The organism is Pseudomonas sp. MB-090624 (assembly GCF_003205245.1).
GTDB lineage: Bacteria > Pseudomonadota > Gammaproteobacteria > Pseudomonadales > Pseudomonadaceae > Aquipseudomonas > Aquipseudomonas juntendi.
On the sequence record NZ_QJRK01000017.1, the window covers coordinates 57,672 to 105,066 of the forward strand.

43 protein-coding genes and 1 pseudogene (1 of these 44 running past the window's edge) are annotated in these 47,395 nt (G+C 63.8%); 17 read left to right on the forward strand and 27 right to left on the reverse strand.

Annotated elements, in window-relative coordinates; translation table 11 throughout:
* The 14 genes from gspD to pilM all read right to left on the reverse strand — a co-directional run.
* Positions 1-112, reverse strand: the beginning of a protein-coding gene (gspD, locus tag DMX12_RS11460) for a type II secretion system secretin GspD (RefSeq protein ID WP_110677627.1). The gene continues 1,730 nt to the left of window position 1, outside the view; only the first 112 of its 1,842 coding nucleotides appear in the window; the start codon lies at positions 110-112; the stop codon falls past the left edge of the window.
* Positions 109-603 (reverse strand): type II secretion system protein N, encoded by a 495-nt coding sequence (locus tag DMX12_RS11465; protein WP_110677629.1) that lies wholly within the window; start codon positions 601-603, stop codon positions 109-111. Before DMX12_RS11465 ends, gspD begins: the two co-directional genes overlap by 4 nt.
* A gap of 5 nt (positions 604-608) precedes the next feature.
* The gene (locus DMX12_RS11470; protein ID WP_029886142.1) at positions 609-1,121 is read right to left on the reverse strand and encodes a cytochrome b; all 513 of its coding nucleotides are present in this window, start codon (positions 1,119-1,121) and stop codon (positions 609-611) included.
* Positions 1,122-1,172: 51 nt separating this feature from the next.
* A complete protein-coding gene (gbpA, locus tag DMX12_RS11475; protein ID WP_110677631.1) occupies positions 1,173-2,585 on the reverse strand; it encodes an N-acetylglucosamine-binding protein GbpA in 1,413 nt (470 codons plus the stop codon).
* A 248-nt stretch (positions 2,586-2,833) separates the two neighbouring features.
* Positions 2,834-3,898, reverse strand: a complete 1,065-nt coding sequence (hemE, locus tag DMX12_RS11480; RefSeq protein ID WP_110677633.1) for a uroporphyrinogen decarboxylase — start codon at positions 3,896-3,898, stop codon at positions 2,834-2,836.
* Positions 3,899-4,092: 194 nt separating this feature from the next.
* The gene (locus DMX12_RS11485; RefSeq protein WP_009684959.1) at positions 4,093-5,511 is read right to left on the reverse strand and encodes an FAD-dependent oxidoreductase; all 1,419 of its coding nucleotides are present in this window, start codon (positions 5,509-5,511) and stop codon (positions 4,093-4,095) included.
* Between the two features lie 123 nt (positions 5,512-5,634).
* The gene (gltB, locus tag DMX12_RS11490) at positions 5,635-10,080 is read right to left on the reverse strand and encodes a glutamate synthase large subunit (RefSeq protein WP_029886145.1); all 4,446 of its coding nucleotides are present in this window, start codon (positions 10,078-10,080) and stop codon (positions 5,635-5,637) included.
* A gap of 373 nt (positions 10,081-10,453) precedes the next feature.
* Positions 10,454-12,043 (reverse strand): SPOR domain-containing protein, encoded by a 1,590-nt coding sequence (locus DMX12_RS11495; RefSeq protein WP_054881140.1) that lies wholly within the window; start codon positions 12,041-12,043, stop codon positions 10,454-10,456.
* Between the two features lie 15 nt (positions 12,044-12,058).
* Positions 12,059-13,156 carry a 3-dehydroquinate synthase gene (aroB, locus tag DMX12_RS11500; protein WP_054904624.1) on the reverse strand — a complete coding sequence of 366 codons (1,098 nt, stop codon included), beginning with the start codon at positions 13,154-13,156 and terminating at the stop codon, positions 12,059-12,061.
* A gap of 97 nt (positions 13,157-13,253) precedes the next feature.
* Positions 13,254-13,772, reverse strand: coding sequence for a shikimate kinase AroK (gene aroK, locus DMX12_RS11505; RefSeq protein WP_009684951.1), 519 nt, complete (start codon positions 13,770-13,772; stop codon positions 13,254-13,256).
* Positions 13,773-13,776: 4 nt separating this feature from the next.
* Positions 13,777-15,045: a type IV pilus secretin PilQ gene (locus DMX12_RS11510; RefSeq protein ID WP_110677635.1), complete on the reverse strand. Its 1,269-nt coding sequence runs from the start codon at positions 15,043-15,045 to the stop codon at positions 13,777-13,779.
* Positions 14,969-15,967: a pilus assembly protein PilP gene (locus DMX12_RS11515; RefSeq protein WP_110677667.1), complete on the reverse strand. Its 999-nt coding sequence runs from the start codon at positions 15,965-15,967 to the stop codon at positions 14,969-14,971. The genes DMX12_RS11510 and DMX12_RS11515 overlap by 77 nt, the downstream gene beginning before the upstream one ends.
* 11 nt (positions 15,968-15,978) lie before the next feature.
* Complete coding sequence (locus DMX12_RS11520) at positions 15,979-16,515, reverse strand: PilN domain-containing protein (RefSeq protein ID WP_110677637.1); 537 nt, start codon at positions 16,513-16,515, stop codon at positions 15,979-15,981.
* Entirely contained in the window at positions 16,512-17,393 is an 882-nt protein-coding gene (pilM, locus tag DMX12_RS11525) for a type IV pilus biogenesis protein PilM (RefSeq protein WP_110677639.1), read from the reverse strand. Before pilM ends, DMX12_RS11520 begins: the two co-directional genes overlap by 4 nt.
* A gap of 178 nt (positions 17,394-17,571) precedes the next feature.
* Between pilM and DMX12_RS11530 the strand changes: the two genes are divergently transcribed.
* Positions 17,572-20,025 (forward strand): penicillin-binding protein 1A, encoded by a 2,454-nt coding sequence (locus DMX12_RS11530; RefSeq protein WP_110677641.1) that lies wholly within the window; start codon positions 17,572-17,574, stop codon positions 20,023-20,025.
* Positions 20,026-20,189: 164 nt separating this feature from the next.
* On the opposite strand, the gene DMX12_RS11535 is transcribed toward DMX12_RS11530, so the two are convergent.
* From DMX12_RS11535 to rpmE, 3 genes are all read right to left on the reverse strand, one after another.
* Positions 20,190-21,458, reverse strand: coding sequence for a malic enzyme-like NAD(P)-binding protein (locus tag DMX12_RS11535; protein ID WP_009684943.1), 1,269 nt, complete (start codon positions 21,456-21,458; stop codon positions 20,190-20,192).
* A gap of 178 nt (positions 21,459-21,636) precedes the next feature.
* Positions 21,637-22,458, reverse strand: a complete 822-nt coding sequence (locus tag DMX12_RS11540; protein ID WP_110677643.1) for a thermonuclease family protein — start codon at positions 22,456-22,458, stop codon at positions 21,637-21,639.
* Positions 22,459-22,460: 2 nt separating this feature from the next.
* Positions 22,461-22,676 carry a 50S ribosomal protein L31 gene (gene rpmE / locus DMX12_RS11545; RefSeq protein WP_009684941.1) on the reverse strand — a complete coding sequence of 72 codons (216 nt, stop codon included), beginning with the start codon at positions 22,674-22,676 and terminating at the stop codon, positions 22,461-22,463.
* A 167-nt stretch (positions 22,677-22,843) separates the two neighbouring features.
* Here rpmE and DMX12_RS11550 point away from each other — a divergent pair, with 167 nt between their 5' ends.
* The 3 genes from DMX12_RS11550 to DMX12_RS11560 all read left to right on the forward strand — a co-directional run bounded on the left by DMX12_RS11550 (position 22,844) and on the right by DMX12_RS11560 (position 27,781).
* Positions 22,844-25,063: a primosomal protein N' gene (locus tag DMX12_RS11550; protein ID WP_110677669.1), complete on the forward strand. Its 2,220-nt coding sequence runs from the start codon at positions 22,844-22,846 to the stop codon at positions 25,061-25,063.
* Positions 25,064-25,344: 281 nt separating this feature from the next.
* Entirely contained in the window at positions 25,345-27,081 is a 1,737-nt protein-coding gene (gene argS / locus DMX12_RS11555; RefSeq protein WP_009684939.1) for an arginine--tRNA ligase, read from the forward strand.
* Position 27,082: 1 nt separating this feature from the next.
* The gene (locus DMX12_RS11560) at positions 27,083-27,781 is read left to right on the forward strand and encodes an SPOR domain-containing protein (RefSeq protein ID WP_110677645.1); all 699 of its coding nucleotides are present in this window, start codon (positions 27,083-27,085) and stop codon (positions 27,779-27,781) included.
* A 96-nt stretch (positions 27,782-27,877) separates the two neighbouring features.
* Here DMX12_RS11560 and DMX12_RS11565 read toward each other — a convergent pair whose 3' ends face one another.
* Positions 27,878-28,297, reverse strand: a complete 420-nt coding sequence (locus tag DMX12_RS11565; protein WP_009684937.1) for an NINE protein — start codon at positions 28,295-28,297, stop codon at positions 27,878-27,880.
* Positions 28,298-28,463: 166 nt separating this feature from the next.
* Between DMX12_RS11565 and DMX12_RS11570 the strand changes: the two genes are divergently transcribed.
* On the forward strand, positions 28,464-29,087 hold the full coding sequence (locus DMX12_RS11570; protein WP_110677647.1) for a C40 family peptidase: 624 nt from the start codon (positions 28,464-28,466) through the stop codon (positions 29,085-29,087).
* A 305-nt stretch (positions 29,088-29,392) separates the two neighbouring features.
* Here DMX12_RS11570 and DMX12_RS11580 read toward each other — a convergent pair whose 3' ends face one another.
* A complete protein-coding gene (locus DMX12_RS11580; protein WP_110677651.1) occupies positions 29,393-30,391 on the reverse strand; it encodes a type IV pilus twitching motility protein PilT in 999 nt (332 codons plus the stop codon).
* 65 nt (positions 30,392-30,456) lie between these two features.
* Here DMX12_RS11580 and DMX12_RS11585 point away from each other — a divergent pair, with 65 nt between their 5' ends.
* The 9 genes and pseudogenes from DMX12_RS11585 (at position 30,457) to DMX12_RS11625 (ending at position 36,697) form a co-directional block, all read left to right on the forward strand.
* The gene (locus DMX12_RS11585) at positions 30,457-31,152 is read left to right on the forward strand and encodes a YggS family pyridoxal phosphate-dependent enzyme (RefSeq protein ID WP_009684933.1); all 696 of its coding nucleotides are present in this window, start codon (positions 30,457-30,459) and stop codon (positions 31,150-31,152) included.
* 38 nt (positions 31,153-31,190) lie between these two features.
* Positions 31,191-32,009, forward strand: a complete 819-nt coding sequence (gene proC / locus DMX12_RS11590) for a pyrroline-5-carboxylate reductase (protein WP_110677653.1) — start codon at positions 31,191-31,193, stop codon at positions 32,007-32,009.
* 10 nt (positions 32,010-32,019) lie between these two features.
* A complete protein-coding gene (locus DMX12_RS11595; RefSeq protein WP_009684930.1) occupies positions 32,020-32,610 on the forward strand; it encodes a YggT family protein in 591 nt (196 codons plus the stop codon).
* 88 nt (positions 32,611-32,698) lie between these two features.
* Positions 32,699-33,838, forward strand: a complete 1,140-nt coding sequence (locus DMX12_RS11600; RefSeq protein ID WP_009684929.1) for a homoserine O-acetyltransferase — start codon at positions 32,699-32,701, stop codon at positions 33,836-33,838.
* Between the two features lie 7 nt (positions 33,839-33,845).
* Positions 33,846-34,466 (forward strand): methionine biosynthesis protein MetW, encoded by a 621-nt coding sequence (metW, locus tag DMX12_RS11605; RefSeq protein WP_054912845.1) that lies wholly within the window; start codon positions 33,846-33,848, stop codon positions 34,464-34,466.
* A 37-nt stretch (positions 34,467-34,503) separates the two neighbouring features.
* Positions 34,504-34,596 (forward strand): annotated as a pseudogene (locus DMX12_RS30300) (DUF4426 domain-containing protein); the annotation flags it as partial.
* A complete protein-coding gene (gene rdgB, locus DMX12_RS11615) occupies positions 34,593-35,189 on the forward strand; it encodes an RdgB/HAM1 family non-canonical purine NTP pyrophosphatase (protein WP_033690803.1) in 597 nt (198 codons plus the stop codon). The pseudogene DMX12_RS30300 and the gene rdgB, both read left to right, overlap by 4 nt.
* On the forward strand, positions 35,186-36,361 hold the full coding sequence (gene hemW, locus DMX12_RS11620; RefSeq protein WP_110677655.1) for a radical SAM family heme chaperone HemW: 1,176 nt from the start codon (positions 35,186-35,188) through the stop codon (positions 36,359-36,361). Before rdgB ends, hemW begins: the two co-directional genes overlap by 4 nt.
* A gap of 9 nt (positions 36,362-36,370) precedes the next feature.
* A complete protein-coding gene (locus tag DMX12_RS11625) occupies positions 36,371-36,697 on the forward strand; it encodes a DUF3392 family protein (protein WP_009684924.1) in 327 nt (108 codons plus the stop codon).
* A 347-nt stretch (positions 36,698-37,044) separates the two neighbouring features.
* Here the strand turns inward: DMX12_RS11625 and trmB are convergent, their stop codons facing one another.
* From trmB to DMX12_RS11645, 4 genes are all read right to left on the reverse strand, one after another.
* Positions 37,045-37,767, reverse strand: coding sequence for a tRNA (guanosine(46)-N7)-methyltransferase TrmB (gene trmB, locus DMX12_RS11630; RefSeq protein WP_009684922.1), 723 nt, complete (start codon positions 37,765-37,767; stop codon positions 37,045-37,047).
* A gap of 9 nt (positions 37,768-37,776) precedes the next feature.
* On the reverse strand, positions 37,777-38,589 hold the full coding sequence (locus DMX12_RS11635; protein WP_009684921.1) for a thiazole synthase: 813 nt from the start codon (positions 38,587-38,589) through the stop codon (positions 37,777-37,779).
* Between the two features lie 53 nt (positions 38,590-38,642).
* Complete coding sequence (gene thiS / locus DMX12_RS11640) at positions 38,643-38,843, reverse strand: sulfur carrier protein ThiS (RefSeq protein ID WP_009684920.1); 201 nt, start codon at positions 38,841-38,843, stop codon at positions 38,643-38,645.
* Between the two features lie 102 nt (positions 38,844-38,945).
* The gene (locus DMX12_RS11645) at positions 38,946-39,317 is read right to left on the reverse strand and encodes a DUF423 domain-containing protein (protein WP_110677657.1); all 372 of its coding nucleotides are present in this window, start codon (positions 39,315-39,317) and stop codon (positions 38,946-38,948) included.
* Between the two features lie 64 nt (positions 39,318-39,381).
* On the opposite strand from DMX12_RS11645, the gene mtgA reads away from it, so the two are divergent.
* On the forward strand, positions 39,382-40,092 hold the full coding sequence (gene mtgA, locus DMX12_RS11650; RefSeq protein WP_110677659.1) for a monofunctional biosynthetic peptidoglycan transglycosylase: 711 nt from the start codon (positions 39,382-39,384) through the stop codon (positions 40,090-40,092).
* Positions 40,093-40,167: 75 nt separating this feature from the next.
* Here mtgA and rpoH read toward each other — a convergent pair whose 3' ends face one another.
* The 4 genes from rpoH to ftsY form a co-directional block, all read right to left on the reverse strand.
* Complete coding sequence (gene rpoH, locus DMX12_RS11655) at positions 40,168-41,022, reverse strand: RNA polymerase sigma factor RpoH (RefSeq protein ID WP_009684917.1); 855 nt, start codon at positions 41,020-41,022, stop codon at positions 40,168-40,170.
* Between the two features lie 111 nt (positions 41,023-41,133).
* On the reverse strand, positions 41,134-42,159 hold the full coding sequence (gene ftsX / locus DMX12_RS11660) for a permease-like cell division protein FtsX (RefSeq protein ID WP_029886166.1): 1,026 nt from the start codon (positions 42,157-42,159) through the stop codon (positions 41,134-41,136).
* On the reverse strand, positions 42,156-42,827 hold the full coding sequence (gene ftsE / locus DMX12_RS11665) for a cell division ATP-binding protein FtsE (protein ID WP_009684915.1): 672 nt from the start codon (positions 42,825-42,827) through the stop codon (positions 42,156-42,158). Before ftsE ends, ftsX begins: the two co-directional genes overlap by 4 nt.
* A 2-nt stretch (positions 42,828-42,829) precedes the next feature.
* Positions 42,830-44,302, reverse strand: a complete 1,473-nt coding sequence (gene ftsY / locus DMX12_RS11670) for a signal recognition particle-docking protein FtsY (RefSeq protein WP_110677661.1) — start codon at positions 44,300-44,302, stop codon at positions 42,830-42,832.
* A 231-nt stretch (positions 44,303-44,533) separates the two neighbouring features.
* Between ftsY and DMX12_RS11680 the strand changes: the two genes are divergently transcribed.
* Both DMX12_RS11680 and DMX12_RS11685 read left to right on the forward strand, forming a co-directional pair.
* A complete protein-coding gene (locus DMX12_RS11680; protein WP_029886168.1) occupies positions 44,534-45,889 on the forward strand; it encodes a pitrilysin family protein in 1,356 nt (451 codons plus the stop codon).
* Positions 45,882-47,372, forward strand: coding sequence for a pitrilysin family protein (locus tag DMX12_RS11685; protein WP_110677663.1), 1,491 nt, complete (start codon positions 45,882-45,884; stop codon positions 47,370-47,372). The genes DMX12_RS11680 and DMX12_RS11685 overlap by 8 nt, the downstream gene beginning before the upstream one ends.
* The last annotated feature ends 23 nt before the right edge of the window (positions 47,373-47,395 follow it).

A 47,395-nucleotide genomic window follows, 5' to 3' on the forward strand; every position in this document is an offset into this window, starting at 1 on the left:
CGGCATCGCTCATCGCCAGTTGCCAGGTGGGCATTTCAGCCAGCGCCAGGGAACAGCACAGGGTCAAACAGGCGCCGAACGAGGCGCCTTGCAAATATCGCTTGAAAGTCATTGCACCTCCCGCAACAGGCGGGATGAAGGATCAGAAACCGGGCGCGGGCGAGGGGCCGCCCCCATGGGCAGAAAAACGCTGGGGCCAGGGATAGCCAACGCCACGACTTCCTCGCGGCCGTCGACCCACAGCACGATGGAGCGCACATCGATACGGCGCAGCACACCGTGGCCCGCAATCCGCTCACCCACCCGGTAGACAGCCTCGCCCCCAGCGCTTTTCACCAACGCCCGCGCCCCGCCCTGGCTGGATACGAAGCAGGCCTTGAGCGTGATGTCCGCCCGGCTAGACCGCTGGCGCTCAGGCTGAAAGCCGAATGCCAAGGCCAGGGCGGTCGTCGAGAACGGTTGCTCCGGGGCGGCTGCCGTGACCAGCGCCGAGGCCGGCAGCAGCGGGGGCGCAGTTAATGGATACAGCCGTTCCCGCGCTATCAGCCCGGCAAGCGTTACCAGCACCAGCGCCAGCCAGATCACATGCGATGAGCGCTTCATCCGAATCAGGGCAGCATGCGCCGCAGTACACGGCGCCCGGCCAGCTCATGCAGCACCACGGCGCCAATGTGCACCGACACGCCTAGGGCCAGCAGCAGGCACGCGCAGATGTGGACCTTGAACCACAGGCCGTGCCAGAACGGTTCGCTCAACAGCGGCGCGAGGGTGAACCAGCCGAACACGTCGATGGGCCGGTCCATCATCAATACGCCGGACAGCAGCACGATCGCGGTGGTCCAGTACAAACCTTCATGGACAAGATGGGCGATCCGCTCGCCCCTGGCTGCACCCTCCAGGCTGCCGGGTTTGAACAGGGTCCGCCGCAGCAGCCAGCGCAGCAGGAATATCGGGATGAACAGGGTGGTCATGGCCACGTTGACGAACGCAACCAAGTGAAACGTGGTCGGGGTGACATTCAGGTGCGCCACGTAGAAGCCGCTGAGCAGTACCCAAATGATGACCAAGGCAGAGACCCAGTGCAGGAGGATCTGCTGCCAGGCATATTTTCGTGCTTGCATAAACAGTACTCGAAGGGCCTGGCCCCCCGTCGAGGGGCCAGGTGTGCTGCATTACTTCTCGATCCAGGCCATGTTCCAGTGAGAGCCGGTACCTGGCTCGAACTGGGCGGCATTGGCGGAGTACTGCACGCAGTAACCCGAGTTCGGGAAGGGCTGGCACTCGTAGACCTTGCCATTCTTGGGCTGCAGTACCTTGGTGCCGGCCTGGTAGCTGGACAGCGACTCCGGGAAGACAAAGTCGTACGACCCGTCACCCGATGTCTTGAGCTGGACCGTGCGCTCATCCTGCAGCAGCTCGCGCTCGCGCTTGTCCACGCCGACGACCTTGAGGGTGTGCTCACCTGGCACGCTGGCGACGTTCAAGGCGAACGGCGCGCTGCCGTTGACCAGTTGCCGTGCGTAGGCGACCTGCTTGTTGCTGGCGTCGAACAGCCGCGCCGATACAGTCAAGGCCTTGTTGGTCATGACGGTAAAGTCCACGCTACCCTGGCCATCAGCGATGGTGTACTCAGGTTTGACATCATGCAGGTGCAGGGTGGCGGGCTCACCGGCAGCGGCCTTGAAGTCGAGGATGTAGTTGGTCAGGCCACTTTCGGCTTTGGCGAAGATGCTGTTGGAGCCCTGGACAGGCTCGATGTTGCCGTCGGCGTCCATTTGCCCGGCACGGACCAGCGTCTGGGTTTCGTTGATCTGCCTGGCGAGCTTGTAAGCCCAGTTGGCAGCGATACCTTCTTCGGCGTTGTCGATGGTGACGCTCACATGGTGCGACGGACGCTCGCCATTGGCATCGAATGCGCGGGCCGTCACCTGGTCGCCCACTTCAAGGTCTCGGCTGGCGCTGATCTCGGCCAGGCGCGGCCATTCGGGCGCAGGCCCGCCGTCAAGTTGAATATCGACGTCAGCCACGCTATGGAAGGCCTTGTCGGTATCCCCCACTTTCCAGACACCCAGGATCACGTGCTGGCCTGCACGATCGGCTGGCAAGGTGCAGCTATGCTTGGGGTTGGTGCCAGTGCCGCTGGCAGGCACCTGGTTGTTGCCATCGACTACACAGAACGGCGCGTCGTCGAACGAGGCGCGGCTCAGTGCGGTATTGGGGTTCCAGTCGGCTTTGGTGATGAAGTATTCCCACGTGGTTACCGGGTGCGGCGCCTGGTAATGCCAGTCGAACTGAATGTTCCGGTCAACGATGGGGGTCAGATGCCAGCGGTTGGCCGACTGCTCGTCGAGGGCACCGAAATCGCCACGGACACCACCGCTGGCAATTTTCCCGTCAACAGGGCCGGCCGCCGGGAATCGCCCAATGGCCTCACCGACCGACCACGGTTCGTACTGAGCGCCGCCACAGTTGCTGTTCAGATTCTTGTGGTTGGCATGGCACAGCGCTGCACGTGAAGGCGGGTCAGCCAGATGTCCGTGTGCCTGGGCAACCTGAACCTGCAAACCTGCACCTGCGATAGCCATGCAAACACCGGTGGCAACAACGCTTCTGCGCAGGGTTTTTCTTGTATTCATCACGAACTCCGAAGGTTGAATGCAAAAGGGCACATTCACGCGCGGCGAATGTGCCCTCTGCTCAAGGGAGGTCGGACATTAGAAGAAACATCTGTGCCTATATGTAGGAATACGGCTGAACGTTCGGCACATTTTCGGAAATGCACGGCAGCGGCAGGCACAGGCTCCCCAAACCCTGGTTCGGGGAGCCTGGAAACTCAAACGTGGTATTGCGCCGACAGCTCGTGCACCGCGTTGATGAACACGCCTGCGTGCTCCGGGTCGACTTCCGGGGTGATGCCGTGGCCCAAGTTGAACACGTGGCCGTTGCCGTGGCCGTAGCTGGCCAGGATGCGCGCCACTTCCTGGCGGATGGCCTCTGGCTTGGCGTACAGCACGGTCGGGTCCATGTTGCCCTGCAAGGCCACCTTGTCGCCCACACGGCGACGGGCGTCGCCAATGTCACAGGTCCAGTCCAGGCCCAGGGCATCGGCACCGGCCTCGGCGATGCTTTCAAGCCACAGGCCACCGTTCTTGGTGAACAGGATGACCGGCACCTTGAGCCCTTCATGCTCGCGGATCAGGCCGCTGACGATCTTGCGCATGTAGGCGAGGGAGAACTCCTGGTAGGCCGCCGCTGACAGGTTGCCGCCCCAGGTGTCGAAGATCTGCACGGCCTGGGCACCGGCAAGGATCTGCCCGTTGAGGTAGCTGGTCACCGACTGGGCCAGCTTGTCCAGCAGCAGGTGCAGCGCTTGCGGGTTGTCATAGGCCATGGCCTTGGTCTTGCGGAAGTCCTTCGACGACCCGCCTTCGACCATGTAGGTGGCCAGGGTCCAGGGGCTACCGGAAAAACCGATGAGCGGAACGCGGCCGTTGAGTTCGCGGCGGATGGTGCTGACCGCATCCATCACGTAGCCCAGGTCTTTTTGCGGGTCGGGAACCGGCAGGGCTTCGATATCGGCCGGGGTACTGACGACCTTCCTGAAACGCGGGCCTTCGCCGGTTTCGAAGTACAGGCCCAGGCCCATGGCATCGGGGATGGTAAGGATGTCGGAGAACAGGATCGCCGCGTCCAGCGGATAGCGGTCCAGCGGCTGCAAGGTAACCTCGCAGGCGAACTGCGGGTTCATGCACAGGCTCATGAAATCGCCTGCCTTGGCACGGCTGGCGCGGTACTCCGGCAGGTAGCGTCCGGCCTGGCGCATCATCCACACCGGGGTGACGTCTACGGGTTGCTTGAGCAGTGCACGCAGGAAACGATCGTTCTTCAGGGCAGTCATGTCGGCATCCGGAAAAATAGTGCGGGCATTTTCTCAGACGCCAGCGCAAAAGGCACGGCCATGGCCATGCGTTTTGTCTATTGGATGCCACAGATCAAGCGTTTTTGTATACAAAAGCTTCGCGGGCACGCCCGCTCCCACAGGTTCTGCGCTGAACCCCGTGGGAGCGGGCGTGCCCGCGAACAGGTCGAGAATCAGACTTCTAGGTAGTCCAGGATACCCTCAGCAGCAGTGCGCCCTTCGAAGATCGCCGTCACCACCAGGTCCGAACCGCGCACCATGTCGCCACCGGCAAACACTTTCGGGTTGCTGGTCTGGTGCTTGAACTTGCCCTTCTCCGGCGCCACCACACGGCCCTGGCTGTCCAGCTGGATGTCATGCTGCTCGAACCACGGCGCCGGGCTTGGGCGGAAGCCAAAGGCGATCACCACGGCATCGGCCGGCAGGATTTCCTCGGAACCCGGAATCGGCTCGGGGCTGCGACGGCCACGGGCATCCGGCTCGCCCAGGCGGGTTTCGACCACCTTCACACCCTCGACCTTGTCCTCGCCGACAATGGCGATGGGTTGGCGGTTGTAGAGGAACTTCACGCCTTCTTCCTTGGCGTTCTTCACCTCTTTGCGCGAACCCGGCATGTTGGCTTCGTCACGGCGATAGGCGCAGGTCACCGCCTTGGCACCCTGGCGGATCGAGGTACGGTTGCAGTCCATGGCAGTGTCGCCACCGCCCAGCACCACAACCTTCTTGCCCTGCATGTCGATGAAGTCTTCAGGCGACTTCTCGAAGCCCAGGTTGCGGTTGACGTTGGCAATCAGGAAGTCCAGCGCGTCATGCACGCCCGGCAGGTCCTCACCCGGGAAGCCACCCTTCATGTAGGTGTAGGTACCCATACCCATGAACACTGCGTCGTACTCGGCGAGCAGTTGCTCCATGGTCACGTCCTTGCCCACCTCGGTATTGAGGCGGAACTCGATACCCATACCGGTGAACACTTCGCGGCGGTTGCTGAGCACGCTCTTTTCCAGCTTGAACTCGGGAATACCGAAGGTCAGCAGGCCACCGATTTCCGGGTTCTTGTCGAATACCACCGGGGTAACCCCGGCGCGCACCAGCACGTCGGCGCAGCCCAGGCCAGCAGGGCCTGCGCCAATGATGGCGACGCGCTTGCCGGTGGGCTTGACCTTGGACATGTCCGGGCGCCAGCCCATGGCAAAGGCGGTATCGGTGATGTACTTCTCCACCGAACCGATGGTCACCGCGCCAAAGCCGTCGTTCAGGGTGCAGGCACCCTCGCACAGGCGGTCTTGCGGGCACACCCGGCCGCACACTTCGGGCAGGGTGTTGGTCTGGTGCGACAGCTCCGCCGCCGCCAGGATGTTGCCTTCGGAAACCAGCTTCAACCAGTTGGGGATGAAGTTGTGCACCGGGCACTTCCACTCGCAGTACGGGTTACCGCAGCCCAGGCAACGGTGCGCCTGCTCCACGGACTGCTGCGGCTTGAACGGCTCGTAGATTTCCACGAACTCTTTCTTGCGCTGGCGCAGCAGCTTTTTCTTCGGGTCCTTGCGGCCCACTTCGATGAACTGGAAGTCGTTGTTCAGACGTTCAGCCATTTTTCAAAACCTCTTTACAGCAGCTGCAAGCTACACGCTGCAAACTGCAAGACGATCACTTAAGCCGGGCAAACCTCGTGCTGCTTCTGCGTGCAGCTTGAGGCTTGCCACTTGCAGCTGTTGTTACTGCGGGTTGGCGCGAGTGCTGGACAGCAGTTGCTTCAGGTTGGCTGCCTTGGGCTTGACCAGCCAGAAGCGCCGCACGTAGTCGTCCAAGTTCTCCGAGAGCTCACGCCCCCACTCGCTGCCGGTCTCCTCCACATACTCGGCAAGGACCCGCGCCAGATGGCTGCGGTAAGCTTCCATGGCTTCCCCACTGATACGCTGGATTTCCACCAGCTCGTGGTTGAGCTTGTCGACGAAGCTGTTGTCCATGTCGAGCACGTAGGCGAAGCCGCCAGTCATGCCAGAACCGAAGTTGTAACCGGTGTTGCCCAGCACGCAGACAAAGCCGCCGGTCATGTATTCACAGCAGTGATCGCCGGTACCCTCGACAACAGCGTGGGCGCCGGAGTTACGGACAGCGAAGCGCTCGCCGGCAGTACCGGCGGCAAACAGTTTGCCGCCAGTGGCACCGTACAGGCAGGTGTTGCCGAGGATGGCGCTGTCCTGGGTGGCGAACGGGCTGCCAGCAGGCGGCACGATGGTGAGCTTGCCACCGGTCATGCCCTTGCCGACGTAGTCGTTGGCGTCGCCTTCCAGGTGCAGGTTCAGGCCACCGGCGTTCCACACACCGAAGCTCTGGCCCGCGGTCCCTTTGAAGCGGAACGTGATCGGCGCCGCGGCCATGCCCTGGTTGCCGTGCAGGCGGGCGATCTCGCCCGATACACGCGCACCGATGGAACGGTCGCAGTTGCAGATGTCGAGGCTGAACTCGCCACCGGCCTGGTCACGAATGGCCGGCATGGCCATTTCCACCATCTTCTCGGCCAGGTGGCCTTCGTCGAACGGCGGGTTCCTGTCGACTTCGCAGAACTGTGGCTTGTCTGCCGGAATGTGCGAGCTGCCCAGCAGCGGCGACAGGTCCAGGTACCGCTGACGCTCGGTGTCGCCTGGCAGCACGTCGAGCAGGTCGGTACGGCCGATCAGTTCGCCGAGGCTGCGCACGCCCAGCTTGGCCAGCCACTCACGGGTTTCTTCGGCGACGAAGGTGAAGAAATTGATCACCATGTCGACGGTGCCGATGTAGTGGTCCTTGCGCAGCTTGTCATTCTGCGTGGCTACGCCGGTCGCGCAGTTGTTCAGGTGGCAGATGCGCAGGTACTTGCAGCCCAAGGCGATCATGGGCGCGGTGCCAAAGCCGAAGCTTTCGGCGCCGAGGATGGCAGCCTTGATCACGTCCAGGCCGGTTTTCAGGCCACCGTCGGTCTGTACCCGCACCTTGCCGCGCAGGTCGTTGCCGCGCAGGGTCTGGTGGGTTTCGGCCAGGCCCAGTTCCCACGGGGCGCCGGCGTACTTGATCGAGGTCAGCGGCGACGCACCGGTACCACCGTCATAGCCGGAAATGGTGATCAGGTCGGCATAAGCCTTGGCCACACCGGCGGCAATGGTGCCCACGCCAGCCTCTGCCACCAGCTTGACCGACACCAGGGCCTGCGGGTTGACCTGCTTGAGGTCGTAGATCAGCTGGGCCAGGTCTTCGATCGAGTAAATGTCGTGGTGCGGTGGCGGCGAGATCAGGGTCACGCCGGGTACCGCATAGCGCAGCTTGGCGATCAGGCCATTGACCTTGCCGCCTGGCAGCTGGCCGCCCTCGCCGGGCTTGGCGCCCTGGGCCACCTTGATCTGCAGCACTTCGGCGTTCACCAGGTATTCCGGGGTCACACCAAAGCGGCCGGTGGCCACCTGCTTGATCTTCGAGCTGCGGATGGTGCCGTAGCGCGACGGGTCTTCGCCACCCTCACCGGAGTTGGAGCGCGCGCCCAGGCGGTTCATCGCCTCGGCCAAGGCTTCGTGCGCTTCCGGCGACAGGGCGCCAAGGGAAATACCGGCGGAGTCGAAGCGCTTGAGGATGGCCTCCAGCGGCTCGACCTGTTCCAGCGCCAACGGCTGGTCGGCCACCTTGACCTTCAGCAGGTCGCGGATCATCGACACCGGGCGCTGGTCGACCAGCGTGGTGTATTCCTTGAACTTGGCGTAGTCACCCTGCTGCACTGCAGCCTGCAGCGTGTTGACCACGTCCGGGTTGTAGGCGTGGTACTCGCCACCGTGCACGAACTTCAGCAGGCCGCCTTGCTGGATCGGCTTGCGCGCGCTCCAGGCTTCGGCTGCCAGCAGCTTCTGGTCGCTTTCCAGGTCTTCGAAGCGTGCACCCTTGATGCGGCTGGACACCCCCTTGAAGCTCAGGCCGACCACTTCTTCGGACAGGCCGATGGCTTCGAACAGCTGCGCACCCCGGTACGAGGCGATGGTGGAGATACCCATCTTCGACAGGATCTTCAGCAAGCCCTTGGAAATGCCTTTGCGGTAGTACTTGAACACCTCGTCCAGGTCGCCCAGCACTTCACCGGTACGAATCAGGTCGGCGAGCACTTCGTAGGACAGGTACGGGTAGACGGCCGAGGCACCGAAGCCCAGCAGCACGGCGAAGTGATGCGGGTCGCGGGCTGTGGCGGTTTCCACCAGGATGTTGCTGTCGCAACGCAGGCCCTGCTCGGTCAGGCGGTGGTGTACGGCACCCACGGCCAGCGAAGCGTGCACAGGCAGCTTGCCCGGGGCAATGTAGCGGTCGCTCAGCACCAGCTGGGTCTTGCCCGCGCGCACGGCTTCTTCAGCCTGGTCGGCAATGTTGCGGATCGCCGCTTCCAGGCCGACGCTCTGCTCATAGTTGAGGTCGATCAGCTGACGCTCGAAGCCTTCACGCTCCAGGTTCATCAGCGAACGCCACTTGGCCGGGGAAATGACTGGCGAGCTGAGGATCACCCGCGAGGCGTGCTCCGGGGACTCCTGGAAAATGTTGCGCTCAGCGCCGAGGCAGATTTCCAGCGACATCACGATCGCTTCGCGCAGCGGGTCGATCGGTGGGTTGGTCACCTGGGCGAACTGTTGGCGGAAGAAGTCGTATGGCGAACGCACGCGTTGCGACAGCACAGCCATCGGCGTGTCGTCACCCATCGAGCCAACGGCCTCCTGGCCCTGCTCACCCAACGGGCGCAGCACCTGGTCACGCTCTTCGAAGGTGACCTGGAACATTTTCATGTATTGCTTGAGCTGGTCAGCGTCGTAGCTGGCCACGCCCTGGTCGTCGGTCAGCGTCGCCTGGATACGCGTGGCGTGCTGACGCAGCCAACGCTTGTAGGGGTGGCGCGACTTCAGGCGGTCGTCGATGGCATCGGTATCGAGGATCTGCCCGGTTTCGGTGTCCACGGCAAGGATCTGGCCCGGGCCCACGCGGCCCTTGGCCAATACTTCCTCAGGCTGGTAGCCCCACACGCCGATTTCAGAGGCGATGGTGATGTAGCCATTGGTGGTGGTCACCCAGCGCGCCGGGCGCAGGCCGTTACGGTCGAGCAGGCACACCGCGTGGCGGCCTTCGGTCATGACGATACCGGCCGGACCGTCCCACGGCTCCATGTGCATGGAGTTGTATTCGTAGAACGCGCGCAGGTCGGCGTCCATGGTCTCGACGTTCTGCCAGGCTGGTGGTACCAGCATGCGCACGCCGCGGAACAGGTCGATACCGCCGGTGACCATCAGCTCCAGCATGTTGTCCATGCTCGAGGAGTCCGAACCGACGCGGTTGACCAGCGGGCCAAGCTCTGCGAGGTCGGGGATCAGGTCGTTGGCGAACTTGGTGCGACGGGCCATGGCCCAGTTGCGGTTACCGGTAATGGTGTTGATCTCGCCGTTGTGGGCGAGGAAGCGGAACGGCTGCGCCAGCGGCCACTTCGGCAGGGTGTTGGTCGAGAAGCGCTGGTGGAACACGCAGATCGCCGTTTGCAGGCGCTCGTCACCCAGGTCCGGGTAGAACGCCGCGAGATCGCGCGGCATCATCAGGCCTTTGTAGATGATGGTCTTGTGCGAGAAGCTGCAGATGTAGTGGTCTGCGTCATCGGCGTTGGCAACCGACGAACGGCGCCGGGCGCTGAAAAGCTTGATGGCGAATTCCTGGTCGCTCAGGCCCTCACCGCCGATGAACACCTGCTCGATCTGCGGCAGGCGCTCCATGGCCAGGCGGCCGAGAACGCTGGTGTCGATCGGCACCTTGCGCCAGCCAACCAGCTTCAGCCCGGCAGCGATGATCTCGCGATCCATGTTGGCACGTGCAGCTTCGGCTTTGACCGGGTCCTGGTTGAAGAACACCATGCCAACGGCGTACTGCTTGGGCAACTCGACGGCAAAATGCTCCTGGGCCATGGCGCGCAGGAACTGATCGGGCTTCTGAATCAGCAGACCGCAACCGTCACCGGTCTTGCCGTCGGCGTTGATGCCACCGCGGTGGGTCATGCAAGTCAGTGCCTGCATGGCGGTTTGCAGAAGGTGGTGGCTCGCCTCGCCCGTCATATGGGCGATCAGGCCAAAACCACAGTTGTCCTTGAATTCTTCGGGATGGTACAGACCTGTTTTCATAGACACATTCTCACCAGGTTCACCTCTCAACGGAGGCAAATCTCTTTTTTAACAACCACTTACCATCCACGCCGATCAAACGCCAGCTTTTTTGCGGTGGCCATGGAAAACCATTGTTGCACAGCGACAGCGATGCCCACAAATTTTCATGTCTCACCATTGAAAATTTATGTCGCCATTTTGAATGTTTTTGCGTCATGCACCGTGATAGGCGCTTGACTTGAGTCTGAAGCGTTTCAGCCATGACTGCAACTCGGGGCTTGTGGCCGGCAGTCTGGGACAGAAAAGCCTGCCGCGCTCGGGCGCAGCAGGCTAGTCGAAAGCTAGAATTCGCTTAGCAACAGGGCAGCGGGGTGGTGCCGCCCGGCAGGTATCAGCGGGCCGAGGCCAGCTCTTGTTGGACGCTGGCGACGGTACGTGGCCAAGGTTTACCAGCCTGGACCTTCGCTGGCAAGTTCTTGATTGCGGCAACCGCAGCATCGCGGCTGGCGAAACTGCCGTAAGTGACCACATACAGCGGCTTGCCTTGCAGGTCTTTCTTGAAGTAGCGATAGTCGCCACCCTGGGCTTTCACGTACGCCTGCGCCGAGGCCTCGGAGCTGGTGCCGAGGATCTGCACCACGTAATTGCCCGGTTTCTGGCCTGCGTACCAGCTGCTGTTGCCAGTGCCGCCAGCGGCTGGTTTTTCAGCAGGCTTGGCGGCCGGCTTGGCCACGGCGACCTGGGTCGGTGCCGGGGCCGGCTTGGCCGTCGCAACCGGCTTGGCAGGCTGGGTTGCGACCGGTTTTTGCGCAGGCGCAACCTGCTGCACGGGTTGCGCAGGCGTCGGCGCGGGGCCCGCCGCTACGCCTTGCGGCGGGGCGATGGTGGTCACGGTCGGCGGCGGGTTGCCAGGCTGCAGGGCGGTATCGCCAGCCGGGCTGCCTTCTTCCCCCTCACCCATGCCTGCGGCCTGGGCCAGCGGCTCGCGCATCACCGGCTGCGACTGGCCTCCCAGTGGCAGCGGCACCGGCTGGGACGAGCCAGAGAACTCGATGTTGGCGCCCTGCTTGCCGTCGCCAAGCGGTAACTGAGCCTGGGCAGCCGGTGCGTCGGCCGGCGCTTTTTCGCCCTTCTTGGGCATCAACACGGCAGCTGCAACGGCAACCACGACCACGGCAGACAGCGCGAGCACATGTTTTTTTGGCATCTTGAACCCCATGGATGGTCGCTTGGCCGTCGTCCGGCTGGCGATCATGGCTTCGATCAAAGTGTCACGGGCGACCTGGTTGATGTTGCCAGGCCAGCCGTCGGAGTTTTCATGGATATCGACGATCTGTTCACGGCTGAACACCTCGATGCCCCGGCCTGCGCCTTCCAGGCGCTGCTCCAGGTATTCGCGGGTTTCCTCTTCACTGTAGGGGGCCAGCTCGATGATGTGGAAGCGTTCTTCCTCGACATTGAGCTCGTCCAGCCCTGCAATCAGCGAGGGCTCACCAAACAGGAACACGTGCGGGCGCCCTTCCGGCACCCCCGCCGCCAACTCCAGCAACGCTTGGAGTGCCGACTCGTCGAGTTGTTCCGCGTCGTCCACCAGCAAGTACACTTCCTGCCCGGTGAGTGCCAGTTGCACCACCTTGGACAGGATCGCCTGCATCTCCGGCTGGGCCACGTCCAGGTTCTGCGCGACCTGGCCCAATACACTGGCAGCATCGCTGGCACCACGGGCGGACACCACAACGCTCTGCACCGCCTGCTTGTTGGTACTGGCCACCAGCGCCTGGCGCAGCAGGGTCTTGCCGCTACCCTGCGGGCCGGTGACGACCAGCATCAGTTGGCTGTAGCGAGCCAGGTGGTGCAGCTGGCCGAGCACAGGCTTGCGCTGGGCAGGGAAAAACTTGAAGCCGGGCACCCGCGGTGCGAACGGATCGTGGCTCAACTGGTAATGGTCGAGAAAGGCCTCATCGGCATGCAAACTGGTCATTGCGCTGTCACAACCTCAAAGCTGGGCCACGATCGCGCGGTAATCCGCCGACAGCGTGGCCTGTAGAATCTCTTTCGGATAGTCGTCGGTGACCACGGCCTCGCCCATCTGGCGCAGCAGCACCAGACGCAGACGCCCGTCGAGCACCTTCTTGTCGACCGCCATGTGCTCCATGAAATGCGCCGGGGTCATTTCCTGTGGTGGCACCACCGGCAAACCTGCGTCCTGCAACAGGCGGATTCCGCGATCGCGCTCGGCCTGGTCGAGCCAGCCAAGGCGCATGGACATTTCCAGGGCCATGACCGTGCCCGCCGCCACGGCTTCGCCGTGCAGCCACACGCCATAGCCCATGTGGGTTTCGATGGCATGCCCGAAGGTATGCCCCAAGTTCAGCGTGGCCCGCACGCCAGACTCGCGTTCGTCGGCGCCCACCACTGCGGCCTTGGCCGCACACGAGCGGCGAATGGCTTCGGTCAGGGCTGCCGAGTCGAGGGTACGCAGGGCCTGCATATTGTCTTCGAGCCAGGCGAGGAAGGGCTTGTCACAGATCAGCCCGTACTTGATCACTTCGGCCAGGCCTGCCGAAAGCTCGCGCGCCGGCAAGGTCTTCAGGCTGGTGGTATCGATCAGCACCGCGTTGGGCTGGTAGAAGGCGCCGACCATGTTCTTGCCCAGCGGGTGGTTGATGCCGGTCTTGCCGCCTACCGAGGAATCGACCTGGGACAACAGGGTGGTCGGCACCTGGATGAAGTCCACGCCCCGCTGATAGCAGGCAGCGGCAAAGCCGGCCATGTCACCGACCACCCCGCCGCCCAGGGCGACCACGGTGGTACGGCGGTCATGCCGCGCCGTCAGCAGGCCATCGAAGATCAGTTGCAGGGTTTCCCAGTTCTTGTGGGCTTCGCCATCGGGCAGTACCACTGGCAGCACCGAGTAGGCCCCCAGGGTCTTGGCCAGGCGGTCGAGATACAGCGGCGCGACGGTCTCGTTGGAGACGATGGCAACCTGCCGGCCGGCAATGTGCGGCGCGAGCAGCTCGGGCTGGTCCAGCAGGCCTTCGCCAATGTAGATCGGGTAGCTACGCTCGCCCAGGTCGACCTTCAGTGTCTGCATGTATCCCCACAATGTTCTTGGGCGCGGTGCCGTTCTGGCGACCTGCGCGGTAACGTTGAACCTCGCCTCGGCGCTGGTGGCCGAGAATAGTCCCGGGTTAACGGGGCGGCAACTGCTGCAAGCGCTCGAGGATGTCGATCACCACCATGCGTGGTGGCCGCTCGTCGGTTTCTACGACCAGGTCGGCGATCTCGCGGTAGAGCGGGTCGCGGGTTTCCAGCAGGTTCCGCAAGGTGGCCTCGGGGTTGGCGGTGCGCAGCAGCGGGCGATTGCGGTCGCGCGCCGTGCGGCCGACCTGCTGTTCGACCGAGGCGTGCAGGTAGATTACCCGGCCGCCCTGGTGCAGCGCCTGGCGGTTGGCTTCGCGCATGACGGCACCGCCACCGGTGGCCAGGACCACGCCGTCGAGGCCACACAGCTCGGCAATCATCGCTTGCTCGCGATCACGGAAACCCGGCTCGCCTTCCTTGTCGAAAATCCACGGGATGTTGGCGCCGCAACGCAGTTCGATTTCCTTGTCGGAATCCTTGAACAGCAGGCGCAGCTCTTTGGCCAATAGGCGACCGATGGTGCTTTTACCAGCACCCATGGGCCCCACAAGTATCAAATTTCGCACAGAATCAACGACTCACAGCAATCGCCTGGTCACTCATGATACGCGGAGTCAGGAAGACCAGCAGCTCGGATTTTTTCTCTTGTAATGCATCGCGTCGAAACAGCCGCCCAACATACGGCAGATCACCCAAAAATGGCACCTTGTCGACCACATTGTTTTGCGAGGTCGAGTACACGCCGCCAATCACGATCGTTTCGCCGTCGGCCACGCGAACCTTGGCATTCACCTCGTTCTTGCGGATCGGCGGTACGTTGTTCAAGGCATTGACGTAATCCGGTTCGTCCTTGGTCACCCTGACAGCCATGATTACCTTGTTGTCCGGGGTAATTTGCGGGGTCACCTCCAACGACAGCGAGGCCTCGCGGAACGACACCGAAGTAGCGCCGCTCTTGGTGGTTTCCTGGTAGGGCACCTCGGTGCCCTTGAGGATCCTGGCCGTTTCCTTGTCGGCCGTGACCACCTTGGGTTGCGAAATGATCTCGCCATTGCCGCTTTTTTCCATGGCGCTGAGTTCGAGGTCCAGCAGCACATCCCCGCGCAGCAGGCCAAGGCCGATGCTGCTGCCAGCCCGCTCGACACCCAGGTCGACGAACAGCGACTTGCCCGGCAGCGGGTTGTCGCCATACAAAGGGCTGCCCCAGCGCACCCCAAGGGCTTTCTCGTAATCGACGTTGGCCTCGACGATGCGCGCCTCGATCGCCACCTGGCGCACCGGCACATCCAGCTGCGCCACCAGTTGCCGCAGCTCATCGAGGCGTTCGGCCGGCAGGTAGGCCACCAGGGTATTGGTGCGCTCATCGACACTCAGGCTGCCCCAACCGGCGAGCAGGCTTTCGTCGGCCAGGCTGGTCTTGAGCAGTTCCGCAAGTTCGGCAGCCTTGGCATGGCGAACAGGCAACAGCTCCCGGCGCATGGGCTGCAACTGCGCATCCAGCACCTGCCCCGCACGCGCTTCGGCAGCTTGCGCAGCCAGCGTGGCCGCCGGTGCCACCAGCAGCACATTACCCTCCTGGCGCCGGGCGAGGCTTTTGCTGCGCAAGACCAGGTCCAGCGCCTGATCCCACGGCACATCCTGCAAGCGCAGGGTGACATTGCCCTGCACCTCGTCGCTGGCGACCAGGTTGACGCCGGCATAGTCGGCGAGTACCTGCAAAACCGAGCGAATCTCGACATCCTGAAAGTGCAGCGACAGCGGCTCACCCTGGTAAGGCGTCGCGGTCGCCAGAGGCATGGGCAGCAGGGCCGCCAGCAGATAGATCATCCTCGTTCTCATTCTGATCCGGGGCCTCCTTGCCCAGGCGTTTTGCGAGGGTGATGAACGCCGTGCGTTCATGCCACACCCCCGCCATGAACAACCGTTCGCGCACTTCGACCTGGCGCGGGCCGATGTGCATCACTATCCCTTGATCACGCCCTACCCGGTCCCCAAGGCGGACGCGGTAGAGCCTGCCGGCCGCCCGCAGCAGCGCTTGATGTTCCTGCCCACGCGTCAGGCTGCCGACCATTTCCAACTGGGCCAGGGGCGCGCGGGTCAAACCACCCGACAGGTGCGTTGCCAACGCGGCGAACGGATCCATGGCCGGTGCCCGCGTTGCCGGCCTGGCAGGCAGCCGCGCAAGCATGGCGACTGCCACCCCGGCAACCGGCGCGTGATAGGCATCGACCCGCAGTTGCAAACGCAGCAGGCCTGGTTCGCCACCGCCGGCTGCCAGGCGCATGCTGCGACCGTGCATGACACGCACCTGCCCCAACCACTCGTCCAGCCAGCCCCGCAAGGCTGGGTAGCTGCCCACCACCTGCAACTCCAGTGGCACTACGCTGAAGCCCTGCCGCTGCTGCTGCTCGTGCACATCGAGGCGCTCGACGAGCAGGCCGTGCTCGCGCCCCGAAACCGACAGACGGTCTAGCAGGTCGCTCATGCTTTCGCCGGCAGCCAGCTGCCATTGTGCCTTTTGCAAGCGCTGCCCATCGCTCGCCAGCTGAGCCCGCACCCCCTGCAACTCGGCAATCTGCGCCTGCGTGGCAGCCTGCTGCCGGCTCAGCTCGGCGTGCTTGCCCTCTTCTTCACCCTGCTGCTGCAACATGCCCGGCAGGCGAATCGCGCAGCCCAGGCTGAACAGCAGCACCGCCAGTGCCACAGGTGCCAGCCGCCGGAAGCGGCTGGAGCGCTCGGCTGCGCCAAGCCATGCGAGCAGTTGCACCTTGGTCACGACCAGAACGCCGCCACGCGCGCAGCCAGCAAGAATTCATCGCCGCCTGGCTGGCTCTTGATGTGTTTGAGCTCCAGGTCCAGCAGCACGCTGGAACGCTCCAGGTCGCGCATGAACTGGGCCAGTACGGCGCCGGAGGTGGCGAGCCCGCTCAACTCCATGCGGCCGTTTTCCAGGCTGAGGCCCAGCAGCTGCATGCCCAATGGCAGTGCCCTTTCGAGGTCGGCGAATACGCCAGGCAGAACCCCCTGCTGAGCCTGCAGGCCCTCCAGCACCGCCAGGCGGCCGAGCAGTGCGGCATGCTGGGCACGCACATCAGCCAGTGGCTGAGCCTCCAGGCCCAGGGTTTCCAGGGCTGCCTGGCGCTGGGTGTTGGCCAACGCTTGTTGCTGGCCGCGCTGGCGTGCCTGTTGGTCGACCAGCGTCACGGCGCACAATGCCAGCAATGCGCCAGCCACCAGATGGCTGCGAAACCGGCGCATGGCCGCCTGGCGCTGGCGTTCGCGCCACGGCAGAAGGTTCAGCCGCATCATGGTCGCGCCCCTGCAAGGGCCAGGGCACTCGCCAGCAGCATCGGCCCATCGACCTGGGCAAGCCCGGCCAGCGCAGGCAGTTCTTGGCACGGCAGCGCCAGGCTTTGGCCCAGGGCCTGCAGCCAGCCCGGCTGCAGCGGTGAGCAGTTGCTGACCCACAACCTGGCAGGTAAAAGCCCTTCGGCGAGCAGCGCAGGCAGCCGCTCGGGCAGTTGCGCGGCCATATCCCCGTCAGCTGCCCTCAGCTCCCGACGCTGCAGCGCCCCGCCAGGCGCCCAGGCATGAACAGTCGCCCGGTGGGGTTCGATACGCAGCAACGCCGCCCCAGCCTGCTCACCCGCAGGCAGCATGCGGCGCAGGGCAATGCTGTCGACCTCGACCGCCTCCAGTTGCAGCCCCGCCTGCTGCACCAGCGCTTCGAGGGGTGCCAGTGCACTCTGCCGACACGCTGCAACCAGCACCTCGCTGCAGGCTGGCTGAACACCTGAAGCCCCCAGGACCTGGAAGTCCAGGGCCAGGTCTTCCAGCGGGAACGGAAACAACCGTTCGGCATCCGCCAGCAACTGCGCCTCCAGTTGCTCCTCACCGGGCCCCACTGGCAGGTGACACAACTTGCAGATGACCTGGCTGGCGGGCAGCGCCAGAGCCAGCCGCCGCTCGCCGAGGCCGCTGCGCCGATGAGCGCGCTGCAATGCCGCCGAGACCTGCTCGGGCGCTGCTGCCCAGTCATTGCCTGCCCCGAGCTGCAGCGGCTCATGGGCCCAACCCAGCACCCGCCAGCCGCGTTTGCGCTGTTGCAGTTGCACCAGATGAATGGCGTGAGCGGTAATTTCCACCCCTACCAGTGAACCGGCATCCTTGCCGAAGCGTCCAAGCATTGCGAATTCCTTGCTGTATGTCGCGCCCCCGCGGCAACACTGGGCCGGGGCCACCCGTCAGGGCGACGGGCTGCCTGGCCGGTGGCCCGGAAAGGCGAAAAAATGCGTATAATGCCCAGCGTTTTTTGGTCCGCCGGACCTGCGTGCAATCCACTTCCAACCTGGACACCGAAAAGCCTTGATACGTCTGCTGAAGTTCTTCTGGTGGTCTTCCGTCGCAGTCATTTGCGCGCTCGTACTCGGTGTGAGCGGTGCGTTTCTGTATCTTAGTCCCAACCTGCCCTCGGTCGATTCGCTCAGAAGCATCCAGTTGCAGATCCCCCTCAAGGTGTACAGCAGCGATGGCAAGCTGATTGCCGAATTTGGCGAAATGCGCCGTTCGCCGATCCGTTTCGCAGACATTCCCCCACAGTTCATTCAGGCATTGCTGTCAGCCGAGGACGACAATTTCCTCAACCACTACGGCGTGGACCCCAGCAGCCTGATGCGCGCGGCCACCCAGCTGGTGAAAACCGGGCACATTCAGACCGGCGGCAGCACCATCACCATGCAGGTGGCCAAGAACTTCTTCCTGACCAGCGAGCGCAGCTTCTCGCGCAAGACCAACGAAATTCTGTTGGCCCTGCAGATCGAGCGGGAGCTGACCAAGGACGAGATTCTTGAGCTGTACGTGAACAAGATCTACCTCGGCAACCGCGCCTACGGTATCGACGCCGCGGCCCAGGTCTACTACGGCAAGTCGATCCGTGACGTGAGCCTGGCACAGATGGCGATGATCGCCGGCCTGCCCAAGGCGCCCTCGCGCTTCAACCCCCTGGCCAACCCGGTGCGCGCCAAAGAGCGCCGCGACTGGATCCTGGGCCGCATGTACAAGCTGGGCAAGATTGACCAGGCCAGCTACCAGGCCGCCCTGGACGAGCCACTCAACGCCAGCTACCACGTGCCAACGCCCGAGGTGAATGCACCGTACGTCGCGGAAATGGCTCGCGCGGAAATGGTTGGCCGCTACGGCAGCGACGCTTACACCGAAGGCTTCCGCGTTACCACCACCGTGCCCAGCGACATGCAGGAAATGGCCAACAAGGCCATCCTCAATGGCCTGTCCGATTATGACGAGCGCCACGGCTACCGCGGCCCTGAAGCCCGCTTCCCGGGGCGCACCGAGGCTGCCTGGCGCCAGGAACTGGGCAAGCAACGCACCTTGGGCGGGCTGGAGCCCGGCATCGTCACCCGGGTCGAAAAAACCGGCCTTGCGGTGCTGACCCGTGACGGCCAGCAGGTGCATGTGGCCTGGGACACCATGAAATGGGCGCGCCCGTTCATCAACAGCAACGCCCAGGGCCGCACCCCGCAGTCGCCCGCCGATGTCGCCCAGGTCGGTGACCTGGTGCGCCTGCAACGCCTGGACGATGGCACCTTCAAGTTCAGCCAGGTGCCGGGGGCACAGAGTGCACTGGTCACCCTCGACCCTAACAGCGGCGCCATCCGCGCCTTGGTCGGCGGTTTCTCGTTCGAGCAGAGCAACTACAACCGGGCGATGCAGGCCAAACGCCAACCGGGCTCAAGCTTCAAGCCGTTCATCTACAGTGCTGCACTGGACAGTGGCTATACCGCCGCCAGCCTGGTCAACGACGCGCCGATCGTATTCGTCGACGAATCGGTCGATAAGGTGTGGCGACCGAAGAACGACACCAACACGTTCCTCGGCCCGATCCGCATGCGCGAAGCGCTGTACAAGTCGCGCAACCTGGTTTCGATCCGCTTGCTGCAGGCCATGGGCGTGGACCGCACCATCGACTACATCGCCAAGTTCGGTTTCAACAAGCAGGACCTGCCGCGCAACCTGTCGCTGGCCCTGGGTACCGCCACCCTGACGCCGATGGAAATCGCTACAGGCTGGAGCACCTTTGCCAACGGTGGCTACAAGATTGCCCCCTACCTGATCGACCGTATCGAGAGCCGCAGTGGCGAAACGCTGTTCACCGCCAACCCGGTTCGCGTACCCCAAGGTACTGAAGACCAGGCCGGCCTGGCCGCCCCCGAGCAGCCGATCAGCACCGCCAGCATGCCCGGCGAGGCACCGGCGGCCCCCGGCCAAACCCCTGCGGCAGCGCAGCCACCAGCGGTTGCCGAGCGCATCATCGACGGGCGTACCACCTATATTCTCACCAGCATGCTGCAGGACGTGATCAAGCGCGGCACCGGCCGCCGGGCGCTGGCTTTGGGCCGCACCGACCTGGCAGGCAAGACCGGTACCACCAACGAGTCCAAGGACGCCTGGTTCTCTGGCTACAACGCCGACTACGTGACCACCGTGTGGGTTGGCTTCGACCAGCCGGAAACCCTGGGCCACCGCGAGTACGGCGGCACGGCGGCGCTGCCGATCTGGATGAGCTTCATGGGTGCGGCACTCAAGGACAAGCCTGCACATGCGCCGGCCGAGCCAGAAGGCATTCTCAGCCTGCGCGTAGACCCCGTCAGCGGCCGGGCAGCTTCGCCGGGCACACCCAATGCCTACTTCGAGCTGTTCAAGGCCGAGGATTCGCCGCCATCGGTGGACGAACTGGGCAATGGGGCCGTGCCGGGCAGCCCATTGCCAGCGGATGAAGCGACGCCGATGGACTTGTTCTGAGGCAGGGCGCCAGATCCGGGGCAGGTGCACGGCGGCGTTCGACCCTACGGGCGCCGTCACTGTCGGCCCCTGCCCCTCACCTCCCGGCCCCGAAGCATTCCCACCGCGCATAAAAAAGCCCCGGCTCGCAGGAGCCGGGGCTTTTTACACCGCTACAACAGCAATCAGCCGTTGAACACGTCATCCACGCTCTTGAGCGGGTAGTGCTTTGGATACGGCAGGGTAGCAACGCCGGACTCGATGGCAGCCTTGGCCACGGCGTCGGAAACGACGGTGATCAGGCGGGCATCCAGGGGCTTCGGAATGATGTACTCACGGCCGAACTCCAGCGCTTGCACGCCGTAGGCATCGCACACTTCCTTGGGTACCGGCAGCTTGGCCAGGTCTTTCAGGGCGATGGCCGCAGCGATTTTCATTTCTTCGTTGATGCGCTTGGCGCGTACGTCCAGGGCACCACGGAAGATGAACGGGAAGCCCAGTACGTTGTTGACCTGGTTCGGGTAGTCCGAACGGCCGGTGGCCATGATCACGTCGCTGCGGGTGGCGTGAGCCAGCGCTGGCGAAATTTCCGGATCAGGGTTGGAGCAGGCGAACACGATCGGGTTGGCCGCCATCGACTTCAGGCCTTCCGCGCTCAGCAGGTTCGGGCCGGACAGGCCAACGAACACGTCGGCACCCTCCAGGGCGTCGGCCAGGGTGCGCTTGTCGGTCGCGTGGGCGAACTGGGCCTTGTACTGGTTCAGGTCGTCACGGCCAGCGTGGATCACGCCGCTGCGGTCGATCATGTAGATGTTCTCGACCTTGGCACCCATGCTCACCAGCAACTTCATGCAGGAGATGGCAGCTGCACCGGCACCCAGGCACACGATCTTGGCTTCTTCGAGCTTCTTGCCGGCGATTTCCAGGGCGTTGATCATGCCGGCCGCAGTAACGATGGCGGTACCGTGCTGGTCATCGTGGAACACCGGAATGTCGCACTGTTCGATCAGCGTGCGTTCGATCTCGAAGCACTCTGGCGCCTTGATATCTTCGAGGTTGATGCCACCGAAGGTGATCGAGATGCGGCGAACGGTGTCGATGAATGCTTGCGGGCTTTCCGATTCGACTTCGATGTCGAATACGTCGATACCTGCGAAACGCTTGAACAGAACGCCCTTGCCTTCCATGACCGGCTTGGAAGCCAGTGGGCCGAGGTCACCCAGACCGAGGATGGCAGTGCCATCGGAAATCACCGCAACCAGGTTGCCTTTGCCGGTGTATTTGTATGCCAGCTCTGGATCCCGGCCAATTTCACGCACCGGCTCGGCAACACCTGGGCTGTAGGCCAGGGCGAGGTCACGGGCAGTGGCAGTTGGCTTGGAAAGTTCGACGCTCAGTTTCCCCGGGCGAGGTTGAGCGTGATATTCGAGAGCGGCAGTTTTCAGGTCTGACATGGTGGGCATTCCGCTATTTACTGTTCTGACGGACCGCCGAGGATACGCAAAGAGCCGGGTAGTCACAAGACTGGTCGGTCACTTGTGTCAAGGCCTTTAGCCTACGACTTTCCGCTAAAACCCACGGGGGCATACGGCTAACAGTGTGTACAATCCAATAGCGAACTGTCTACATCTTTTAGCCAGAAGTACGCGCCAGCATGCTCGGGTCGGTCAGTGGCAATACCCAGCGCCGCTGCCCTGGCTTGAGGCCGCCCTTGCGGGAACGGTCCACCACCCAGCCACGCACCTCGACCTGACGCCCTTTGAGGTTAGCGAAGAAACTGGCCGGGAAGTTGCGCTGCAGACGAGCGGAGACCTGCACCACCACGGCACGGTCAAGGTTCAACCAGACACCACCACGGTTGCGTTCGATGCTCATGATTCGGCCACTGAGCACAGCAAAACCAGGCTGCCTGATGGCGTCTGCCGGCACCACGGGCGACTGCCGCCAAAGGCCGGCGCCGGCCTGGCGTGCGGCCTGCTCGGCGCGTTGCTGGCAGCCACTGAGGCGCACATTGGGGGCGACGGCCACCCGGTAGCCCAAGCCTTCACTGAGCAATTGTGCTTCGAGATTGTCGCCATTACGGCCATAAATGTGCGCCAGTGTGCGCCCATACTTGTCTTTGGCTTGCACACCGGGAACCAGCCCTACACGCCCGTCACTGGCCTTGACCAACGCCTGCAGGCGCCGCTTGGCAGCTTCGGCATAGGGCTCGCTGCTACGCCCCTTGCGACCGATCTCCGGGGTGTTGATGCCGATCAGCCGCACACTGCGGCCATCCACCAGACGCACGGTGTCGCCGTCGACCACCTGCCGCACCCGAACCTGCTCGGGTTTGCCCGGCAGCGGGCAGAAGGCCAGGGCGGGCAAATGCCAGATCGCACCCACAAAAAAGGCGCCCACGAGGGGCGCCTTTTTCAGCAACAATGCGAAGCCCGAAGGACTCGCCATGCGCATGATTACTTCTTGGTACCGAACATACCGAAGCGGTCGGCGAACTTCTGTACGCGGCCACCGGTGTCCAGGACTTTCTGCTTACCGGTGTAGAACGGGTGGCACAGGTTGCAAACGTCGATCGACAGGGTGCTGCCCAGGGTCGAACGGGTTTCGAACTTGTTACCGCAGCTGCAGGTGACTGCAACAGCTTCGTAGTTCGGGTGGATACCTTCTTTCATGGTCACTTCCTCGAGCTGCGTGCCGCCACCCAACACCAATTGTTGAATACCGCACGTAATTAGGCGGCGAATAATACCAGAGCACACCGTCAGTGCAAGATGTCGCTTGCACCGACCGTCGTCTGCTAGGCTCGCCAGTTCTTGTAATGCCCTCCGAGACTTTCTGCGTGTCCGACGTCATCCTGCGCCTTGCCCTGCCCTCGCCATTGCGGCGCCTGTTCGACTACAAGGCGCCAGCGAGCATGGCGCGCCAGGCCCTGGCCCCGGGCATGCGTATTCGCGTGCCCTTTGGCCGCCGCGAAATGATCGGCGTACTGGTCGAAGTGTGCGCGCAGAGCGAGGTGCCCGCCGACAAGCTGAAGCCGGCCAGCGCCTTGCTCGACCCGGTCTCCCCGATTCCGCCTTCGCTGTTCAAGCTGTGCCTGTGGACCGCGCAGTACTACCAGCACAGCCTGGGTGACACCTTGAGCTGGGCCTTGCCCACGCTACTGCGCCAGGGTGAGCCCGCAGAAATGCGCCAGGAGCGCTTCTGGCACATTGCCCCCGACGCCCGCCTGGACGACCCGCGCATCGCCCGGGCACCGCGCCAGCGCGATGCCCTCAAGACCCTGGCGCAGCACCCGCACGGGGTGGCGCACAGCCTGCTGGCCAAGCTCAACCTGAACAAGGACAGCCTCGACCTGCTGCTGGCCAAGGAACTGGTGCAGATCGAAGTCCGCCGCCAGAAGCCGGGCTTGCGCCACGAACACTGGCTGGCACAGCCGGAGCTGCCGCTCAATGACGAGCAACGCGATGCCTTCGAGGCGGTGTGCGAGGGGTTCGGCGGTTTTGCGGCCTTCCTGCTGGCCGGCGTGACCGGCAGCGGCAAGACCGAGGTCTACCTGCAGCTGATCCGCGAAACCCTCGAGGCCGGCAAGCAGGCGCTGGTACTGATCCCGGAGATCAACCTCGGCCCGCAAACCCTGGCGCGCTTCGAGCAACGCTTCAACGCCCGGATTGCCTTGCTGCATTCGGCGGTGAACGACCGGGACCGCCTGGACGCCTGGCTGGCGGCACGCGATGGCGAAGCCGACATTATCATCGGCACCCGTTCAGCGCTGTTCACGCCCATGAAAAACCCTGGCCTGATCATCATCGACGAAGAACACGACGGTTCTTATAAACAGCAGGAGGGCCTGCGCTACCATGCCCGCGACCTGGCGCTGGTGCGGGCGCACCAGGAGAACATTCCGATCCTGCTCGGCTCCGCCACGCCCTCGCTGGAAACCTTGCACAACGCCCTCACCGGCCGCTACCGCCTGTTGCGCATGAATCAGCGCGCGGGCGGCGCACGCCCACCGCGCATGCTGCGCCTGGATGTAAAAAGCCTGCCGCTGGACAGTGGCATCAGCGGCCCGCTGCAGCAGGCCATCCGCCTGACACTGGAAGCCGGCCAGCAAGTGCTGGTGTTCCTCAACCGCCGCGGCTTCGCCCCGACGCTGCTGTGCCACGATTGCGGCTGGCTGTCGGAATGCCCGCGCTGCGACGCGCGCATGACCGTGCACCAGCGCTCCGGGGTGTTGCGCTGCCACCACTGCGGCTATGACGAACGCCTGCCACACCAGTGCCCGCAGTGCGACCACGTCGACCTGCGCCCGGTCGGTGCGGGCACCGAACGCGCCGAAGAACGCCTGAAAGTGCTGTTCCCGGACTACCCGATTCTGCGTGTGGACCGCGACAGCACGGCGCGCAAGGACGCCATGCACCAGCTGTTCAGTACCATCCAGAAAGGCCAGTCGAGCATTCTTGTCGGTACCCAGATGCTTGCCAAAGGGCACCATTTCCCGCGGGTAACCCTGGTGGCCATCCTCGACGCCGACGGGGGGCTTTTCTCGGGCGACTTCCGCGCCAGCGAGCGCATGGCGCAACTGATCGTGCAGGTCGCCGGGCGCGCCGGGCGTGCCGAGGAACCGGGCAAGGTCATCATCCAGACCCACCTGGCCGATCACCCGTTGCTGGTGCAACTGACCGAACAAGGCTACTTCGCCTTTGCCGAACAGGCCCTGGACGAACGCCGTGCCGCCGGGCTGCCGCCCTACTCGCACCTGGCCTTGCTGCGCGCAGAAGCGCACAAGCCGGGGCAGGCTGAAGGTTTCCTGGACGAGGCCTGCGCCGCCGCCGAGCGCCTGGTCGCCGAACAGCGGCTGCCAGGCATCGAGCTGCTGGGCCCGGTTCCGGCCCCCATGGAGCGCCGCGCCGGGCGTTTCCGCGCGCAGTTGTTGATACAGGCCAACACCCGGGCGCCTTTGCATCGACTGATCAGTGCCTGGTTGCTAGTGTTGGAGCAGATGCCGAGCGGGCGCCAGGTCCGCTGGTCGCTGGATGTCGACCCGGTCGACCTTTATTGAGCTGCAAGCTGCAAGCTGCAAGCTGCAAGCTGCAAGCTGCAAGCTGCAAGCAAGAGCGGAACAGGGCCAGGCGGCGCAACCAAGCTTTTTCTTGCTACTTGCTACTTGCTACTTGCTACTTGCTACTTGCTACTTGCTACTTGCGACTTGCGACTTGCTACTCGCGCCTTCCAACGTGAAGCCCAAAGGTTGGCAACCCGCTCCCAGGCACGGATAATGCCCAGTTTTTCCACCTGCGCATCCAAGCGCTGCACCGCGCTTGCGGTCGAAAAGAGACCCCCATGAAAGACACCATTCGCCAGCTGATCCAGCAAGCCCTCACCCAACTCGTCACCGACGGTGTGCTGCCTGAAGGGCTGTCGCCGGCGATCCAGGTGGAAAACGCCCGGGACAAGACCCACGGCGACTTCGCCAGCAATATCGCGATGATGCTGGCCAAGCCGGCCGGCATGAAGCCCCGCGACCTGGCGGAAAAACTGATCAACGCCCTGCCAGCCAGCGCCGATATCAGCAAGGTCGAGATCGCAGGCCCTGGCTTCCTCAATTTCTTCCAGAACACCGACGCCCTGGCCAACCGCCTGGACGCTGCCCTGGCCGACGCCCACCTGGGCGCGCGCAAGGCCGGCCCGGCGCAAAAAGTGGTGGTCGACCTGTCGGCCCCCAACCTGGCCAAAGAGATGCACGTCGGCCACCTGCGCTCGACCATCATTGGTGACAGCGTGGCGCGGGTGCTGGAGTTCCTGGGCGACACCGTCATTCGCCAGAACCACGTAGGCGACTGGGGCACCCAGTTCGGCATGTTGATGGCCTACCTGCAGGAAAACCCGATCACCAGCGATGAACTGTCGGACCTGGAAAACTTCTACCGCGCGGCCAAGCAGCGTTTCGACGAGTCCGAGGCATTCGCCACCCGTGCCCGCGGCCTGGTGGTCAAGCTGCAGGCCGGTGACCCGGAATGCCTGGCCCTGTGGACACGCTTCAAGGACATTTCGCTGTCGCACTGCCAAAAGACGTATGAACTGCTCAACGTCAAGCTGACCATGGCGGACGTGATGGGTGAAAGCGCCTACAACGACGACCTGGCCAATGTCGTGGCCGACCTCAAGGCCAAGGGCCTGCTGGTCGAAGACCAGGGCGCCCAGTGCGTGTTCCTCGACGAGTTCAAGAACAGCGACGGCGACCCGCTGCCAGTGATCGTGCAGAAGGCCGACGGCGGTTACCTGTACGCCACCACCGACCTGGCCGCCGTGCGCTACCGCAGCAATGTGCTCAAGGCCGACCGTGCCCTGTACTTCGTCGACCAGCGCCAGGCCCTGCACTTCAACCAGGTGTTCGAAGTGGCCCGCCGCGCAGGCTTCGTCGGCCACCCGATGCAAATGGAGCACATGGGCTTCGGCACCATGAACGGCGCCGATGGCCGCCCGTTCAAAACCCGCGACGGCGGCACCGTGAAGCTGATCGACCTGCTGACCGAGGCCAAGGAAAGGGCCTACGCGCTGGTCAAGGAAAAGAACCCGAGCCTGGCCGACGACGAACTGCGCCGCATCGGCGAAGTGGTGGGTATTGGCGCGGTGAAGTACGCCGACCTGTCCAAACACCGCACCAGCGACTACAGCTTCAACTTCGAGCTGATGCTCAACTTCGAAGGCAATACCGCGCCTTACCTGCTGTACGCCTATACCCGTGTAGCTGGCGTGTTCCGCAAGCTGGGCAAGCGCTTTGACCAAGCCGATGGCAAGATCGTGCTGCAGGCCGCCCACGAGCAGGACCTGGCCGCACGCCTGGCGCAGTTTGGCGAAACCCTGAACAGCGTTGCCGAGAAAGGCACACCGCACGTACTGTGCAGCTACCTGTACGACCTCGCCGGCCTGTTCTCCAGCTTCTACGAGAACTGCCCGATCCTCGCCGCTGAAACCCCCGAGCAGCAACAGAGCCGCCTGCGCCTGGCCGCCCTGACTGGCCGCACCCTCAAACAAGGTCTGGAACTGCTCGGCCTGGAAACCCTGGAGCGCATGTAAGTTGGCTGCCAAGAAAAAACCCGCACCCAAACGCGGCGCCAGCCGCCAGACAGCGCCAGCCAAACAGCCGATCCCCGGCTGGGTATGGCTGGCGGTCGGCCTGACCGTTGGCGCGTTCATCGTGTTCCTGATGAAGCTCGAACCCGGCGGCGATGACATCAAGCGGGCCAAACCCGAGCAGCAGAAGGCCGACAAAGTGGCCGAAGCCAGCAAGCCTACCCAGGCCACACCGCAACAGCCGGTGAAACCGAAGTACGACTTCTACACCTTGCTGCCAGAGTCGGAAGTCATCGTGCCGCCAGAGGCCGTACCGGAGAAAACACCCCCGGTTCCGGCCCAGCCGGTCACACCGGTTACCCCCGCTGAAGCGGCGAAAATCGACACGGCGCGGGCCCAGGCAGCACTGCTTGGCCAAACCCCGCCTCCGGCCCCGCCAGTGATCAAGCCGGCAGCGACCACCCAGTACTTCCTGCAGGCGGGCTCGTTCCGCAAACAGGCCGACGCCGACAAGGTGCGGGCCCAGATCATTCTGCTGGGGCAGTCAGTGAAGGTGGAGTCGGGTACGGTCAAGGAAGAAACCTGGTATCGCGTGATGGTCGGCCCGTTCAGCAACCGCGAACAGCTGACCGGTGCGCAGAAACAGCTCGCCGGCGCTGGTTTTGCCAACCTGTTGCTGCAACAGCGCCAGACCCGCCAGTAACCTTTGAACGGGGCGCTGTGCGCCCCCGTCAGACTTGAGCCGCCCCGGTGCAGCGGCCTTGCCTAGCGACAGGGCTGCAAAGCAGCCCTTGCCCTCTCAGCCCCGCCCCGCGTTGCGCTCGGACACCTGGCTATTGAGTGTCCAGAAGTCGTACAGCACCCCTACCAGGAACAGGCCACCGGTCAGGAAGTAGATGATCGCGGTCACCCACTTGCCCTGATACAGCCGGTGCAGGCCGAACACGCCGAGGAACGTCAGCAGGACCCAGGCGATGTTGTAGTCGATGCGCCCAGACTGGAACCTCAGGTCCGCCTCGCGGTCCATGGCCGGGATCAGAAACAGGTCGATCAGCCAGCCGATACCCAGCAGGCCGAAGGTGAAGAACCAGAGGGTGCCGGTTATCGGCTTGCCATAGTAGAAACGATGCGACCCGGTGAAGCCGAAAATCCACAGCAGGTAGCCGATGGTCTTGCTGTGCGTGTCGTGGTAGGGCGTTCCCTGTTGATAACTGTTCATGCCTAGCCCTCGTGGGTTATGGAAAAATTTTCTAAGAAAAAATGTGACTTTTTTGTCACAGGCCGACGTATGGCACCCTGCCAATCGACCAACGGATCATAAATTGATCAAAAAGCTGTTATAAAGTTGCGCGCCCAACACATAACTATTCATAAGAGCTTCATCTATGCCGCCTTTACTCAAGACATGGCTGACCCTCTGCCTATTATTGCCCCTGGCCGCCCACGCCACCAATCGTGAGCAACGTCTTCCCAATGGTTTCACCGGCTACACCAGCAATGCCGCCGTGAGGCATGCAGCTGTCAAGCAGACTGCGCCCCATGCTCGCACTGTCAGCGCCGCCAGCACGCGCGGTAGCAAGGTGGCCGCGATGTCGCACAAGCAGAGCAGCGATGTGCTCAGCCGCGCGGTCAATGTACTTGGTACCCCCTACGTTTGGGGTGGCAGCAGCCCGAAAAAGGGCTTTGACTGCAGTGGCCTGGTCAAGTACGCCTTCAACGACGTGGCCAACGTAGACCTGCCACGCACCTCCAATGCCATGGCCCAGGGCCATGGGGTGAAAGTGGCCAAGGGCGAGTTGAAGCCAGGGGACCTGATCTTCTTCAACATCAAAAGCCGGCGGGTGAACCACGTGGCCATCTATCTGGGCAACGACCGTTTCATCCACGCGCCACGCCGCGGCAAGCGGGTGAGCATCGACAACCTGAGCAAGCCTTACTGGCAGAAGCATTACGTGGTCGCCAAACGGGTGCTGCCGAAAGAGCAGCAGCTGAGCCTGGCCAAGCGCTAAGCTTTTTCCACCTGCAATGGCCCGATCGCCGGCAAGCCGGCTCCCCCACAAATCTGTAGAACTGTGGTGAACCTGTGGGAGATCACACAGCCCTACGGGCTGCGCTGTCGCACAGAGAACTCGATTCGTAACCGCGACGCGGCCTGTGTGGGAGCGGGCGTGCCCGCGAAGCAGGCGACGCGGTGGCAGGCACCGGCTACGCCGGTGTTCGCGGGCACGCCCGCTTCCACAAAGACCCCGCTAAATCAATAAGTTATGTACTGTTCTATGAGAGCTGGCTTGCGGCGATAAGGCCTGTAGAGGCACTATAAATCGTCAACCAGGCCCCTCTCTCGCAACCCACGCAATGCCCCTTCCATCGTCCGCATCCCTTGCGCACCACCCGCCTGCATCACCGAACACAACTGCGCCATCCGCCCTTCGCGCACCAGGTTGCGCACCGCCGGCGTCGCCACCAACACTTCCCGCGCTGCAACCCGCCCACCGCCCACGCGGCGTACCAGCACCTGCGCCACCACCATTTGCAACGACTCCGCCAGCATCGCCCGCACCAACGGCTTTTCATCGGCTGCAAATACCTCCACCAGCCGCTCGATGCTGCTGGCCGCCGAGCGCGCATGTACCGTCGCCAGCACCAGGTGCCCGGTCTCGGCCGCTTGCAAGGCCAGGCGAATGGTCTGCAGGTCGCGCAACTCGCCGATCATGATCACGTCCGGGTCCTGGCGCAGCGCGCTGCGTAGCCCCTGGGCAAAGCCGCTGCTGTGGCGGCCGACCTCGCGCTGGTTGACCAGGCTACGCTGGCTGCTGTGGATAACTTCAACAGGGTCTTCCAGGGTAATGATGTGCAGCGCCTTTTCGCGGTTCAGCTGGTCCAGCAACGTTGCCAGTGTGCTGGACTTGCCACTGCCGGTCGGCCCACCCACCAGCACCAGACCATCGCGGTACTGGACCACCGCCTGAAACACATCGGTCAGCGCTAGCTCATCCAGCGTGGCAATACGCCCTGGGATCAGGCGGAAGGTCGCCGCAGGCCCATTCAGCTGGCGAAACAGGTTCACGCGAAAGCGCCCTAGGGCAGGCAGCGCCAGCGCCAGGTCCAGTTCAGCCCCTTGCGCCCACTGCTCGCGCTGCGTGTCATCGAGCAGGGTTGCCATGCCCGCGACCAAGGCGCCCGCGGCGAGCGGCGGCATGGCCATGCGCTGCAGCTCGCCGTCCAGGCGCAGCATGGGTGTCTGGCCGGCCGCCAGGTGCAGGTCCGAAGCCTGCACCGCCACGGCCCGTGCCAACAGGTCGGTCACATCCATGAGACTCCCCAAAGGCTTTCAAGTAGGTAGAATGCCGCAAACCCAACACTAGCCGGCCACCCTTCATGTCCACCCTAGCAGACAACCTTTCCGCGATTTCCGCCCGTATCGCCAGTGCTGCACAGGCAGCCGGGCGTGAGCCGGCCAGCGTCCAACTGCTGGCCGTGAGCAAGACCAAGCCAGCTGCTGCGATCCGCGAGCTGTACGCCGCTGGCGTGTGCGATTTCGGGGAAAATTACCTACAGGAAGCCCTGACAAAGCAGCAGGCACTCGGCGACTTGCCCTTGATCTGGCACTTCATTGGCCCCATTCAATCGAACAAGACCAAAGCCATTGCTGAGCATTTCGACTGGGTGCATTCCGTGGACCGCCTGAAAATCGCCCAACGCCTTTCAGAACAGCGCCCTGCCGGGCTGGCACCGCTGAACATCTGCCTGCAGGTGAACGTCAGTGGCGAAGACAGCAAGTCCGGCTGCGCCGCCGCCGAACTGCCGGCCTTGGCCAAGGCCGTGGCGGCCCTGCCCAACCTGCGCCTGCGCGGGCTGATGGCGATCCCCGAACCCACCGACGACCGCGCCGCTCAGGAGGCCGCCTTCGCCAGCCTGCGTAACCTGCTGGAACAGCAGCACCTGGGGCTGGACACCTTGTCCATGGGCATGAGCCACGACCTGGAAGCGGCCATTGCACAAGGTGCGACCTGGGTACGCATCGGTACCGCCCTGTTCGGTGCCCGCGCCCCACTTAACCCCGGCCAGGGCTGATGGCATGCTTTACTCACTCTTTTCCACAAGGACCTGACATGAGCAAGACTCGTATTGCCTTTATCGGCGCCGGCAACATGGCGGCCAGCCTGATCGGAGGTCTGCGTGCCCAGGGCCTGGACGCCTCGCAGATTCGCGCCAGCGATCCGGGCGCCGAGACCCGCAGCCGCATCCAGGCCGAACACGGCATCGAAACCTTCGAGGACAATGCCCAGGCCATCGACGGCGCCGACGTGATCGTGCTGGCGGTCAAGCCACAGGTCATGAAAGCGGTTTGCCAGGCCCTGCAACCCAGCCTGCGTGATGGCCAACTCATCGTTTCCATCGCTGCCGGTATTACCTGCGCCAGCCTGCAAAGCTGGGTGGGCGCGCGCCCCGTGGTGCGCTGCATGCCCAATACCCCCGCGCTCCTGCGCCAGGGCGTGAGCGGCCTGTACGCCACCGCCGAGGTGTCGGCCGCACAGCGCGAGCAGGCCGAGCAACTGCTGTCGGCGGTAGGCACGGCCCTGTGGCTTGAGCAGGAACAGCAACTGGACGCCGTGACCGCGGTTTCCGGCAGTGGCCCGGCCTACTTCTTCCTGCTGATCGAGGCCATGACTGCCGCAGGCGAAAAGCTTGGGCTGCCGCGTGAAACCGCCTCGCAACTGACCCTGCACACGGCCTTGGGCGCTGCACGCATGGCGGTCGCCAGCGATGTCGACGCCGCCGAACTGCGCCGCCGTGTCACCTCGCCCGCCGGCACCACTGAAGCGGCGATCAAGTCGTTCCAGGCCAGCGGCTTCGAAGCGATCGTCGAGCAGGCCCTGCAGGCTGCCGCGACACGCTCCGCCGAACTGGCCGAACAACTGGGCAAATAAGGAGTTATCGATGAATGCACTCTCCGGCGCCGCGATTTTCGTGGTGCAAACCTTGGTCAGCCTGTACCTGGTGATCGTGTTGCTGCGCTTCGTACTGCAGCTGGTCAAGGCCGATTTCTACAACCCGCTGTGCCAGTTCGCGGTGCGCGCCACCCAGCCGCTGCTCAAGCCGATCCGCCGCATCATCCCCAGCATTGGCGGCCTGGACACCTCGTCGCTGCTGCTGTCGGTGCTGATCCAGGCGCTGCTGATGGCCTTCGTGCTAATGGTCACCTATGGCACCTTCGGTGACGTCCTGCACTTGCTGATGTGGGCGATCATCGGCATTACCTCGCTGTTCCTGAAGATCTTCTGGGTGGCGATGATCGTGATGGTGATCGTTTCCTGGGTTGCGCCCAACAGCCACAACCCCGCCGCCGAACTGGCCTACCAGATCAGCGAGCCGGTGCTCGCCCCCTTCCGCCGCATCGTGCCCAACCTGGGCGGCATGGACATTTCGCCGATCTTCGCCTTCCTGGCGATTCAGGTGATCCAGTCGTTCGTCATGCCACCGCTGGCTGCCTATGCCGGCATGCCCCAGGAGCTGTGGCGGATGATCTGACCCCGCATGCACCCAGCGGCAAGCCTTTGCTTGCCGCTGGGGGTAGCGCTCTTTAGACTTACGCCTCCGTCAAGCGTGAGCAGGGTCGATGTCCACTGTCTTTCCCGAAGATTCCGTCGGTCTGGTAGTACCGCAAACCGCCCGGTTCGATGAACCGCTGGCGCTGGCCTGCGGCCGCTCCCTGGCCAGTTACGAGCTGGTCTACGAGACCTACGGCACCCTCAATGCCAGCGCGAGCAATGCCGTGCTGATCTGCCATGCGCTGTCTGGCCACCACCATGCCGCCGGCTACCATGCTGCCACCGACCGTAAACCGGGTTGGTGGGACAGCTGCATCGGCCCTGGCAAGCCCATCGATACCAACCGTTTCTTCGTGGTCAGCCTGAACAACCTCGGCGGTTGCAACGGCAGCACCGGCCCCAGCAGCGTCAACCCGGCCACTGGCAAACCCTACGGCGCCGAGTTTCCGGTACTGACGGTGGAAGACTGGGTGCACAGCCAGGCGCGTCTGGCCGATCGCCTGGGCATCCAGCAGTGGGCAGCCATCGTTGGCGGCAGCCTGGGTGGCATGCAGGCGCTACAGTGGACCATGACCTACCCGGAGCGCGTGCGCCACTGCGTCGACATCGCCTCGGCACCGAAACTGTCGGCGCAGAATATCGCCTTCAACGAAGTGGCACGCCAGGCCATCCTCACCGACCCTGAGTTCCACGGCGGTTCGTTCCAGGACCAGGGCGTGATCCCCAAGCGGGGCTTGATGCTGGCGCGCATGGTCGGCCATATCACCTACCTGTCCGATGACTCGATGGGTGAAAAATTCGGCCGCGAGCTCAAGAGCGACAAGCTCAACTATGACTTTCACAGCGTCGAGTTCCAGGTCGAGAGCTACCTGCGCTACCAGGGCGAGGAGTTTTCCGGGCGGTTCGATGCCAACACCTACCTGCTGATGACCAAGGCGCTGGACTACTTCGACCCGGCTGCCGCCCACGGCGGCGACCTGGCAGCCACCCTGGCCAACGTCAAGGCGGACTACTGCATCATGTCGTTCACCACCGACTGGCGCTTCTCCCCGGCCCGTTCGCGTGAAATCGTCGACGCCCTGATGGCAGCGCGCAAGAACGTCTGCTACCTGGAGATCGACTCACCTTATGGGCACGATGCCTTCTTGATCCCCACACCTCGCTACATGCAGGGTTTTTCGAACTACATGAACCGCATTGCCATCTGAGGACAGCATGAGAGCCGATCTGGAAATCATCCACGACTGGATCCCCGCCGGCAGCCGGGTACTCGACCTGGGCTGCGGCAGCGGCGAACTGCTGGCCTCGCTACGTGACCGCAAGCAGGTCACCGGCTATGGCCTGGAGATCGACCCCGACAACATCGCCGCCTGCGTGGCCAAGGGCGTGAACGTCATCGAGCAAGACCTGGACAAAGGCCTGGGCAACTTCGCCAGCAACAGTTTTGACGTGGTGATCATGACGCAGGCCCTGCAGGCCGTGGAGTACCCTGATCGCATCCTCGACGAGATGCTGCGCGTGGGCCGCCAGTGCATCATCACCTTCCCCAACTTCGGGCACTGGCGTTGCCGCTGGTACCTGGCGACCAAAGGCCGCATGCCGGTATCGGACTTCATGCCCTATACCTGGTACAACACCCCGAACATTCACTTCTGCACGTTCGCCGACTTTGAAGAGCTGGTGCATGAGCGCCGCGCCAAGGTGCTCGACCGCCTGGCGGTCGACCACCTGCACCGCAATGGGTGGGGTGGCCGGCTTTGGCCTAATCTTCTGGGTGAGATCGGCATCTACCGCGTCAGCAGCCCTAACCTGCAAGAGCGCCAGCTGGCGGTCTGACGCACACCGGGGAAAGCGCCCCATGCGTCGCCCCGTGCGCAGCAGCCCGCTAGGGTTCAAGCAGAGTATCGAAACCGGCGGCATCAGCAACTCCCTCAGTTTCAACCAGGAAGTGTTCCCAGGCGAATGATGAATTTCCAGCAACTCGTATTGGCCAGCCACAACGCCGGCAAACTCAAGGAACTCCAGGCCATGCTCGGCCACTCGGTGCAACTGCGCTCGATTGGCGAATTCAGCCAGGTAGAGCCGGAAGAAACCGGCTTGTCGTTCGTCGAGAACGCCATCCTCAAGGCGCGCAACGCTGCACGTATTTCCGGCCTGCCGGCCTTGGCCGACGATTCCGGCCTGGCCGTGGACTTCCTCGGCGGTGCGCCGGGTATCTACTCGGCGCGCTATGCCGATGGCAAGGGTGACGCGGCAAACAATGCCAAGCTGCTCGACGCACTGAAAGACGTGCCAGAAGCCGAGCGCGGTGCACAGTTCGTCTGTGTGCTGGCACTGGTACGCCACGCGGATGACCCGCTCCCGATCCTCTGCGAAGGCCTGTGGCAAGGGCGCATTCTGTTCCAGGCCAGTGGCGAGCATGGCTTTGGCTATGACCCACTGTTCTGGGTGCCCGAACGCAACTGCTCCAGCGCCGACCTGGCACCTGTGGACAAGAACCAGCTCAGCCACCGCGCCCGCGCCATGGCCCTGCTGCGCCAACGCCTGGGCCTGGCATGATCGCAACACTGGCTACCCCTGGCGCGGCGGGCTTTCCCAGCCTGCCGCCGCTGGCGCTGTACATCCACATTCCGTGGTGCGTGCGCAAATGCCCTTACTGCGACTTCAACTCCCACGCGGCCGGCCCTGAGCTGCCGGAAGACGAATACGTCGCGGCGCTGTTGACCGACCTGGACCAGGAGCTGGCGGCGGTGCAAGGCAGGCCGATCAGCTCGATCTTCTTCGGTGGCGGTACGCCCAGCCTGTTCAGTGCAGGCGCCCTGGGCCGCCTGCTGCGCGGCGTGGAGCAGCGCATACCGTTCGCAGCGGACATCGAGATCACCCTGGAGGCCAACCCGGGCACCTTCGAGCAGGACAAGTTCAAGGCCTACCGGCAAACCGGCATCAACCGCCTGTCCATTGGCGTGCAGAGCTTCCAGCCGGCCAAGCTGCAGGCCCTGGGGCGCATCCACAATGGTGACGAAGCCGTCCGGGCAGCCGGCATGGCGCGCGCGGCCGGGTTCGACAACTTCAACATGGACCTCATGCACGGCCTGCCCGACCAGTCGCTGGAAGACGCCCTGGGCGACCTGCGCCAAGCCATGGACCTGGGGCCCACGCACCTGTCGTGGTACCAACTGACCGTCGAGCCCAACACGGTATTCTGGAACCAGCCGCCGGAGCTGCCCGAGGACGACATTCTCTGGGACATCCAGGAAGCCGGCCAGGTGCTGATGGCCGGGCATGGTTTTCGCCAGTACGAGGTCTCGGCCTATGCTCAGGCCGGCCGCGCTGCGCGGCATAACCTCAACTACTGGCGTTTTGGCGACTTCATCGGCATCGGCGCCGGCGCCCACGGCAAACTGACCTTCGCTGACGGCCGTATCCTGCGCACCTGGAAGACTCGCTTGCCCAAGGACTACCTGAACCTGGCCAAACCGTACAAAGCCGGTGAGAAGCTGCTGCCAGTCGACGAGTTGCCGTTCGAGTTCCTGATGAACGCCCTGCGCCTGACCGATGGCGTGGAAGCCCAGCTGTTCACCCAGCGCACCGGCTTGCCGCTGGAGCAGTTGCGCGAAGCCCGTCGGGCAGCCGAACAAAAGGGCCTTTTGCAGGTCGAACCGGATCGACTGGTGGCCACGCCAAGGGGCCAGCTATTCCTCAATGACCTGCTGCAGTATTTCTTGACCTAAGGATGACCCATGGATCTGGTACTTGATCTGCTCGCGACGGTTTCCCGCTGGAGCCGCGGCAACCTGTCAGAAATTTCGCTGGCCTTGGTAGGCTGCCTGCTGGTGCTGTTCGGCAGCGACGTCAAAGGCTGGGCCGAACAACGGCTGGGCAGCCTGGGTGGCGCCCTGCGCGTACCGTTCATGGCGGTGATGGTGATGGTCGGCAGCGGCGCGGCACTGATCTATGCCACACCCTGGGTGGTGAAGGGGCTGAGCCAGTTCAACAACTACGCACTGGCGCCGGTGCTGCTGGTGGTCGTGGTGCTGATTGGCGTAGTGGCCGACCGGCGCGGCTGAGACACAGCCTGGGGCTGAACGCTTGTGGGACATTCTGTCTTGCCCAGTTTCTGGAAGCTGGCGCGATCACTGTAGGAGCGGGTTTACCCGCGAAGAGGTCGGCACTGCCAGCAGAAGGCTTGAGATAGCCGGGGCTGCTTTGCAGCCCATCGCGACACAAGGCCGCTCCTACACCGATCGCGCTAGTTGATCAGCGCAGGAAACAAGCGGGGCGCAGATTCTAAAAGCTGCCCCGGCAAACCAGGGCAGCCCTACCACTTGACTAGCCTTTAACGGGCGTCATCGAAGTGGTCGCGCATGCCTGCATTTCTACAGGCCACAGCGTACCGAAAGGCCGATTCAGCCGATCAGTCCACCTTCTCGAACTTCAAATCCCACACCCCATGCCCCAGCCGCTCGCCGCGGCGTTCGAACTTGGTGATCGGGCGCTCTTCGGGGCGCGGCACGTAGGTACCGTCTGCTGCGCGGTTGCGATAGCCCGGCGCAGCGCTCATCACTTCCAGCATGTACTCGGCATACGGCTCCCAGTCGGTGGCCATGTGGAACACGCCACCGGGCTTGAGCTTGCGCCGCACCAGCTCGGCGAACTCCAGCTGCACGATACGGCGCTTGTGGTGGCGCGCCTTGTGCCAAGGGTCGGGGAAGAACAGCATCAGGCGGTCGAGGCTGTTGTCGGCCACGCAGCGGTTCAACACTTCGATGGCATCGCAGTCATACACCCGCAGGTTCTTCAAACCCTGGGTCAGCACACCGTTGAGCAACGCACCAACACCGGGACGGTGTACTTCTACACCAATGAAGTCCTGCTCCGGCGCGGCGGCGGCCATTTCCAGCAGGGAATGCCCCATACCGAAGCCGATCTCCAGGGTACGCGGCGCGCAACGGCCGAATACCTGGTCGTAGTCCACCGGGCTGTCGGCCAACGGCAGGATGTACAGCGGGCCGCCTTGGTCCAGGCCGCGTTGCTGGCCTTCGGTCATGCGCCCTGCACGCATCACGAAACTCTTGATGCGGCGGTGTGGGCGCTGGTCGCCGTCGGCGGCGATCGGCGTATCTTGCGAATCAGTCATCTGGGGCTCTTACTTGATCAGACCATCCAGCGGCGAAGAGGCGCTGGCATAGAGTTTTTTCGGCATCCGGCCGGCCAGGTAGGCCATGCGACCGGCGACGATGGCGTGCTTCATGGCTTCGGCCATCAACACCGGCTGCTGGGCGTGGGCAATGGCCGAGTTCATCAGCACCGCCTCGCAGCCCATTTCCATGGCGATGGTGGCGTCGGAAGCGGTGCCCACGCCGGCATCGACCAGCACCGGGACTTTCGATTCCTCCAGGATGATCTGCAGGTTGTACGGGTTGCAGATACCCAGGCCCGTGCCGATCAGGCCGGCCAACGGCATCACCGCGATGCAGCCCGCCTCAGCCAGCTGGCGGGCAATGATCGGGTCATCGCTGGTGTAGACCATCACGTCGAAACCATCCTTGACCAGCACTTCGGCGGCCTTGAGGGTTTCGATCACGTTGGGGAACAGGGTCTTCTGGTCCGCCAGCACTTCGAGCTTGACCAGGGTCCGCGACTCGTGGGACTTGTAGCCTTGCAGCAGCTCGCGGGCCAGGCGGCAGGTACGCACGGCCTCGGTGGCGTCGAAGCAGCCTGCGGTATTGGGCAGGATGGTGTACTTGTCGGGCGACAACACGTCGAGCAGGTTCGGCTCGCCCGCATTCTGGCCAAGGTTGGTCCGGCGCACGGCCACGGTGACGATTTCGGCACCCGAAGCCTCGGTGGCCAGGCGGGTCTCTTCCATGTCACGGTATTTGCCGGTGCCGACCAGCAGGCGCGACTGGAACGTGCGCCCGGCCAGAATGAAGGGCTTGTCGCTGCGAACGTTGCTCATCGTTGTTCCTCGGGAAAAGGTTGCAGGGCTTGCTTGTGAACCACAGGCTGCTGTCAGCCGCCACCGATCGCGTGGACCACTTCGACCTGGTCGCCGTCGTTCAGCAGGGTGCTCTCGTGCTGGCTACGCGGCACGATATCCAGGTTCAGTTCCACGGCAATGCGGCGCCCACTGAGCTCCAGGCGCGTCAGCAGGGCTGCAACGCTCTCGCCGGCAGGCAGTTCGTAAGGTTCACCGTTCAGTTGAATGCGCATGCGCACGGCCACCATTATTCTTTGGGGCCCGCATTCTAGCGCCGAACCGCCCCGCAACCCAAGGGCGGTGCGCGCCATTAGTCGCGATTGTGGACCAGCTGGTCAGCCCAGCCGCCAGGCCGCCAACCCCAGGCATAGCCAGCCGGCCAGGAAGCACAGGCCGCCGATCGGGGTGATGATGCCCAGCTTGGTCAGGCCGCTGAGGGCCAGCAGGTACAGGCTGCCGGAGAACAGCACGATACCCACCGCAAACAGCCCACCGGCCCAGCCCACCAGGCGCCCGGGCAGGTGCGCCGAGAGCACGGCAAGCGCAAGAATCGCCAGCGCATGCACCAGTTGGTAGGTCACGCCGGTGTGGAACACCGCCAGGTAGTCGGCCGTCAGCCGGTTTTTCAGGCCGTGGGCGGCGAAGGCACCCAGTGCGACTCCGGTAAAGCCGAAAAAGGCGGCAAGCATCAGGAAGCTGCGAAGCATGGGACGACTCCTTGGATCGGGTCTGTATAATGGCCCCTTCCACCCGTACGGCCAAGCCATCGTCATGCTGCCATCCCTTATTCGCCGCCTCTTCCGTGCCCTGCTCTGGTTCGCTGCCTGCAGCATCGTGCTGGTGCTGGTGTTCCGCTGGGTGCCCCCGCCCGGCACGGCGCTGATGGTCGAGCGTAAGGTGCAATCCTGGGTCAATGGCGACCCCATCGACCTGCAGCGCGACTGGGAGCCTTGGCAGAACATCTCCGATGAACTCAAGGTCGCGGTCATTGCCGGCGAAGACCAGAAGTTCGCCAGCCACTGGGGCTTCGACATCCCGGCTATCCAGGCTGCGCTGGCCTACAACGAACGCGGCGGCAGCATTCGTGGCGCCAGTACCCTGACCCAGCAAGTGGCCAAGAACCTGTTCCTGTGGTCGGGGCGCAGCTGGTTCCGCAAAGGGCTGGAAGCCTGGTTCACGGCTCTGATCGAACTGCTCTGGTCCAAGGAACGCATTCTCGAGGTTTACCTGAACAGCGCCGAGTGGGGCAAAGGCGTATTCGGCGCCCAGGCAGCGGCGCGCTATCACTTTGGTGTCGATGCCAGCCAGCTCACCCGCCAGCAGGCAGCGCAACTGGCCGCAGTATTGCCCAGCCCGATCAAGTGGAGTGCCAGCCGGCCGAGCGCCTACGTGGCAAGCCGTGCCGGATGGATTCGTCGGCAAATGAGCCAGCTGGGTGGCCCCAGCTACCTGATGCAGCTCGACTCATCCAGAAAGCTTTGAATGCAGTGCCGGCTTAAATGAAAAAGCCGCTCGCTCCGTCGGAGCCAGCGGCTTTTCTGTGCAACAAAGGCCCGATCAGGCTGCGATCAGTGCCTTGACCTTGTTCATCGCATTCTTCTCCAGCTGGCGAATCCGCTCAGCCGAAACGCTGTACTTGTCTGCCAGCTCATGCAGCGTGGCCTTCTCTTCAGCCAACCAGCGCTGGTAGAGAATGTCGCGGCTGCGCTCGTCCAGCCCTTGCAGCGCTTCGTGCAGGTTGCTGGTGGAGTTGTCGCTCCAGTCGGCATCTTCCAGTTGCACCGCCGGGTCGTACCGGTGGTCTTCCAGGTAATGCGCAGGGGACTGGAACGCGCTGTCGTCGTCAGCTTCCGCTGCCGGGTCGAACGCCATGTCCTGCCCGCTGAGGCGGCTCTCCATCTCGCGCACTTCACGCGGCTCGACGCCAAGGCTCTCCGCCACGCGATGCACTTCGTCGTTGTTCAACCAGGCCAGGCGCTTCTTCTGGCTGCGCAGGTTGAAGAACAGCTTGCGCTGGGCCTTGGTGGTAGCCACTTTGACGATGCGCCAGTTGCGCAGGATGAACTCGTGGATCTCGGCCTTGATCCAGTGCACGGCGAACGACACCAGGCGCACGCCCATTTCAGGGTTGAAGCGTTTGACGGCCTTCATCAGGCCAACGTTGCCTTCCTGAATCAGGTCAGCCTGGGCCAGCCCATAACCAGCATAGCTACGGGCGATATGTACGACGAAACGCAGGTGGGCCATCACCATTTGACGAGCGGCCTCGACATCCTGCTGATAATAGAGACGCTCGCCCAGATCACGCTCCTGCTCGACCGTCAGCAGCGGGATGCTGTTGACCGTGTGCACATAGGCTTCCAGGTTTGCACCGGGTACCAAGGCATAGGCAGGTTGCAACGATGTGGTCATTCAAGAACCTCCGACTTACTAGACTCGCGCTTTTTGGGCGCTGCCAACATTGACCTGGAACGACGGTACAAGTTCCATCGTGAACAAAATGTCAATGCTGGCCTGTAAAAACTATCGCGGTGCCAGCTCGTTCAAGTGGCGGGCGACTGCAATCCATGCACCGATATACCCCAACAACACCGCTCCGATCAAGAGCGACAGACCATCGGACCCCGGCACTCCGCCCAGGGCGAAGTCACTGCCGTATAGCCCGGAAAGCCCTACCACCGCCTCGTTCAGCCAGTTCAGGCCAAACGCCAGGATCCCCCACGCCAGCAGCCCTGCACCCAGGCCATACAATGCGCCCATGTACAGGAAAGGCCGGCGTACGTAGGCGTCGGTGCCGCCGACCAGCTTGATCACTTCGATCTCGATGCGGCGGTTTTCGATATGTAGACGAATTGTGTTACCGATTACTAACAGCAGTGCAGAAATAAGCATCACCGCCAGACCGAAGACGAACCGGTCACCCAGCTTGAGGATCGCCGCCAGCCGCTCGACCCAGACCAGGTCCAGTTGCGCCACATCCACCCGCGGCAGCTCTGCAAGGCGCTGACGCAAGGCTTCAAGGGCGGGCTTGTCGACCTCGGTCGGGGTGACTACCACCACACCTGGCAGCGGGTTTTCCGGCAGCTCGCGCAAGGCCTCGCCCAGACCGGACTGCTGTTGGAATTCCTCCAGCGCCTGCTCGCGGCTGACATACTGCGCATCTGCCACGCCGGGCATGCCCTTGATCTCGTCACGCAGCGCCTCGCCATCACGGCTGCCGGCATCCAGCTTGAGGTACAGCGAAATCTGCGCCGCGCGCTGCCACGAACCGCCCAGTTGCTCGACGTTCTTCAGCAACAACGACAGGCCCATCGGCATGCTCAGCGCGACGGCCATCACCAGGCAGGTGAAGAAGCTGCCGATCGGCTGCTTGCCCAGCCGGCGCAGGCTGTCAGCCAGGCTGGCACGGTGGCTTTCCAGCCAGGCGTGCAACAACGTGCGGAAATCCGGGCCATCATCGTCTTCGCCGCGTTTTTTCTTCGCCGGCTGCGGGTCGGCTGGCTTCGGCGCAACGCGCTCGGAAACCTTTGGCGTACGTGTAGTGCTCATTGCCCGGCCTCCCCATCGCCGATCAAGCGGCCGCGCTGCAAGGTCAGCATGCGGTGACGCATGCGCGCAATCAGTGCCAGGTCGTGGCTGGCGATCAAAACCGTAGTACCCAGGCGGTTGATGTCCTCGAATACCCCCATGATTTCTGCGGCCAGCCGCGGGTCGAGGTTACCGGTGGGTTCATCGGCCAGCAGCAGCGCGGGCTGGTGGACGATTGCCCGGGCAATGCCGACCCGCTGCTGCTGCCCGGTGGACAGGTCAGCCGGGAACAGCTCGCCCTTGTCGGCCAGCGACACGCGCTCCAGGGCGGAATCGACGCGCTTGGCGATCTCGGCCTTGGACAAGCCCAGAATCTGCAGCGGCAGGGCAATGTTGTTGAACACCGTGCGGTCGAACAACAGTTGGTGGTTCTGGAACACCACGCCGATCTGCCGGCGCAGGAACGGGATCTGGGCGTTGCTGATCTGGCCCAGGTCCTGCCCGGCCAGCATCAGCTTGCCGCTGGTCGGGCGCTCCATGGCCAGCAGCAGGCGCAGCAAGGTGCTCTTGCCGGCGCCCGAGTGGCCGGTGACGAACAGGAACTCGCCCCGGCGCGCCCGGAAACTCAGCTCATGCAAACCGACATGACCATTGGGATAGCGCTTGGCAACCTGTTCGAATCGGATCATGGTCAGTCTCGCTCGGCGAACAGAGCCTTGACGAAAGGCTCCGCTTCGAAGGTGCGCAGGTCGTCGATGCCTTCGCCGACACCGATGAAGCGGATCGGCAACTTGAACTGCTTGGCCAGGGCGAAGATCACCCCGCCCTTGGCGGTGCCATCGAGCTTGGTCAGGGCCAGGCCGGTCAATTCGACACTCTGGTTGAAGTACTTGGCCTGGCTGATGGCGTTCTGCCCGGTACCGGCGTCGAGCACCAGCAGCACCTCGTGCGGCGCCTCGGCGTCGAGCTTGCCGATGACCCGGCGCACCTTCTTCAGCTCCTCCATCAGGTTGTCCTTGGTGTGCAGGCGGCCGGCAGTGTCGGCGATCAGCACATCCACACCGCGGGCCTTGGCAGCCTGCACGGCGTCGAAAATGACCGATGCGGAGTCGGCACCGGTATGCTGGGCGATGACCGGAATCTGGTTACGCTCACCCCACACCTGCAACTGCTCGACCGCTGCGGCGCGGAAGGTATCGCCGGCGGCCAGCATCACCTTCTTGCCTTCCTGTTGCAGTTTTTTCGCCAGTTTGCCGATGGTGGTGGTCTTGCCGGCGCCGTTCACGCCTACCACCAGGATCACGTAGGGCTTGTTCTGCGCCTGCACTTTCAGTGGCTGCTCGACCGGACGCAGCAATGCCGCCAGCTCTTCCTGCAGCGACTTGTACAGGGCGTCGGCATCGGCCAGTTGCTTGCGGGCGACTTTCTGGGTCAGGTTCTGGACGATGGTCGACGTGGCTTCCACGCCCACGTCGGCGGTCAACAGGCGCGTTTCGATCTCGTCGAGCAAGTCGTCGTCGATGACTTTCTTGCCCAGGAACAGGCTGGCCATCCCCTCGCCAATGGAGGCACTGGTCTTCGACAGGCCCTGCTTGAGGCGGGCAAAGAAGCCAGGCCTGGCCTGTTCGCCCGGCGCTGCCGCTGGCTCTGGCGCGACCTCCACGGCTGCGGCAGCCACGGCCGGCGGGGCAACCACCTCAGGTGCAGGGCGCTCGGGGATCGCCGGTGGCGCCTTGGGTTCCAGGTCCGGCACCAGCGCTACCGGCTCTTCGGCCACCGGCAGTACCAGGTTGCTGACCGGCGCAGGCTCGGTACGGGCGACGTCCACCACAGCCGCTGGCACCGGCGCAGGGGCAACGGGTTGCGGCGCGGGCGCTACCGGCGGCGGGGAAACCAGCGGCTCGGGTTGAGCGGCCGGCAACGGCTGCACAGCGACCGGCGCCGGCGCTTCGGCTGCCGGGGCAGGCGCGGGCGCCTCAGGCTGCGGCGCTTCAGCAGCGGGGGCCTCGACCGTAGCGGCTACAGGTTGCTCGACAGCGGGGGCTTCACTGGCGGGAACGCCAGCGTCCACAGGTTGTTGCGGCTTCTTGCGAAACCAGCTGAACAGGCCTTTCTTTTCACCAGCCTCGGCCGGCGCTTTCTTGTCGTCGTTGGAACCAAACATGGAAGACGGCTATCTCAGGGTAGCGATGCGCCAGCTACGGCGGATCGGGAATTCTCTCTACGCAGAACAGACTATCTTGAAGCCGGCTGGTTCATGCGCAATGTTTTGTCTTAGTGTCCTGTGGGCCAGAACGGCGACAGGCATGGTCGCCAGGCAACCGGATCAGTATCCTAGCACCTCCTGGCCCGTCGACGCTAAACCCAGCGGGCCGCCGAACAGGTTAAACACCGTATGAATGCTCTAGCCCGCCGCGCCGCTGGCCTGTTGCTCGGCACGCTCTGCCTGCCGCTCGCGGCCTTCGCCGCCGATGTGCAACCCACCCACGAATTCATCCTCGACAACGGCCTCAAGGTCGTGGTGCGCGAAGACCACCGTGCCCCGGTGGTGGTCTCGCAGATCTGGTACAAGGTCGGTTCCAGCTACGAAACCCCGGGCCAGACCGGCCTGTCGCACGCCCTGGAGCACATGATGTTCAAGGGGAGCGCCAAGCTCGGCCCCGGCGAAGCTTCACGCGTGCTGCGCGACCTGGGCGCCGAAGAGAACGCCTTCACCAGCGACGACTACACCGCCTACTACCAGGTGCTGGCGCGTGACCGCCTGCCCGTAGCCCTGGAACTGGAGGCAGACCGCCTGGCCAGCCTGCGCCTGCCAGCCGACGAATTCAGCAAGGAAATCGAGGTCATCAAGGAAGAGCGCCGCCTGCGTACCGACGATCAGCCCACTGCAAAGGCCTTCGAGCTGTTCCGCGCCATGGCCTACCCTGCCAGCGGCTACCATACCCCGACCATCGGCTGGATGGCCGACCTGGAGCGCATGAAGGTCGAGGAACTGCGCCACTGGTACGAGTCCTGGTATGCCCCCAACAATGCCACCCTGGTGGTGGTCGGCGATGTCACCCCCGACGAGGTCAAAGGCCTGGCGCAGAAGTACTTCGGCAGCATTCCGAAGCGCACCGTGCCACCGGCCAAGCTGCCACTGGAACTCGCAGAACCCGGCCAGCGCCAGCTGACCCTGCACGTGCGCACCCAACTGCCGAGCCTGATCTACGGTTTCAACGTGCCCGGCCTGGCCACGGCCAAGGACCCCCGCACCGTACACGCCCTGCGCCTGATCTCGGCGCTGCTCGACGGCGGCTACAGCGCCCGCATGCCGGCGCGCCTGGAGCGTGGCCAGGAGCTGGTGGCCGGTGCTTCGTCCAGCTACAACGCCTTTACCCGTGGCGACAGCCTGTTCCTTATTTCGGCCACGCCGAACGTTCAGAAGCAGAAAACCCTGGCCGACGTCGAGAAGGGCGTGTGGCAACTGCTCGACGAACTCAAGACCACCCCGCCCAGCGCCGAAGAACTGGAGCGCGTACGCGCCCAGGTTATCGCCGGCCTGGTCTATGACCGCGACTCCATCAGCAGCCAGGCCACCACCATCGGCCAACTGGAAACCGTCGGCCTGTCCTGGAAGCTGATCGACAGCGAACTGGACGAGCTCAAGCGCGTTACCCCGCAGGACATCCAGAACGCCGCGCGCACCTATTTCACCCGCGAACGCCTGAGCGTTGCCCATGTACTGCCCGAGGAGTCCGCTCATGAGTGATCGTCGCGCACCACGCCCAACCCTGTTGGCCACCGGTATCCGTGCCCTGGCGCTGGCAGCGGTGCTGGCTGCCCCGGCCCTGGCCGACAACGCCGCCAAGGCCGACAACACTGCGGCCCGGCCGGCCAACACCCTGCAGTCGCTGGCAGAGCTGGATGGCAAGGCACCGAGCCGGCGCCAGCTGAACATCCAGCACTGGAACACCGCCGAAGGGGCCCGGGTGCTGTTCGTCGAGGCGCGCGAGCTGCCCATGTTCGACCTGCGCGTGACCTTTGCCGCCGGCAGCAGCCAGGACGGCGGCACGCCAGGCCTGGCTGCCTTGACCAACGCCATGCTCAACGAAGGCGTGGCCGGCAAGGACGTGACCGCCATCGCCGAAGGTTTCGAGAGCCTGGGCGCAGACTTTGGCAACGGCTCCTACCGTGACATGGCCGTGGCCTCGCTGCGCAGCCTCAGCGCCAAGGACAAGCGCGAGCCGGCGCTCAAGCTGTTCACCGAGGTCGCCGGCAAGCCGAGCTTCCCTGAAGACGCGCTCAAGCGCATCAAGAACCAGATGCTGGCCGGCTTCGAGTACGAGAAGCAGAACCCTGGCAAAATCGCTGGCAAAGCGCTGTTCGCCAACCTCTATGGCGACCACCCCTACGCCCACCCCAGCGACGGCACTGCCGAAAGCATCAACGGCATCGGCCTGGCCCAACTGCGCGCTTTCCATGCCAAGGCCTACACCGGTGGCAACGCCGTGATCGCCCTGGTCGGCGACCTCAGCCGCGCCGAAGCCGAAGCCATCGCCGCCCAGGTGTCCGCCGGGCTCCCCAAAGGCCCGGCGCTGCCCGCGCCGGCGCAACCGGCCGAAGCCAAGCCCGGCCTGACCCACATCGACTTCCCGTCCAAGCAGACCCACCTGATGCTGGCCGAGCTTGGCATCGACCGCCAGGACCCGGACTGGCCTGCACTGTCGCTGGGTAACCAGATCCTCGGCGGCGGTGCCTTCGGTACCCGGCTGATGAGCGAAGTGCGGGAAAAACGCGGCCTGACGTACGGCGTTTACTCGGTCTTCAGCCCGATGCAGGTGCGCGGCCCGTTCATGATCAACCTGCAAACCCGTGCCGAACTCAGCGAGGGCACGCTCAAGCTGGTGCAGGGCATTCTCGCCGATTACCTCAAGACTGGCCCCACCCAGCAGGAGCTGGACGATGCCAAGCGCGAACTGGCCGGCAGCTTCCCGTTGTCCAATGCCAGCAATGCCAGCATCGTCGGCCAGCTGGGCGCCATCGGCTTCTACAACTTGCCGCTGACCTGGCTGGAGGACTTCATGCAGCAGTCCCAGGCCCTCACTGTCGAGCAGGTCAAGGCCGCCATGAACAAACACCTGTCAGCCGATAAACTGGTGATCGTCACCGTTGGCCCGAAAGTGCCACAGAAACCGCTGCCAGCACCCACTGACAAGCCCTCCGAGCAGCCGCTCGGGGTACCGGAGCACTAATGCCAAGATCCACCCCTCCCGCC

What these genes read in the sequence shown, in the direction of transcription:
- DMX12_RS11465 (WP_110677629.1), bottom strand. Translation starts at nt 603, where the DNA reads ATGAAGCGCTCATCGCATGTGATCTGGCTGGCGCTGGTGCTGGTAACG.
- DMX12_RS11470 (WP_029886142.1), bottom strand. Translation starts at nt 1,121, where the DNA reads ATGCAAGCACGAAAATATGCCTGGCAGCAGATCCTCCTGCACTGGGTC.
- gbpA (WP_110677631.1), bottom strand. Translation starts at nt 2,585, where the DNA reads ATGGCTATCGCAGGTGCAGGTTTGCAGGTTCAGGTTGCCCAGGCACAC.
- hemE (WP_110677633.1), bottom strand. Translation starts at nt 3,898, where the DNA reads ATGACTGCCCTGAAGAACGATCGTTTCCTGCGTGCACTGCTCAAGCAA.
- DMX12_RS11485 (WP_009684959.1), bottom strand. Translation starts at nt 5,511, where the DNA reads ATGGCTGAACGTCTGAACAACGACTTCCAGTTCATCGAAGTGGGCCGC.
- gltB (WP_029886145.1), bottom strand. Translation starts at nt 10,080, where the DNA reads ATGAAAACAGGTCTGTACCATCCCGAAGAATTCAAGGACAACTGTGGT.
- DMX12_RS11495 (WP_054881140.1), bottom strand. Translation starts at nt 12,043, where the DNA reads ATGACCAGTTTGCATGCCGATGAGGCCTTTCTCGACCATTACCAGTTG.
- aroB (WP_054904624.1), bottom strand. Translation starts at nt 13,156, where the DNA reads ATGCAGACACTGAAGGTCGACCTGGGCGAGCGTAGCTACCCGATCTAC.
- DMX12_RS11510 (WP_110677635.1), bottom strand. Translation starts at nt 15,045, where the DNA reads ATGAGAACGAGGATGATCTATCTGCTGGCGGCCCTGCTGCCCATGCCT.
- DMX12_RS11520 (WP_110677637.1), bottom strand. Translation starts at nt 16,515, where the DNA reads ATGATGCGGCTGAACCTTCTGCCGTGGCGCGAACGCCAGCGCCAGGCG.
- pilM (WP_110677639.1), bottom strand. Translation starts at nt 17,393, where the DNA reads ATGCTTGGACGCTTCGGCAAGGATGCCGGTTCACTGGTAGGGGTGGAA.
- DMX12_RS11535 (WP_009684943.1), bottom strand. Translation starts at nt 21,458, where the DNA reads ATGTCAGACCTGAAAACTGCCGCTCTCGAATATCACGCTCAACCTCGC.
- DMX12_RS11540 (WP_110677643.1), bottom strand. Translation starts at nt 22,458, where the DNA reads ATGCGCATGGCGAGTCCTTCGGGCTTCGCATTGTTGCTGAAAAAGGCG.
- rpmE (WP_009684941.1), bottom strand. Translation starts at nt 22,676, where the DNA reads ATGAAAGAAGGTATCCACCCGAACTACGAAGCTGTTGCAGTCACCTGC.
- argS (WP_009684939.1), top strand. Translation starts at nt 25,345, where the DNA reads ATGAAAGACACCATTCGCCAGCTGATCCAGCAAGCCCTCACCCAACTC.
- DMX12_RS11565 (WP_009684937.1), bottom strand. Translation starts at nt 28,297, where the DNA reads ATGAACAGTTATCAACAGGGAACGCCCTACCACGACACGCACAGCAAG.
- DMX12_RS11570 (WP_110677647.1), top strand. Translation starts at nt 28,464, where the DNA reads ATGCCGCCTTTACTCAAGACATGGCTGACCCTCTGCCTATTATTGCCC.
- DMX12_RS11580 (WP_110677651.1), bottom strand. Translation starts at nt 30,391, where the DNA reads ATGGATGTGACCGACCTGTTGGCACGGGCCGTGGCGGTGCAGGCTTCG.
- DMX12_RS11585 (WP_009684933.1), top strand. Translation starts at nt 30,457, where the DNA reads ATGTCCACCCTAGCAGACAACCTTTCCGCGATTTCCGCCCGTATCGCC.
- proC (WP_110677653.1), top strand. Translation starts at nt 31,191, where the DNA reads ATGAGCAAGACTCGTATTGCCTTTATCGGCGCCGGCAACATGGCGGCC.
- DMX12_RS11595 (WP_009684930.1), top strand. Translation starts at nt 32,020, where the DNA reads ATGAATGCACTCTCCGGCGCCGCGATTTTCGTGGTGCAAACCTTGGTC.
- DMX12_RS11600 (WP_009684929.1), top strand. Translation starts at nt 32,699, where the DNA reads ATGTCCACTGTCTTTCCCGAAGATTCCGTCGGTCTGGTAGTACCGCAA.
- metW (WP_054912845.1), top strand. Translation starts at nt 33,846, where the DNA reads ATGAGAGCCGATCTGGAAATCATCCACGACTGGATCCCCGCCGGCAGC.
- rdgB (WP_033690803.1), top strand. Translation starts at nt 34,593, where the DNA reads ATGATGAATTTCCAGCAACTCGTATTGGCCAGCCACAACGCCGGCAAA.
- hemW (WP_110677655.1), top strand. Translation starts at nt 35,186, where the DNA reads ATGATCGCAACACTGGCTACCCCTGGCGCGGCGGGCTTTCCCAGCCTG.
- DMX12_RS11625 (WP_009684924.1), top strand. Translation starts at nt 36,371, where the DNA reads ATGGATCTGGTACTTGATCTGCTCGCGACGGTTTCCCGCTGGAGCCGC.
- trmB (WP_009684922.1), bottom strand. Translation starts at nt 37,767, where the DNA reads ATGACTGATTCGCAAGATACGCCGATCGCCGCCGACGGCGACCAGCGC.
- DMX12_RS11635 (WP_009684921.1), bottom strand. Translation starts at nt 38,589, where the DNA reads ATGAGCAACGTTCGCAGCGACAAGCCCTTCATTCTGGCCGGGCGCACG.
- thiS (WP_009684920.1), bottom strand. Translation starts at nt 38,843, where the DNA reads ATGCGCATTCAACTGAACGGTGAACCTTACGAACTGCCTGCCGGCGAG.
- DMX12_RS11645 (WP_110677657.1), bottom strand. Translation starts at nt 39,317, where the DNA reads ATGCTTCGCAGCTTCCTGATGCTTGCCGCCTTTTTCGGCTTTACCGGA.
- mtgA (WP_110677659.1), top strand. Translation starts at nt 39,382, where the DNA reads ATGCTGCCATCCCTTATTCGCCGCCTCTTCCGTGCCCTGCTCTGGTTC.
- rpoH (WP_009684917.1), bottom strand. Translation starts at nt 41,022, where the DNA reads ATGACCACATCGTTGCAACCTGCCTATGCCTTGGTACCCGGTGCAAAC.
- ftsX (WP_029886166.1), bottom strand. Translation starts at nt 42,159, where the DNA reads ATGAGCACTACACGTACGCCAAAGGTTTCCGAGCGCGTTGCGCCGAAG.
- ftsE (WP_009684915.1), bottom strand. Translation starts at nt 42,827, where the DNA reads ATGATCCGATTCGAACAGGTTGCCAAGCGCTATCCCAATGGTCATGTC.
- ftsY (WP_110677661.1), bottom strand. Translation starts at nt 44,302, where the DNA reads ATGTTTGGTTCCAACGACGACAAGAAAGCGCCGGCCGAGGCTGGTGAA.
- DMX12_RS11680 (WP_029886168.1), top strand. Translation starts at nt 44,534, where the DNA reads ATGAATGCTCTAGCCCGCCGCGCCGCTGGCCTGTTGCTCGGCACGCTC.
- DMX12_RS11685 (WP_110677663.1), top strand. Translation starts at nt 45,882, where the DNA reads ATGAGTGATCGTCGCGCACCACGCCCAACCCTGTTGGCCACCGGTATC.